The 57,671-nt window shown below is 56.4% G+C and carries 41 protein-coding genes (1 of these 41 running past the window's edge); 22 read left to right on the top strand and 19 right to left on the bottom strand.

Going from position 1 to position 57,671, the window contains the following annotated elements:
* The 5 genes from NB063_RS07310 to NB063_RS07290 form a co-directional block, all read right to left on the bottom strand.
* Positions 1 to 222, bottom strand: the 5' portion of a protein-coding gene (locus NB063_RS07310) for a motility protein A (protein ID WP_250928105.1). The gene continues 540 nt to the left of window position 1, outside the view; 222 of the gene's 762 nt are visible here — the first part of the coding sequence; the start codon lies at positions 220 to 222; its stop codon lies off the left edge, out of view.
* Between the two features lie 12 nt (positions 223 to 234).
* On the bottom strand, positions 235 to 522 hold the full coding sequence (locus NB063_RS07305) for a flagellar FlbD family protein (protein WP_250928104.1): 288 nt from the start codon (positions 520 to 522) through the stop codon (positions 235 to 237).
* A 268-nt stretch (positions 523 to 790) separates the two neighbouring features.
* Positions 791 to 1,483, bottom strand: a complete 693-nt coding sequence (locus NB063_RS07300; RefSeq protein WP_250928103.1) for an RNA polymerase sigma factor — start codon at positions 1,481 to 1,483, stop codon at positions 791 to 793.
* Between the two features lie 457 nt (positions 1,484 to 1,940).
* On the bottom strand, positions 1,941 to 3,119 hold the full coding sequence (mutY, locus tag NB063_RS07295; protein ID WP_250928102.1) for an A/G-specific adenine glycosylase: 1,179 nt from the start codon (positions 3,117 to 3,119) through the stop codon (positions 1,941 to 1,943).
* Entirely contained in the window at positions 3,116 to 4,459 is a 1,344-nt protein-coding gene (locus NB063_RS07290; RefSeq protein WP_250928101.1) for a PDZ domain-containing protein, read from the bottom strand. The genes mutY and NB063_RS07290 overlap by 4 nt, the downstream gene beginning before the upstream one ends.
* 157 nt (positions 4,460 to 4,616) lie before the next feature.
* Here NB063_RS07290 and NB063_RS07285 point away from each other — a divergent pair, with 157 nt between their 5' ends.
* On the top strand, positions 4,617 to 6,122 hold the full coding sequence (locus NB063_RS07285; RefSeq protein ID WP_250928100.1) for an ammonium transporter: 1,506 nt from the start codon (positions 4,617 to 4,619) through the stop codon (positions 6,120 to 6,122).
* Positions 6,123 to 6,207: 85 nt separating this feature from the next.
* Here NB063_RS07285 and NB063_RS07280 read toward each other — a convergent pair whose 3' ends face one another.
* Positions 6,208 to 7,161, bottom strand: a complete 954-nt coding sequence (locus tag NB063_RS07280; RefSeq protein WP_250928099.1) for a WecB/TagA/CpsF family glycosyltransferase — start codon at positions 7,159 to 7,161, stop codon at positions 6,208 to 6,210.
* Between the two features lie 103 nt (positions 7,162 to 7,264).
* On the opposite strand from NB063_RS07280, the gene NB063_RS07275 reads away from it, so the two are divergent.
* The gene (locus tag NB063_RS07275) at positions 7,265 to 8,515 is read left to right on the top strand and encodes a hypothetical protein (protein ID WP_250928098.1); all 1,251 of its coding nucleotides are present in this window, start codon (positions 7,265 to 7,267) and stop codon (positions 8,513 to 8,515) included.
* A 36-nt stretch (positions 8,516 to 8,551) separates the two neighbouring features.
* Here NB063_RS07275 and mutS read toward each other — a convergent pair whose 3' ends face one another.
* Both mutS and NB063_RS07265 read right to left on the bottom strand, forming a co-directional pair.
* A complete protein-coding gene (gene mutS / locus NB063_RS07270; RefSeq protein WP_250928097.1) occupies positions 8,552 to 11,200 on the bottom strand; it encodes a DNA mismatch repair protein MutS in 2,649 nt (882 codons plus the stop codon).
* Positions 11,201 to 11,247: 47 nt separating this feature from the next.
* Complete coding sequence (locus NB063_RS07265; protein ID WP_322975085.1) at positions 11,248 to 11,997, bottom strand: NIPSNAP family protein; 750 nt, start codon at positions 11,995 to 11,997, stop codon at positions 11,248 to 11,250.
* Positions 11,998 to 12,695: 698 nt separating this feature from the next.
* Here NB063_RS07265 and NB063_RS07260 point away from each other — a divergent pair.
* The 4 genes from NB063_RS07260 to NB063_RS07245 all read left to right on the top strand — a co-directional run bounded on the left by NB063_RS07260 (position 12,696) and on the right by NB063_RS07245 (position 16,497).
* Positions 12,696 to 14,225: a rhamnulokinase gene (locus NB063_RS07260; protein WP_250928095.1), complete on the top strand. Its 1,530-nt coding sequence runs from the start codon at positions 12,696 to 12,698 to the stop codon at positions 14,223 to 14,225.
* 60 nt (positions 14,226 to 14,285) lie between these two features.
* Positions 14,286 to 14,903 carry a 5-formyltetrahydrofolate cyclo-ligase gene (locus tag NB063_RS07255; protein WP_250928094.1) on the top strand — a complete coding sequence of 206 codons (618 nt, stop codon included), beginning with the start codon at positions 14,286 to 14,288 and terminating at the stop codon, positions 14,901 to 14,903.
* Positions 14,904 to 15,054: 151 nt separating this feature from the next.
* Positions 15,055 to 15,480 (top strand): RrF2 family transcriptional regulator, encoded by a 426-nt coding sequence (locus NB063_RS07250; RefSeq protein ID WP_250928093.1) that lies wholly within the window; start codon positions 15,055 to 15,057, stop codon positions 15,478 to 15,480.
* 369 nt (positions 15,481 to 15,849) lie between these two features.
* Positions 15,850 to 16,497: a class I SAM-dependent methyltransferase gene (locus tag NB063_RS07245; protein WP_250928092.1), complete on the top strand. Its 648-nt coding sequence runs from the start codon at positions 15,850 to 15,852 to the stop codon at positions 16,495 to 16,497.
* 718 nt (positions 16,498 to 17,215) lie between these two features.
* On the opposite strand, the gene NB063_RS07240 is transcribed toward NB063_RS07245, so the two are convergent.
* The 3 genes from NB063_RS07240 to NB063_RS07230 form a co-directional block, all read right to left on the bottom strand.
* The gene (locus NB063_RS07240) at positions 17,216 to 17,413 is read right to left on the bottom strand and encodes a hypothetical protein (protein WP_250928091.1); all 198 of its coding nucleotides are present in this window, start codon (positions 17,411 to 17,413) and stop codon (positions 17,216 to 17,218) included.
* An 84-nt stretch (positions 17,414 to 17,497) separates the two neighbouring features.
* A complete protein-coding gene (locus NB063_RS07235; RefSeq protein ID WP_250928090.1) occupies positions 17,498 to 18,928 on the bottom strand; it encodes a purine-cytosine permease family protein in 1,431 nt (476 codons plus the stop codon).
* Between the two features lie 110 nt (positions 18,929 to 19,038).
* Positions 19,039 to 20,328: an L-rhamnose isomerase gene (locus NB063_RS07230; RefSeq protein ID WP_250928089.1), complete on the bottom strand. Its 1,290-nt coding sequence runs from the start codon at positions 20,326 to 20,328 to the stop codon at positions 19,039 to 19,041.
* Positions 20,329 to 20,540: 212 nt separating this feature from the next.
* Between NB063_RS07230 and NB063_RS07225 the strand changes: the two genes are divergently transcribed.
* The 3 genes from NB063_RS07225 (at position 20,541) to NB063_RS07215 (ending at position 22,486) form a co-directional block, all read left to right on the top strand.
* Positions 20,541 to 21,455, top strand: a complete 915-nt coding sequence (locus NB063_RS07225; RefSeq protein WP_250928088.1) for a helix-turn-helix domain-containing protein — start codon at positions 20,541 to 20,543, stop codon at positions 21,453 to 21,455.
* A gap of 284 nt (positions 21,456 to 21,739) precedes the next feature.
* Positions 21,740 to 22,069 carry a hypothetical protein gene (locus NB063_RS07220; RefSeq protein WP_250928087.1) on the top strand — a complete coding sequence of 110 codons (330 nt, stop codon included), beginning with the start codon at positions 21,740 to 21,742 and terminating at the stop codon, positions 22,067 to 22,069.
* The gene (locus NB063_RS07215) at positions 22,070 to 22,486 is read left to right on the top strand and encodes a hypothetical protein (RefSeq protein ID WP_250928086.1); all 417 of its coding nucleotides are present in this window, start codon (positions 22,070 to 22,072) and stop codon (positions 22,484 to 22,486) included.
* A gap of 1 nt (position 22,487) precedes the next feature.
* On the opposite strand, the gene NB063_RS07210 is transcribed toward NB063_RS07215, so the two are convergent.
* Both NB063_RS07210 and NB063_RS07205 read right to left on the bottom strand, forming a co-directional pair.
* Positions 22,488 to 23,639 carry a DUF4272 domain-containing protein gene (locus tag NB063_RS07210; RefSeq protein ID WP_250928085.1) on the bottom strand — a complete coding sequence of 384 codons (1,152 nt, stop codon included), beginning with the start codon at positions 23,637 to 23,639 and terminating at the stop codon, positions 22,488 to 22,490.
* A gap of 26 nt (positions 23,640 to 23,665) precedes the next feature.
* Positions 23,666 to 24,109, bottom strand: coding sequence for a hypothetical protein (locus NB063_RS07205; protein WP_250928084.1), 444 nt, complete (start codon positions 24,107 to 24,109; stop codon positions 23,666 to 23,668).
* 194 nt (positions 24,110 to 24,303) lie between these two features.
* Here NB063_RS07205 and NB063_RS07200 point away from each other — a divergent pair, with 194 nt between their 5' ends.
* The gene (locus NB063_RS07200) at positions 24,304 to 25,740 is read left to right on the top strand and encodes a GIY-YIG nuclease family protein (RefSeq protein WP_250928083.1); all 1,437 of its coding nucleotides are present in this window, start codon (positions 24,304 to 24,306) and stop codon (positions 25,738 to 25,740) included.
* Positions 25,741 to 26,037: 297 nt separating this feature from the next.
* Positions 26,038 to 29,022 carry a zinc-dependent metalloprotease gene (locus NB063_RS07195; protein WP_407652565.1) on the top strand — a complete coding sequence of 995 codons (2,985 nt, stop codon included), beginning with the start codon at positions 26,038 to 26,040 and terminating at the stop codon, positions 29,020 to 29,022.
* Between the two features lie 493 nt (positions 29,023 to 29,515).
* Here the strand turns inward: NB063_RS07195 and NB063_RS07190 are convergent, their stop codons facing one another.
* Positions 29,516 to 33,853 (bottom strand): FHA domain-containing protein, encoded by a 4,338-nt coding sequence (locus tag NB063_RS07190; protein ID WP_250928081.1) that lies wholly within the window; start codon positions 33,851 to 33,853, stop codon positions 29,516 to 29,518.
* A gap of 624 nt (positions 33,854 to 34,477) precedes the next feature.
* On the opposite strand from NB063_RS07190, the gene NB063_RS07185 reads away from it, so the two are divergent.
* On the top strand, positions 34,478 to 34,945 hold the full coding sequence (locus NB063_RS07185; RefSeq protein ID WP_250928080.1) for a hypothetical protein: 468 nt from the start codon (positions 34,478 to 34,480) through the stop codon (positions 34,943 to 34,945).
* A gap of 129 nt (positions 34,946 to 35,074) precedes the next feature.
* On the opposite strand, the gene NB063_RS07180 is transcribed toward NB063_RS07185, so the two are convergent.
* Both NB063_RS07180 and NB063_RS07175 read right to left on the bottom strand, forming a co-directional pair.
* A complete protein-coding gene (locus tag NB063_RS07180) occupies positions 35,075 to 35,572 on the bottom strand; it encodes a DUF4112 domain-containing protein (protein WP_250928079.1) in 498 nt (165 codons plus the stop codon).
* A 94-nt stretch (positions 35,573 to 35,666) separates the two neighbouring features.
* Positions 35,667 to 36,707: a glycosyltransferase family 9 protein gene (locus NB063_RS07175; RefSeq protein ID WP_250928078.1), complete on the bottom strand. Its 1,041-nt coding sequence runs from the start codon at positions 36,705 to 36,707 to the stop codon at positions 35,667 to 35,669.
* 300 nt (positions 36,708 to 37,007) lie between these two features.
* Here NB063_RS07175 and NB063_RS07170 point away from each other — a divergent pair, with 300 nt between their 5' ends.
* The gene (locus tag NB063_RS07170; protein ID WP_250928077.1) at positions 37,008 to 38,036 is read left to right on the top strand and encodes a DUF1573 domain-containing protein; all 1,029 of its coding nucleotides are present in this window, start codon (positions 37,008 to 37,010) and stop codon (positions 38,034 to 38,036) included.
* A 419-nt stretch (positions 38,037 to 38,455) separates the two neighbouring features.
* Here the strand turns inward: NB063_RS07170 and NB063_RS07165 are convergent, their stop codons facing one another.
* The 3 genes from NB063_RS07165 to NB063_RS07155 form a co-directional block, all read right to left on the bottom strand.
* Positions 38,456 to 40,102, bottom strand: coding sequence for a putative transporter (locus NB063_RS07165; protein WP_250928076.1), 1,647 nt, complete (start codon positions 40,100 to 40,102; stop codon positions 38,456 to 38,458).
* Positions 40,103 to 40,409: 307 nt separating this feature from the next.
* Complete coding sequence (locus tag NB063_RS07160; protein ID WP_250928075.1) at positions 40,410 to 40,967, bottom strand: DUF4416 family protein; 558 nt, start codon at positions 40,965 to 40,967, stop codon at positions 40,410 to 40,412.
* Positions 40,968 to 41,197: 230 nt separating this feature from the next.
* Positions 41,198 to 43,276, bottom strand: coding sequence for a glycoside hydrolase family 172 protein (locus tag NB063_RS07155; protein ID WP_250928074.1), 2,079 nt, complete (start codon positions 43,274 to 43,276; stop codon positions 41,198 to 41,200).
* A gap of 516 nt (positions 43,277 to 43,792) precedes the next feature.
* Here NB063_RS07155 and NB063_RS07150 point away from each other — a divergent pair.
* The 9 genes from NB063_RS07150 to NB063_RS07110 all read left to right on the top strand — a co-directional run bounded on the left by NB063_RS07150 (position 43,793) and on the right by NB063_RS07110 (position 57,134).
* Positions 43,793 to 44,260: a hypothetical protein gene (locus tag NB063_RS07150; protein ID WP_250928073.1), complete on the top strand. Its 468-nt coding sequence runs from the start codon at positions 43,793 to 43,795 to the stop codon at positions 44,258 to 44,260.
* A 346-nt stretch (positions 44,261 to 44,606) separates the two neighbouring features.
* Positions 44,607 to 45,863 (top strand): DUF1559 domain-containing protein, encoded by a 1,257-nt coding sequence (locus tag NB063_RS07145; protein ID WP_250928072.1) that lies wholly within the window; start codon positions 44,607 to 44,609, stop codon positions 45,861 to 45,863.
* Between the two features lie 666 nt (positions 45,864 to 46,529).
* Positions 46,530 to 47,771, top strand: coding sequence for an HlyD family efflux transporter periplasmic adaptor subunit (locus NB063_RS07140; RefSeq protein WP_250928071.1), 1,242 nt, complete (start codon positions 46,530 to 46,532; stop codon positions 47,769 to 47,771).
* A gap of 59 nt (positions 47,772 to 47,830) precedes the next feature.
* Positions 47,831 to 49,009, top strand: a complete 1,179-nt coding sequence (locus NB063_RS07135; RefSeq protein ID WP_250928070.1) for a hypothetical protein — start codon at positions 47,831 to 47,833, stop codon at positions 49,007 to 49,009.
* 301 nt (positions 49,010 to 49,310) lie between these two features.
* Complete coding sequence (locus NB063_RS07130) at positions 49,311 to 51,314, top strand: histidine kinase (RefSeq protein ID WP_250928069.1); 2,004 nt, start codon at positions 49,311 to 49,313, stop codon at positions 51,312 to 51,314.
* Positions 51,311 to 51,997: a response regulator gene (locus NB063_RS07125; protein ID WP_250928068.1), complete on the top strand. Its 687-nt coding sequence runs from the start codon at positions 51,311 to 51,313 to the stop codon at positions 51,995 to 51,997. The genes NB063_RS07130 and NB063_RS07125 overlap by 4 nt, the downstream gene beginning before the upstream one ends.
* Before the next feature lie 399 nt (positions 51,998 to 52,396).
* Positions 52,397 to 53,620, top strand: coding sequence for a DUF1559 domain-containing protein (locus NB063_RS07120; protein WP_250928067.1), 1,224 nt, complete (start codon positions 52,397 to 52,399; stop codon positions 53,618 to 53,620).
* A 795-nt stretch (positions 53,621 to 54,415) separates the two neighbouring features.
* Complete coding sequence (locus tag NB063_RS07115) at positions 54,416 to 55,855, top strand: sulfatase-like hydrolase/transferase (protein ID WP_250928066.1); 1,440 nt, start codon at positions 54,416 to 54,418, stop codon at positions 55,853 to 55,855.
* Between the two features lie 133 nt (positions 55,856 to 55,988).
* Positions 55,989 to 57,134, top strand: a complete 1,146-nt coding sequence (locus NB063_RS07110; protein WP_322975083.1) for an IS110 family RNA-guided transposase — start codon at positions 55,989 to 55,991, stop codon at positions 57,132 to 57,134.
* Positions 57,135 to 57,671: the final 537 nt, after the last annotated feature.

Raw genomic sequence — 57,671 nt, 5'->3', positions numbered from 1 at the left:
CCGGTCTTCGGCTTTGTTCATGATGACCTTCATCGCAATCATCGGGCTCTTGATCATGCTCGGCAGTGGGAAGCAAATCAGTGCCGCAGCGAACGCACCCCCAACCACGACGAGCCCTGAGGGGACGTCGATGAACGCGGAGAACGGTGCGGCTCCGAGCATGATCGATGCGAGGATCAAACCCATGGCAAGGATGAGACCGATAAGGCTGGCGATATCCATTGCGAATGATTCCTAGTTTGTTTGATTCAATGAGTCTGCTGGTGAACCACCAAAGGCGGTCAACGGGAGCGGAGGTGGCGGCAAGAAGTGTTTTTGTTGTTGGTATGCGATCGAGCGATCGACGACTTCGTCCATCGTTTCACGAACCACAATTCGCTCACCGCTGTTGAGCGTCACGAAGGTGTCACCACGACGGTCGACGTACCGAATTAATTCGGCGTTGAGGATGAATGCCTCACCGTCCAGGCGTGTTAGTTTGATCATCGCCAGTGGCCCCCCGGCTACTTTCGTTGGTGACATACGATTGGTTTTACGTGCAAGGCTAGATCACAAAACGTGACCACGCGTCCACGAAACTTGTATTCAGGACAATGCGGTACGGGGCCCCCGTTTCACTGATCGTTACAACCAGCAAACGTCAAACATCCCGCAGATCGCAATCACCAACCGTTAAGCCAAGGTCGCCCGATCGAGGGGTGGTTGAGTGTGGTGAAGTCCGACTGCGCATAAAAAAAGCCATGCTCAGTGGATGAGCATGGCTAGGTCGGTTGTTTGTAAATGTCGCCGGTTAGTTTCTCGGCGTTTCGTGACTGTCGTCCCACAATCCAGTGAGTTGGTTGATTGCCGAGTGCAATCGACTTTTCACCGTCCCGACGGGAATGCCGAGTGCTTCGGCGGCTTCGCGATACTTCAGTCCACGGTAGTAGACCAGCTCAACGACTTGTTGCATCGGCTCACCGAGCGAGGAAACCGCGTCGTGAACCCAGCGGCCGTTCTCCTCTCGCGAGGCTTCGGCCAATGGATCGGCACTTGCGCCAACGAGTTTCTCAGACCAGCTGCCGCCGCGGTCGTCATCTTGTCCGCCGCTTGGGCGATCCAAACTGACCATCCGGTGACGTTTGTTGCGTCGCTGGACATCGATCGCTTGGTTGGTCGCGATCGCGTAGAGCCACGGGCGGAAACGACGGGTCAGGTCGAATTGCTGGCACTTCAAGTGAACTTGCAAGAACGTGCCTTGGAAGGCGTCTTCGGCCATTTCCGCGTTGCCCATGTATCGACGCAGGTACGCGTAAATTTCACGTTCATATCGGCGCATCAACGCCTCGTAGATCGCTCGATCGCCGGTTTTGCGATAGCGGGCGATAAGATCTTCGTCTGAAATTTCCTGTTCAGGAGCAACCGATGCCACGCGGGCTCGAACCTGTTCCGATGCACGAGGCGTAGGAACTTTTATCGGCTTTTCCGGAGCAGTTGTGCTCATTGAAAAGTTCATTGGTTCCGTCTTCTAGATAAGGGATGAAAAGATCATGGAATCGGCGTTACAGAATTCTGCTGGAAACGCCAGAGAAGGTCAACTTCTCTCTTAGATAAATGCGTGTGGAGAGGGGGAGGTCCGCCACGAAAAGGGGCTGTACTCGGCTGGGAATCGAAATAATCGTCAAAACCGGGTGGATTCACCTATCGCGGGTGCGGAATTAGCCGTTCTCCACACGGCAATGGAAAATATATCGCCTTCATTATCGTGTTGAGGGCGCCGAAAGTCAACTAGTTGAATTCGTCATTTCATGAGGTTACGAGGTGTTTGGGTAGCTGTTTTCCTGCGTATTAGCTAGCAATTCGCGAATTGAATGGACGTGGACACTCCCGAAGCGGCTTTCCTGGACATCGCGTCAGGACGCGGCGGGCTTTCGCTGTCCGTCCGTTGTCTTAGAGGCCGCTCATTTCAGGTGGTTTTTCTCGACCCAGTTTAATAGCCGCCTTCCGGTTGTGCTCATCGGGAGGTGTCGGAGTTGTTCGGGGCTGCGAAACGCCCATGGATTGGCGAGTTTTTTGGGGCCGCCCGTTCGGGTGGCTCGGTAGACATTGAGTGTGATGCGGAATTTCGTGACCGCGTGTTTCATCGTCTTGACCATTTCCACCAAACGAATTTCCCCGCCGAGGTGTCCGGAGAGCCACCCCTGGAAATGTTCGGCGTTGCTGGCGTCGGGAGGACCGGCTTTGGGGAAATCCCACATCCCGGCGAATCGGTTGCCGGGGGGAATCTGGCGGACGAGCCAGCGGCCTTGGTTGTCCCCCACGAGGGCGGCGTATTCGGATCGGGCTTCGTACTTCGTTTTCTGTGTTTTAGCGGGGATCTCAGCCTGCAGGCCAGCGGCTCGGGTCCGGCACATCTTGGCCACGGGACAAATCAGGCATTTGGGCTCACGTGGGGTGCAAATCAACGCACCGAGCTCCATCGCGGCTTGGTTGAGCGACGCGGGACCACGGCTGCGGTCCGTGGGGGAAAACCTGCGTGGCAAGAGTTGTTCGGAGAAGGTCCACAGTGTTTCCTGCGAGGATTTTTCGTCGACGCTGTCTCGCATCGCGATCAGGCGGCTGAACACGCGAATCGTGTTGCCCTCGAGGATCGGCAGTGGCAGGTTGGATGAGATCGAAAGGATCGCTCCCGCGGTGTAGCGACCGATGCCGGGTAGCGCAATCGCGTCACGGTACTGCAAAGGAAATGCACCGTCGTGGATTTCCACAATCTGTTTGGCGGCCGCATGCATCGATCGGGCTCGCCGATAATATCCGAGTCCCTCCCAGATCCGCATCAGCTCGCTCTCGTCGGCCTTCGCGAGGGCGGTGGCGTCGGGATAACGCTTTAGAAATCGCAGGAAATAGGGCACCACCGTGGCGACCTGTGTTTGTTGGCACATGATTTCGCTGACCCAGACACGGTAGGGCGATGGGTCACGGCGCCAGGGAAGGTCGCGGGCGTTCTCGGCAAACCAATCCAGCAATCCGCTGCGCACGCGGGCACGCCAACGGGCATCGGTGACCGTCGCGGCTGTATCTGCGTTCGCTGCCGGGATTGCGTTCGGAATGTTGGCCGCAGTGCTTGGCGAGTCGCTCACTGTTCCTCGAGCTTCCCGAGTCTCGCGGTGGTGTTTCGCTCTGTCTCACCACGTTGATAGCGGATATGCAGCACTTCACCAGGCATGTGGGCATCGATCGCTTGTTGGAGGTCTTTGAATTGCTTAATGGTTTTACCATCGACCTCGAGGACCACATCGCCGGGTTGCAGTCCAGCTTTTTCAGCCGCCTGACCCCGCAGCACTTCGTTGATCAAGCATTTGTCGAAATTGTCGTAGCACTGGACGCCAAGAAAGCCGCCTTGTTTGAAGATGATCTCAAGGCCGGGGACGGTTTTTCGCAAGGCTTCGACACGGTCGGCGGGCGCGTCGGTGCCGTTGAGTGTCAGTGAAACACGGATCGGCAATGTGCCGAGCTGATCGATCAATTGACCGTTCATTTTGACATATCGCAGTTCGAGTCGGCGGAGTTCAGCGATATCGCCGAGCGTCGCCAGTTCGTCGGCATCAATCTCGCCATGTAATAACGCCAGCGTTTTGAGATCGGGCATCTGTACGACGCCTTCGAGGATATCTTTGCGGATGGCGTCGCCTTTGAGCCGGGCATATTCAATGCCGTCGACCCACTGCAGCAGTTGCAGCAACGCGGGGTCACCATCAAATTCGCCGTCAAACTCAACGATCCGTTTGAGTTCGCTGCGTGATCCGAGGATGAATTCTGCTGTGCCGATCAGCACGCCAGCCTCTCCGAGGACATCGATCGCGAGGGCGCGCCGTACGTCACGGACTTCTTTGGTTGCAATTTTCGCACGGGTGCCTTGGCTGCCACCAAGCGATGAGATCCGAACGAGTTCATCCCACGCGGCGGTCGACACGTTGTCCTCGCCGGCGTCTGCGGTTTGATTGGACGAGGGCATGATCGGGGCGTGGGCCGCAATTTCCTGAAGGATGCTGATCACGCGTTCGGTCGTTTCCAGATCTCCGGTGTCGAGTTCGGTTACGAGTCGTTCCACCGCAGGTTGTCCGACTCGGGTTAGGTCGGCGGTCGCCCGTTTGCGTCGGAGGTACGAATTGCTGGACAATTGCGTAACCCAACGCTCGATATCTTCAGCAGTTGCTTCGCTGGTGGGATGGCCGGGAGCAGGCAGGGCCCGAGCGGTTGACGAGCTAGTTTCCGAGTATTCGTTCGCGGCGTCAGATTCGTGGCCCAGGGCCTCTGATGTTTGACCCGGGGTGGTTGCGGCGGTGGGCTCGTCAGCGTGGGCACCGGTTTGGGAGGCGGGGCCTGCCGCAATACACAGTATTACGGCAACCATCGGCGCAAGGTGGCGAGGGTGGAACGGGACGCCGATCCGACGTCGATTGGCAGCAGAAGGGATCACGAGATTTCTTGGGCGGGTGGGCGATGGATCGATCGTCGGTTGCGATAGTAACAGCGGTGACTCGGGTACCCCCGAACAGACCTCCGCATTATTCTAACGCATTAGTCGCCGTGACCAACATCACCTCATTCCACATATCTACGAGTCTGAAGTACCGATGTCTAACCGTCCCACCTGGATTGTGCTGCTCGGCTGGATCATCGCCGCAGCGATCATTTTGTCTTCTCCGATAGCGTCAGCGCAGGATGACGCGACGGATTCCGCAGCCGAGGTTGTCGAATCCGCACCCGAAAATGCAACCGTTGACGCGGAATCGCCGGGCGAAGTCGAGGTTGAAGAAGAGGAAGTCACGTTGGCGAGTTTGAAAGCGGAAGTCGAAGCCGCCGCGTTGGCCGGACACAACGGTTGGATGCTGGTTTGTTGTGCACTCGTGTTGTTCATGACGGCGCCAGGGTTGGCGATGTTTTATGGCGGGCTTGTGCGGCGGAAGAACGTGCTCAGCGTGATGATGCAGTGCATCTTCCTGATGGGAATGATGACCGTCCTGTGGGCCCTCTACGGATACTCGTTTGCTTTCGGCGGCAGCGGCGGGTGGTTCGGTAATACCGAATACCTCTTCATGAACGGGGTGCAGCGGTATTGGGACGACGCCACCGGGGCAGCAGTGACGCCGATGGAAGGTGGCATCCCTCGAATGACCCATATGTTGTTTCAAGGGATGTTCTTTATCATCACGCCCGCGTTGATTTGCGGTGCGTTTGCCGAACGGATGAAGTTCAGCGCGATGGTGATTTTCTCCATCCTTTGGGGCACCTTTATTTATTGCCCACTGTGCCACTGGGTTTGGGATGGCGGACCGCTCTCGTACAACGAAGGCAGTCTCGCCGGCGGTGCGTTGGATTTTGCCGGTGGAACGGTCGTCCACATCAGCAGCGGTATCTCGGCACTCGTGGCGGCGTTGTTGATCGGACCGCGGATGGGATTCCCACATGAACCTTTGCAACCGCACAATTTGACGTACACCGCACTCGGTGCCGCGATGTTGTGGGTGGGATGGTTTGGATTCAATGCGGGCAGCGAGTTGTTGTCGGATGATTTGACCAGCAGCGCGTTTATGGTGACGCACTTTTCCGCAGCCGCCGGTGCGGTGGTCTGGGCGTTTGCCGAGTGGATTTGGTTGGGCAAGCCTACCGTACTGGGCGCGAGCAGCGGTGCGGTCGCCGGATTGGTTTGCATCACACCTGCCGCCGGATTTGTGCAACCAATGCCTGCACTGGTGATGGGCGGGGTTGCCGGTCTGATGTGTTTCTGGTCGTGTTCACGACTCAAACACATGTTCGGCTACGACGATGCTCTCGATGCGTTCGGTGTCCACGGTGTGGGCGGAACGCTCGGTGCGATCCTGACGGGCGTTTTCGCCACCCGGGCGGCCTGGGACGTCAGCAACGGTGTTCCGATCGGCTTGATCGAATCCGGTGGCAACGCGACGTTGTTGATCGGTCAGATCGTGGCGGTTTTGGTCACGTATGCATTCGCCGGGATTGGCAGTCTGGTCTTGCTCAAACTGATCGATATGCTCGTCGGCTTGCGAGTACAAGCTGAGCACGAACAACGCGGCCTCGACATCGCCGATCACGGCGAAGAAGGCTACCAGTTCGCTTGAGCTAGCAGCTTTAAGCAGTTAGCAGTTAGCAATTAGCTTTGGTGCTGCAGGGTCGGTGGGAACCGGCCCTGCAGGCACGAGCGTCTTAGCCGCGTGAGCCTACGTTTTCTTCGGGTAACATGCCCCAGCGACCGACTTGGCATTTCCAGTCGCGGACGAGTGCGGTGCTGAGGTACCAAGCGTTGGATGCGTATCGTGGGATCAGGCGACCTGGATCGCTGAACATGCGATATGCCCATTCCATTCCGAACCGCTGGTATACCTCGGGGGCGCGGGTTGCCGTTCCGGCGATGAAGTCAAACGAGGCTCCGAGCTGGATGCTGACGGGAACGCCGAGCTGTTGGTAGTTGGCGTGGATCCACTTTTCACCTTTGGGTTGTCCGAAGGCGACGAACAGCAAGTCGGTTTTGGCGTCCCGGATGCGATCGAGCTGTGCGGTATGTTCTTCGTCGGTCAGTTTGCGAAACGGCGGACTCTCAGCACCGGCGACTTGCAGTCCCGGGTACATCGCTTGCAGTCGGGAAGCACACGCTTCTGCGACCCCATCGGCGCCGCCTAAGAAAAACACTCGGTGTCCCTTTTCGGCTGCGCGTTCGCAAAGATGAAAGATCATTTCGCTGCCAGCAACCCGTTCGGGTAGTGCCTTGGTTTTGAGATGGCTTCTCCACACGATCGGTTGTCCATCGGCGAGGATCAACGCGGCATCGGCGGTGATGCGACGGACCTGCTCGTCTTGCGAATTGAGCATGCAGTAATTCAAGTTGGCCGTGATCGCATAAGAGGGCTCGCCCCGGGCGATGAGTCGGTCGATCGCATCAATGCTTTGTGCCATATCGAGCGGCGCGAAGGGGATATCCCACACTTCGACGGTCTCCCGCGGTGCGGCGTCATATGCCCGCTCGTCTTTGACAGCGTTTCCCGGCGATGTTCTCAGTTCGTCGTCTTGGTACCTATGTCGCGGCGGTGGGGCGGCACGGTTGGGTACGAAAACGGGTGCGGTTGTCGAGTTTGCAACGGTCGTATCGAGTGTCGTACTCATGGAACGCCTAACAGATCGTGGTCAGTAGGGAATTTGGGGCAATCGCGGTAGACTGTGTGTTCAAACCTACGTCACAAAATGCACTCGGAAAGTTAATCGCTCGATGTTGTTGTTCTCTTTGGAAGGATTTTCCCCCGCCGCGATGTCCTGTTATGGCGCGTCGTGGAATCGCACCGAGGCGATCGATGCTTTGGCTGCGTCAGGATCGACCTGGGACAGGGTGATCACACCCGTGACCGATCCCGTCGAGCAACTCGGGAGATGGCTCGGATCGAGCAAGTTTCCGGCCGAAGAGATGACCGTGGTGACGGACGACGAGCGACTCGGCGAACTGTCGGTGGCGGACCGTATCGGTGAGCTGATTGTGATCCCATCGCGGGGCGAATTGGTCGCCGACACGCTCGAGGAAACCGCACTCGCCGCACTCACCGCCATCGCCGCCGAACAGTTGGCCGACAATCCGCATGTTTGGTTGCACAGCCGATTTTTAACTCAGTGTTGGGACGCACCACGTGACCTTTTTCCCGTCGATCAACTCGACGAAGAAGACCTCGAGCCGATGGACCCCTCGGAGTCGATCGAACATGAGTTGAATTCAACTGGCGACGTCCGCTGCAATGTGCCGCCAATCCTTGGTGACGTTTGGCCGCCGGACCGAATGATCGGGAGCAGTGACGATCCGGATTGGATCATGGCTTGGATGCGGACCTATGGATGTCAGATCCGATTGGTCGATGCGATGGTCGGGGTGCTCAGTTTGATCGCGGCAGCGAGCAATCAGAAGGCGATGTTGCTTACCGGCACAAGTGGATTTGCGTTGGGGCAGAACGGCTGGGTCGGGCATCGGTCCGGGCCGCTGCGGTCCTGTCATTTGAACGTGCCGCAGATCATGGGCGTGTTGAACGCAAACACCAACGACGTCGTGCTTGGGGCAGGAATCCGCGACCGGCGAGTGACGTCAGCGGACGCGCTGCCGGATGTCATTGCGTCGTTGATCGATGATCCCAAATCGTCGCCGATCGCGCCGGAAGTTTGGGCGGCCCGCGATGACGACGATCACGGGCACACTCGCGGCGAGGAAAAGGTCGCCGAAACACCGAGCGTCGTGACGATGTCCGCGGGAGTCAAAGCGGCAGTCACGACAGCAAATTGGTTTTACGTTCGTGGCGGGATGCAAGCCGCAGGCGATCGGCAACTACAAGTTGAGAGCGGTACCGAATCGCCGCACGCGAGCGGCGACGGTTCACGTGATCCGGGAAACTTATTCCTCAAACCCGATGACCTAAACGACGTCAACGATGTCGCCCGTTTAAGGCAGGACGTTGCCGAGGAGTTTGAAGCAAAGCTGACGTAGCGATCGATGATGGGCGTGTGTCCCATCAAGCGGCGTTTACGAATGCGCGAGTTCCTGTTTCGCTTTTTGCAAAAACTGCAACGCGTCCATCGGTGTCATGCTGTCAATGTCAACGTTGCCGATGCGTTGGATCAGCGGATGGTCGGCGTAACCAAAGAGGGTCAATTGGAACGTGTCTCCCGACTTGCCGCCGCTCGGCGGCGCAATCGTGGGACGGTCGTGATTGTCACGGTGGTCAGCTTCGAGTTGGAACAGGATGTCTTTGGCGCGAGCGTTGACTTCCGGCGGGATACCGGCTAGCCGTGCGACTTGGATGCCGTAACTCTTGTCCGCACTGCCGCTGACGATGCGGTGCAGGAAGACGACGTCGTCTTGCCATTCCTTCACGGCCACGTTGAGGTTGCTCACCCGCGGCAAGGTTTCTTCGAGTGCGGCGAGTTCATGATAGTGAGTCGCGAAGAGCGTCCGGCAGCCGATCTGTTCGTGCAAGTGTTCGGTGATCGCCCAGGCCAGTGACAAGCCGTCGTAGGTGCTCGTTCCGCGTCCGATCTCGTCGAGAATCACGAGACTGCGCGAAGTCGCGGTATTGAGAATACGTGCAGTCTCGACCATTTCGACCATGAACGTACTCTGCCCACGGCTGAGTTCGTCGCTGGCACCCACACGTGCAAAGATGTGATCGGCGATGCCGATTTCGGCCGAGTCGGCGGGCACGAAACTGCCCGTTTGAGCGAGCAGAGTGATCAGCGCGACTTGGCGGATGTACGTGCTCTTTCCCGCCATGTTCGGGCCCGTGATCAGGAGGATCATCCCCGACTCGGGACTCTGCATGCAATCGTTGGGGACAAATTCGCCGTGCGGCATCGAGACGTCGAGCACGGGGTGACGCCCGCCTTCAATCCGCAGCACGCTGTCGTCGGTGATCCGTGGTCGATTCCAGTGATGCTGAGCGGCGACTTCGGCGAGCGCGGCGAGCACGTCGACACGGGCGATCGACTCGGCAACCTCTTGCAGGACGGCGAGGTTCGCGTGAGCCATCTGCCGCAGTTGTTGGAAGATGTTCTGTTCGCGAATCGTTGCTTGGTCATCCGCGGCGAGCACTTTTTCTTCGTACTCTTTGAGTTCCGGCGTGATGTACCGTTCGCAGTTCTTGAGTGTTTGTTTCCGGATGAAATCTGCGGGGACTTTGTCCTTCTGCGCGTTGGAAACCTCGAGATAGTATCCGAAGACACGGTTGTAACCGACCTTCAGATTCGCGATCCCGGTCTCGTCCATCTGTCGCTGTTGGTAGTTGGCAATCCATTGCTTGCCCCCTTTTGCGAGTTCACGAAGTGCGTCGAGTTCCGAGTCATAACCGCTGCGGATGAAATTCCCGTCGGCGGCATTGATCGGGCACTCATCGGCCAACGCGTTTTCGAGGTTGGTGCGGAGTTCGGGGCAGAGATGCAAGCGAGATTCGATTTCGGTCAGGCAGTGGCTCACGCGATCGGTCAGCCGTGCCTTGAGGTTGGGCAAGCCGCTGAGAGTTATCGCGATTTGTTGCAGGTCGCGTGGTCCGGTGCGACCGGTGGCGATGCGGGCGAGCAATCGTGTGAGGTCATAAGTTTCGCCCAATATTTTGCGAACATCGCCGCGGAGCGAATGATTGCCAACGAATTCCGACACCGCGTCGGCTCGGTACGCGATCGCCTCCGGTGCAATGAGAGGTGCAGCGAGGTAATCGCCTAGCAATCGCGAGCCCATCGGCGTGACGGCGCGATCGATCACACCGAGCAGTGCGCTGTCGCGGCTGCCGGTTCGCATCGTGCGGTTGATTTCGAGGCTGCGCCGCGTCGCCGCGTCGATCTGCAACACCGGGCTACGGTTGTGGCAGGTTAGAACGCGGAAGTGATCGAGCGAACCACGCTGTGTTTCTTGTAAGTACGACAGCACGGCACCGGCGGCCCGGATCGCGGGCCCCGAGTCGGCTTCGAACCCGAGCCCCTCGAGACTGGAGACGGAGAGTTGTTTCGTCAACGATTTTTCCGCCGCGTCGCGGGCGAAGCTCCACGCCGGACGGCGCGTCCACACCCACGGCATCGTGGTGTCGGGATGGATGTTTGGATCGTCCTCGCAGTAAATCACTTCCGCCGGAGCGATCCGGGCGAGTTCGTCGTCAAGGCGCGCACGAGGAAAGACACCCGATTCAAACCGGCCGCTGGAAAGTTCCGCCCACGCGATCCCGACCATTGGGGACGACGGGTCGGACGCCGATGTTTGGCCTTTTTTGCTGCCTTTGCGTTTGCCCGACGGGTTGGATGCAATCACCGCGGCGACATAGTTGGGCTCTCGCGGGTCGAGCAATCCTTCGTCGGTTAACGTTCCGGCGCTGACAACACGCGTCACTTCGCGGCGTACCAGGCCCTTGGCGAGTTTGGGATCTTCGACCTGTTCGCAAACCGCCGCCCGGTAACCGGCTCGAATCAGTTTTTGCAAATACTGATCGAGCTGGTGGTGGGGAAAGCCCGCCATGGCGGTTGGGTTTTCGCTGTCCTTGTCTCGGCTTGTGAGGTTCAAGCCGAGGATCCGTGCCGCCGTTTTCGCGTCGTCAAGGAACAACTCGTAGAAGTCGCCCATGCGAAAGAACAGCAATGCGTCGCCGCACGCTTCTTTCGCTTCGTGATATTGTCTCATCATCGGTGTCATGACGAGAATCCTAGCGACCTACCCGCTCGTCGGACAGAACCGAACACTCACATTTGTGAGTAAGGTTTGGGCGAGAGGACGAATTTGTCGATGCGGTTGACCGTACCGGCGTACCGCGTGTTCTTGCTCAACACTTTCCAATCGGGATGCACGCGGAACGCCTTCCACGATTCCTGCCGTGCCTCTTCGCTCGGATACAGCGTCAGGTATGTCAGGTTCGGCATTTGTGGGCCGAGTAGGCATTGGCCGATGAAAATCGGGGTGATGCCGCAATCGAGAAAGATCGGGACTTCACCGTTGTTGAACATCTCGACCTTCAAATCACCGACCCGCTCATTGGGGCTTTCATAGAGTCGCAGTTCATAGACGCGGTCGGCGTTGCTAAGACTACCATCGGCGACTTTTAATTCTGGCCAGCACGCCATCGACGAAAGCAGTTCGCTACGAATGCGTTCGTAGGGCGGGTTGTTAGGCGCGCGATCGAGATAGGGTTTGGCAGCGGTTTGATAATCACTGTCGCTGGCGAGCGAATCGCGAACCGTTGCGATTTGATCGAGAGAGTCGTAGGGGATCACAACAAAGATCGCGTTGACGCCAGTGGTATCGTTGGGGCTCGGTGCGAACGCGCCGACGGTTTGAATGCCTTGGCGATTGAGTGCAGGTAGCAATGCATTTTCGAGATAGTGATCGACGGTTTTTTCGTCGCCTTTTTCACCCAAGACGTAGCTGCGAACTTCGTAGAATTGCGATCCTGCGGCGGTGTCGGAATCACTCGTTTGCGCGTGTGTGGGGGGCATCGAAATGGTGACCATGGCGAGCACGGTCAGGCAGGTGGCGAAGGTGAGTCGAGAGTGCATGGCGGGGCGTTCACGCGGGCGGAGGGGAGGGGGAGATGAGCCCGATGGCTCAAGGTTTCCTAACATACCCTAACCAAGAATTGTTGGGGTACCGGCCGGTGAGAGAAGGCAGTTTTGCACTGCCGAAATCCAAGCGAGCGTCCGCGACCGGGCACATCATGTCCCCGGTCCGTGGAGTCGTCGTGAAAAGAGACCGAAAGAACTCGGATGCCCACAAAAACGCTGTTTTTCTGGGATTGACGAAGATTTTCGGCCGATTCAACGAACGTCAGCCCATGGCCGCGAGCTGACCGCGTTCGGCTCCACGCGAAGGCGAACTCGCGGAGGTATCGACTAGCCTACGTGCCTGCGCATCTGGGTCAACATCTGTTTTTTCGATTTCACGCTTCTCAGCTGAATCCGAGAATCTCATCGCCCCTAGCCGGGCAGGACACCCGGTTCTCTAACGAGCGACTGGGACGGAGGTTGCGTCGAGATTGAGCCCTGGGAGGGATTTGCTAGCAAATCATCGAAATTTCCTCCGGAATACCAAAAGGGGGGTGCCCCGGCGGGTCGCTTCGCCCGCCCGGCTTGGGTAACTTGTCAGCCGTCCGGTTCTACCCCGCATTCGTTTTCATTTTTTGGCAGGAACGATTCTCTTGAGCGATTCTTTGGCATCCAACGCCAGCGGCCTGAAAGGCCCTGTGCACCTGGCTGTGGATTTAGGTGCATCCAGCGGACGGGTGATCGCGGGGGCGGCCGATGGCGGAAAAATCCAGCTTGCCGAAGTTTGGCGGTTCGAGAACAAACCCGTCCGGATGCAAGCAGACCTACTGTGGAATCACCTGGGGTTGTGGCAGGACATCACCCACGGGCTCCGCCTCGCCGCGGATCAAGTCGATGCCAGCCCGCTCGGCGAGATCGCTTCGGTCGGCGTCGATACATGGGGGGTCGATTTCGGCTTCATCGACGACAAAAATCAGCTCATCAGCCCGGTGCGATGCTACCGAGACCCCCGCAACCTGGGGCGGATGCAGGATGCCCTCAAGCGTGTGTCCCGCGAGGAGATTTTCGCCGAGACGGGATTGCAGTTCATGGAGATCAATACGCTCTACCAACTGCTTGCCGCCCAACAAGCCGGAGACGTCGGTTACCAGCATGCGACTTCGCTGCTGATGATGGCGGATTTGTTCCACTGGATGCTCTCGGGTGAGCGGACCATTGAGGCGACCAACGCGTCGACCACCCAACTGCTGTCGCCGGTCACCGGCAAGTGGTCGGAAAAGTTGCTCGGGGCGTTCGATTTCCCTTCGCACTGGTTTCCGACTCCGACGCAAGCCGGAACCACCATTGGTGAGGTCCAGTGCAGCGTTGCTACGATGACCGGTTTGCACGGAGTCTCGGTAATCGCGCCGGCGACTCATGACACGGCGTCGGCGGTACTCTCGGTGCCCGCCGAAGAGTTCGCCCCCGCGAAGCCGGATTGGTGCTATATCAGTTCAGGGACGTGGTCGTTGATGGGGGTCGAGTTACCCGAACCGAAGGTCACCAAACTTTGTGCGGAGTTGAACTTCACCAACGAAGGTGGCGTTCACGGCAGCACACGGTTGCTCAAGAACATCGGCGGTTTGTGGATCTTCCAGCAGATTCGCGCGGCGCTGCAGCGTCGCGGTTCGGCACCCTCGTGGGCCGAGATGGTGGAAGCGGCAGAGCAGGCGGAGCCGTTCTCGTTGATAATCAATCCTGACGATCCGTCGTTGTTAGCACCCGCCGATATGATCGACGAGATCTGCTCGTTGGCAGGCCGTACGAACCAGCGTGTCCCGATGGACGACGGCGTCCTGTTCCGCGGGGCACTCGAGGGGCTGGCTCTCCGTTATCGCCTCACGCTTGAGTCGCTCGAACGGTTAACCGAATCGTCGATCAAAACGATCCACATCGTGGGCGGCGGTTCATTGAATGCGTTGTTGTGTCAAATGACCGCCGACGCCTGTAATCGCACGGTGGTCGCGGGGCCGGTCGAAGCGACCGCGATCGGCAACGTTGCGATGCAAATGATTGGTAGCGGCAGGCTGCACAGCATCGTTGAGGCTCGGGATTTAGTTCGCAAGAGTTTTCCGACGAAAACTTACTCGCCGGGGAACAGTCGGGTTTGGGACGAACCGGCGGCACGTTTCGCGGAACTGTAAATCCGATTCCGGAATCGTCAGTGTTCGTTTCGTATTCCTTCTGTTCATGTCTCACCTTTGATGGCTTCATCCCTCACCGAACACGACGAGTCTGGGCGGCTGAAGCGGGAAATTCGCCGCGCAGCCCACGCGGCGCGTCGGGTTCAGCCGCACAAAGATAGGGTCAGCAAACAGATTACGGATGCCGTTGTCGATCTCGCAATTTACCGTCATGCCGATTGCGTCATGTGGTATGTCGATGTGCGAGATGAAGTCCGGACCCGTCAGGTGTTGGCGGATCAAATCGCGAGCGGGAAACAAATCGTGGTTCCGTACTGTGTGGATGATCAACTCGAACTCTTTCGCCTCGAATCAATGGAGGAGCTGGTTGAAGGCATGTACGGAGTTCTCGAACCGAAAGCGGAGCTCCGCGGCCGCCCGGATAAAGTCGCCTCCGTCGATCAGCTCCGTTTGATCCTTGTACCTGGCGTTGCCTTTGATCGCGAAGGCGGTCGGCTTGGGCACGGCAAAGGTTATTACGATCGCCTGCTGCAGAACGTGAGGCCTGACACGCTGCTCGTTTCACTGGCGTTTGAGTGTCAGGTGTTTGACAAAATTCCGATGCAGCCGCACGATGTCCCGATGGATCTGGTCGTCACGCAGTGCAAAGTCTATGAAGGGCGAGGGCGAGGCGGCTGATGAAAGGTTCCTGCACGACCAAGATGGGGCATGCCCTTGAAGTGTGTTTGGCTTTAGGATTGTCTGCCTGGATGCGGATCCGTGCCGACGAGAGCGGGTGGCGGTTGAGATGTCCGTTAATCACTTTTTATAAACGGACGGCTGGCGAATCATGGTAATCAACGCAGCGGTGCATTACGCGTGTTTAGCGATGATGGATCTGGCGATTCATGGCGAGGACGGTGTGCCGGTTCGATCGAGTGAAATCATCCGTCGTAATGACATCCCAGGCCCGTTTCTGGTTCAGATCTTGCGAACCCTTCGGTCAACCGGATGGGTCAAAGCGATCCGCGGCAGTCAGGGTGGGTATCAATTGATCGTCCAGCCCGATGCGATCACGCTGCTCGATATCGCCGAAGCGATCGGCTGCCCCGACTCCATCGCGCCAGCCCAGGATGACGAACCGTCCGCCCAGCAGGTCCTGAAAAAACACTGGCGGGACGCCGACGAACAATCCCGGATCCAACTCAGCCGCGTGCGGTTGGGGGACGTGATCCGCAGCATTCGCGAGAGCGACGAGCCGATGTTTTATATCTAGCGAGACGGTTTGGAGTTGTCTGGGTGTCGGCTGCGTTCGCGTCCGAGGGGAAGAAAGGTCGTAACCGGGCTACGGCGACGATCGAATCGCGATTGTTGCGGAACATTTTTTCACCGTTGAGGCCGCCGCAATCGCCTGATTATGATCCGCCGAGGCATTTCGCTGGTGGAGGCCGCCGATCGGCGTCTCCGGTCACGATTCGGAAGGGCCACCACTGCCGCGAAATGTAATCGTGGCGCAAAATTCGCTTCGAAATTGGTATACGGCGCCCTCCACGGGCGGTAAATTGGCCAAGAAAATGCGACAATCAAGCAACATTCAGGCGAGGGCTAGTCGTTCTCGCTCCACCGCACCGGGGAAAGGGCATTCATGCTGAAATTGGAATCGAAGTCGGAAGGATCCGTGCCGCAGCCGCACGAAAGCCATTTCTATCACAACTTGGTTCCGGCATATCAAGCTCTTTGGCCGGCGGTCGCGAAACGTCGGATTCAGGCGAATCTCACGGCTCTGGATATCCCCTCCGGGACGCGAGTTTTGGAAGTCGGTGTCGGCACCGGCATGTCGCTCGAAGCCTATCCGCATCATGCGGAGGTTCTCGGCGTCGACCTCTCCGAATCGATGTTGGCCGAAGCCGAGGTGTTGATCGACAAGAACGAATGGCGGCACATTCAGGTGCGTTCGATGAACGCGGAGGAATTACAGTTCGACGATGCGAGCTTCGATTTGGTGACGTCGTTTCACACGATCAGCGTCGTTTCTCGTCCTGAGCAGATGATGCGAGAGATGGTTCGCGTCTGCAAACCTGGAGGGCGGATTCTCGTCATCAACCACTTCCGCAGCGAGAACCCGTTGATCGCTCGCGTGGTCGATTCCGCAGGCGGCATTACTCGCCGACTTGGCTGGCGAACCGACCTCGAGGTCAACGATTTGTTAACCGAACTGCCAATCGAAGTTGAGAGTTGTCACAAGAACAACCCGCTTTCCCTGTTCCGTGTGCTTGTCGCCAAACGCATCTGAGCACGTCGTTAGCTGGAAAACACTTCGTTCTGGCAGACGTATTGGAGTTTTCGATTTTCACGTAGCGGAGCCTCTCCGAGGCTTCCGAAGCAGAAACGCCCGCAATTTTCGGTCTCGGGGGATTCGATTTAATTACTGCGGGATTTCAAAAGTAGCGGAGCGGCGCGAGCGGACTGTTGAGTTAGTCGTTTCGCAAACATGAGTGAGCCGACAGCGCCAGCTGCGGGCGTCCAATGAGCGCATCGTAGCCGTAAGGCCCGCGGCTAGCGCCGACGGCTCACTAAATCAACAGCCCGCGAGCCGTCCGGTGACTCGGGACCGGACGGCTTGCGCCGTTACCGCTAAAAAAGGCACTAAAACAATCAATGTCCCCCGCAAACGAAGCTTACGGGAACGCTCGTTCGCAGAGCGAACGGCCACACTAAATAACTTCACAGCCTCTCCGAGGCTCCGGAAGCAGAAACGCCCGCAATTCTCGGTCTCGGAGAGACCAAGCTATCTGAGAAGTGGCGTTTTCCAGCTAGACGTGTCGAAAGCATCGCCACGTCGAATCGCTTGGCGTGTTGAATCGACGGTGATGGGAAGCTCGGGGGTTCGTCGTTGCGGGACGGTGCTGCCTGCCTTGTTCCGCGGCAATTCCACGCGTATCTATGCAAGCCCCGATCGGGTACGCCTTTGCTCTGCACCGGGGCACGAGCATCATGCCGCGGCGCAAGTATCAAATTTCGATGTTGTCCGCATCGATCGGGAGTTCACGACCCATCCACAGCGGAGTCGCGATGAACCAAACGACCGTGCCTACCAAGGCAATCGTTTTGACCGTTTCAGGAGCCATGGTGCCCGTGAAATAAAGAACGCTTGGGATGGTCACCAAGGCGATCGCCACGGCCGAAACGATTTTGAGTGCAAGGTTCATGTGAGCGTCTGGGGAATGGGGTGATTGTGACGGGCAACGGATGACGATGCGGATCGTTTGACAAGGTTGTCAACGATCCGAGCATCACGTGGTGCTGAGGTTAGACTTATCACGCATCAATAGGCTCAACGCGAAATAGATCACACCGGATGCGATCCAGCACGGCACAACCGCGTAGGCGGCGAATAGTTTTTCAGGGAACAGCGACGTCGGTACGAAGATCAGGTACAGACCCAAGGCAACCGGAATCACCCATGCCAATAGCACGGCGAGGTTAAACGAAGTGCCGCGATGGAAGGCGTCTTCTTCACGCATGCCGAAGCGTTTCATGAAGTAAAAATCGACGAAGATAATCGCACCCATCGGCCCGAGTACCGTGCCATAGGTGCCGACGAACCCGAGCAATTGGGCCGAAAGGTTGGGGAAGGCTCCCGCCGCGGTCGCGACGGCGCCGGCTACCAATGTCATGACCACCCGAGGGCTTTTCGGAAAGACGCCTTGAAAGGCAAGCCCGGCGCGATAGATCGTTGGGTTGGCGGTTGTCCAACCCGCGATGATTACGCAAATGATACCGGTCCATCCGAGTGCACCCCACGCCAACGCACCCGGGTTGGCGGTCACGTCTTGGGACAGTTTGATTTGCGCCGCAAGCAGCAACGCGGCGGCGATCCAGGCCATGTAGTGACCCAGGAACATGCCGATTGCCGGAGCCCATCCCGATGACGCGCTGCGTGCGAAACGAAAGATGGAAAGGTCGGCCATGCCGAAGTGCATTGCACCATTGCACAGCCAAGCGAAGACGACGATCTGCCAAAATCCGAATTGCGAGGCGCCCTGTTTTGATTGGACAACTTCGATCGCGTTCTGCCAAAATTCTCCCTTCGACAAAGCGGAGATCGAAGTGGCGTCCATTTGGGCGAGGGAAACGATGCCGCACGCGGCAAAGATAGCGATCATCCAAGGTGCCGCGATATTAGCGACCCGCGCGACGGTTTGGTATCCGGCCGCTGCAATGATTGCCATCACGGCGCCGACCAAAATCACAATAATCGTGAAGTCAGTGCTTCCCAGGGCGAACGTCGATTCGGGGACTTCATACATCGTTCCAAACGGGATACCCACGGCGCTGGCCGAGACCGTCACCATCGCACCGGCGAGGAAACAAAACAGCACTCCGTTGACGACATTATAGAGTTTGACCAATCCGCTACCGGCAATGCGTTCGAGTTGGTAGTACAACGTCATGCGTTTGGCGATCGCAATCGGTGTGACGAGGAACCGCCAAGTCAGCACGGCGAGGAAGTTGCCTAGCAACAGTCCCAGCAAGAGATCCGATAGGCTAGCGCCAGCGGCAAGAAAGAGGGGACCGATCATGAATTCGGTACCGGCGGCGTGTTCGCCGGCATACATGCCCCAAAATTTCCCGGCGCCGAGTAATGCGGAGTCGGGAACCGGTTGCCGTTCAAACTCACCACTCGTGATGGTTTCCGGTTCGGTTGAATTTTCGTCGCTCAATGAATCGTTCCTTGCGTTGAAAAATGCGTGGGGTCATTCGCCAATTCGGTTGCCGAGACCGTTGGTCGGTTCGCCAGCAAAGGTTGGTCGTGGGATGATGTGAGGTTGGGTCAGGCGATCGCGTTTTCAGCCGCGTCGCTGCGGCTGGATAACACAGATGATTCGTATCCGCGAACTGCGTCCAGCCATTGGCGTCCCACGGGAACTCCAGAGGATTGGCAATAATGATCCCAGATGGCGCCGAAGGGCATCGTCTTTTGCTCTTCCATCAACGCCAATCGGGCGGTCAAATCGCCTTCGAGTTCGAGGCGTTTCAGTTCTGCGGTGGGTTCAAGCAACGCCATGAGCAACGCTTTGAGCGTATTTCGGGTGCCAATCGCCCAGGCCGCGATGCGATTGATGCTCGCGTCGAAGAAATCCAGCCCGATGTGAACGCGTTTGAGGTGATTGCCCCGCACGATCTCTTGCATGATCGCTTGCAATTCGTCAGACATGGTGACGACGTGATCGCTGTCCCACCGAACCCCGCGACTGACGTGCAGCAGTAATTCGGGGACATACATCAATGTCGAGGAAATTTTATCGGAGATGACTTCGGTGGGATGGAAGTGACCTGCGTCGAGGCACAGCACTTTGTTTCGCGTGATCGAATAGCCCATGTAGAACTCGTGCGAGCCGACCACGTAACTTTCCGAACCGATGCCGAACAGTTTGCATTCGACGGCTTCGAGCAAATGCGAGGCATCGATGGGATCGGCAAAAATTGTGTCGAGAGATTCTGCGAGACGAACGCGGGGCGTCGTCCGGTCGGCCGGCCGGTCTTTGTATCCGTCTGGAACCCAGGTGTTGTTAACGCAAGGATTTCCCTGCGCGGCTCCCATTTCGGCTGCGATTTGACGGCACGCGATCCCGTGGTCAATCCAAAATTTTCGAATGCCCGCGTCGGGGTGGGCCAGCGTCAGGCCATCGTTCGCCTTGGGATGCGAGAAGTAGCTCGGGTTGAAGTCGAGCGAAATGCTTTGGGCGCGAGCCCACTCCATCCAACCTTGGAAATGCTCGACGCCGATTTCGTCTCGTTCAACGTGGCCATCGAATTCGCCGTAGAGGGCGTGAAGATTCAGGCGGTGACGTCCCGGAATCAGCGAGTACGCCATCTCGAGATCGCTCCGCAGTTCATCAACCGTTCTCGCTCGGCCGGGATAGTTTCCCGTCACCGCGAGACCGCTTCCCAGGGCTTCGCCGGTGTTTTCGAAACCTGCCACATCGTCGCCCTGCCAGCAGTGGACGGAAATTGCGATCGTGGAAAGCGTTTTTAAGGCGGCTCCGACGTTGACGCCGATGCTCTGATATTGCTCGGTGGCTAACGCAAATGCGGAGTCAACGTTCGAAGAACTGGTCATTTTTTCGCTATGGTTGAAGAGGGCGGGGCTCGTTACGCTGTCGCGGCCAGAGCTTCATTGATGGGAACGATTCGCCCACTATCGTGGAATGAGATGCCGTTACCTGCCCGAGCCGATATTGGAACTTAATCCATTTGGTTGCCTCGCACCTCTACAATTGTGCACCCAATCAGCATAAAAGTGCCAGCAGCCTAGATTTCTTCGGAATTCCCATGAACGAACCGATTCGAGTTCTTCGAAAAAGCCAGTTTTTTCACCCCGATGGCTTTCCCATCGTGGTCGCAAGACGCGATCCGCAGGAACCTTTCGGGCTACACTCGCACGAATTTTGGGAAATCGTGATCATCACCGGCGGCAGTGGGCGGCACGTTACCGGAGTGGATTCATACGAGTTGGCGGCTGGCGACGCGTTCGTGATTGGTGGGGCACGGCCTCACGACTATCAGGATCTCGAGGGCTTGAGGCTGATCAACATTCTGTTTGACAACGACGAGTTGCCCTGGAACCTGGGGGACCTGAAGGAAATGCCCGGATACCACGCGTTGTTTACTCTCGAGCCCGCCTTCCGCCAGCGGCATCGATTCGACAGTCGGTTGCGATTGAATCCGATGGAGTTGGCGTTTGCGATCGAAAAGATCGAGCTGCTCGAACGCGAGCTGGATGAGCGGACTGCGGGGTTTCGTGTGATGGCGATGACGCAGATGATGCAGTTGGTGACGTTTCTCGCGCGATGCTATGACCGTTTCCGAGACCCGCGGAGCCAAGGGCTACTCGAAGTCGCCGATGCGATTGCCCACATCGAAATTCATTACGCCGAACCGATCACACTCGATCATCTGATTCAGATTTCAAACATGTCGCGGCGCAATTTTCTGCGGACGTTTGAGACCGCGATGGAAGATTCGCCGATTCAATATTTGATCCGTTTACGAATTCGCAAGGCCTGCGAACAACTGCGTGTTAGCAAGAAATCGATCACCGAAATCGCGATGGATGTCGGGTTCTCGGACAGCAACTATTTCAGTCGAAAGTTTCGCGACATTGTCGGTGTATCCCCGCGTGACTACAAACGCAGGTATCTCGACATGCCTCCGACGAGCGGCACCGAAGCAGATCCGGATGACTGAAGTGGGGGAGTTTCACGGTTGAAAATGCAACCTGAGGCGACGTGCGGGGGGTGGCGTTCGAGACTCCTCCCTTGACCTGACAAGCGGGTAAGGGTTACCAAGCATCCTGGACCGAGCGGCAATGTATGTCGGAAGTGTGTGCAGACGGTTTGCATGTGATTGAATGCAAATCGTTTGCATGACGGCGGTAATGGGTCGTTCGTGCCCGGGTGTTCTGCCGATCGTTCGGCGTCGCCACCCCAAGTGTTGTATCCCCAAACAAAGATCCTGTAGGAAAGTTGCTAATGTTTCGATCCGTATTGCTCGCCATCGCGGTGGCGTTTCTTTCCGTTGGCTCCGTTTCTGGTCAAAGTGCCGAGGCTGCGGAAGTCGTTTCGTATCGCTGCGAAAAATGGACGGCTCGTCACGAGCACGACGAGAAACAAGCCGACCAAATTTTCGATACTTTGAAGAAGCTCAAATGTGAAGTCGAACGTCATAGTCATAACGGCCATATCGACATTAAGTATCGCTGTCCGAAATGGCTCAGCCATACGACAAAGACTCATGAAGACGCACACAAACTCGAAGCGTGGTTAAAGGCGCTTAAGTTCGAGACAAAGCACGAGCACTAAATGTCATTTCCTATCTCTCCCGTCACCGCGTTAGGCGTGGCCAATTTGGCTAGTCGCGCGGTGCAAGGAACAGTGGACGCGGTCACGGACTTTGCCGACGTGCTCGGCAAGGGGCCCGATGCGAACGAGATTTCGTCGACCGACGAGGCTGCGTCGATCGAAGCCACCGAATCGATCCGTAGCGTGCTCGTCGATTGGATGCGTCAGTTCGGATTGCAGGGTGACGAACCCATTGACGTGTCTCTGGATAGCGAGACCGATTTGGTTCAGATTGAATCTCTCGGCGCGTCGTTACCCGACCAATCGAAGATTCGCGATCTACAAAATCGGATTAACAGTGACGAGTCACTGAAGCGATCGATCGTCGATTCGCTCGAAAAGATCCCAGGTCAAACCGTGTCGCTCGGCGCGAGATAGGTTAAACGCAGCCGCCTTCGACCCAATCGCTGGCGGCGTCCCAGTCGGCTCGCCCGGGGGTGAGGCCGTTGATCCAAGCGAGCGCGACGAGTCGTTCGCAGACCACACCGGGATCGTAGATTCCGGAGAGATCGCGTCCCGATTGTTGCGCCGACGCGACGGCATGAAAGCTCTGGTAGTGCAGTTCCGCAGCGTCAAGCATTTCGTCGGTTGATCGCAAGCGTGCTTGCTCGACGATCGCCTCGTCGGGTAGGTCAATCATCAGCCGCGTGACCGCGGTGAGATCGGCATGTTCGTCGGGCCACGGCAAGTCAAACTGCATGTCCAGCGCCCACTGCAGCGCCATCAGGGCTTCATATCGCCAAGCCAATTCCGTGGCAGCTCGGCCCAGCGTTGCTTGAGTCGACGCGGTGAGTTCGGTTTCGAAAAAAACTCGCTCTCGCGGCGATAGGGCCGCGACACCGATCGGGCAGCGGAGCTTCATGCGTTCGGTGTCGAGTGGTTTGCCGGTTAGGATCGACTCGGCACGTGTCGCGACCAGGAATAACGCGATCGCTCGCCGCGCGACATCGGCGGCATCGACTGGGCAAATTTCGCCGGCGCCACGAAGCGGAAGCAGCCCTTCGACGGGATCGACCAACCGGTTTCGAATTTGGACTTCGCAGTTGGCTTTGCGTTGCCGGGCGTCGGCGGGGAACGGGATCACCGCTTCGGGATCGGGGCCCTTTCCGCTGGCGTCGAGCAGCAAACGGCCGATGGGATCAAAAACGTGGTGGTCTTGGGTGATCCAGATCGCGTTGGCAGCGTGGGCCCAGGATTGCAGTTCGCGAAAGTTCGCGAGATCGCTACCAAAGAGTCTCTCAAGAGATTCATCGGATGCGGTGTGGGCGGCGTCGGCCTCGTCGTGGGCGGTCAAGCCGGCAATCGCGACCACGTGATGGCGATTTCGCAGATGCAGTCGGATCGGATCCGCGATCGGTGACGCGTGGCTGGGGAAGGCGGGATCCGCTAGCCACGCGACCAGTTCATCGGCATGTTCGATGGCTACATCGGTGGCCCGCTCCGCTGCCAATTCGGGGAGGGGAGGCAGGGAGCGAAGTGTTGAGACGGCGAACACGCGGCGTGTGCTGGTGTCGGCCGGGATCGATGGCAAGGCAGAGGGTGGTTGTGACACCGGGCTCAGCCAATGCCCCATTTTTCTTGGAACCAGGCAACACGGTCCGCGCGACGGGGGCTGTAATTAGCCGTCGGTTTGAATTTTTCTCGTTTGAGAAAACTGATCATCGAAGCGGCGGGAACCTGAGCATGCTGGGTGATTGCGTCGGTGGTTTCCGAATCGGCTTTCCAGTTGTAGAGGATCGCCTTTTCGCGTTCGAACCATTCGTCGAGGTATTGAGCGTCCGTCGAACTGACGACGACGTGCTCGTAATCTTTCTTGCAAAGGAACCCGAGGATTCGCCCAGCGAGGTCGCGGGTTCGTAACTGGTCACCGTCACAGGTTGCCGCAGCGACGTTCCACACGGAGGTGAATCCATGCTCATCGACGTCTTCCTTGTTGTACTGGAGTACAATTTCGACAACGTCTTCTTTCTTTTCGGCTTCTTCGGTCGGCTCAGTGGTCATAAAAGTCTGAGTACACTCATCGGGGGGGATTTGTGAGGAAATCAAGAGACTATTAGAGGCAAAAAACTGCTTCTAGAGAAGTCCCCCATAAAAGTCAGCTTGGTGATCGCCTGCCGATGCGGCATAATCGAAGGCGTTACGGGTGGCAAAATTGTCGACCCTAACAGCAGTTACCATGGACTCGGCAGGCACGGATGGCAGGGAAAAGGACGATTCGCAGGCGACCTCGTCATGACGCCGCTACCGGACTGTTGCCACTCGATGGCCTCTCACAAAAATCGAACATCGCTGCCGAGGAGTCCGCGGACGGAGTTGCTAGCGATCGAGTCGCCGAGGCAACTACCCAGTCCGGCTATCGAGTCGTTCGGCGGGCTCCACCGCCAGGCATCTCTGGTGGCGAAACCGCCTCGGCCCAAGTTTCGGACACGTTGATTTCGGGATTTGGTGCCAACCCGTTTGATCCGTACCATGCTGAAACCGATCGACCAGCCGGGTACAGCGGCCGACCGACGGAGATGATCGGCGGTGAAACGAGCCGCGAGCTACGAGAGCAAGTTCAATCGCTCTGCCCGCCTGTGCCCGGTGTCTACGGGATGTTCGACCGCACCGGGGAATTGATTTACGTTGGCAAAAGCAGCTCGTTGCGGAACCGGTTGTCGAGCTATTTCGGTCAATCGGCGCGAGGCGAAAAAGCGGGCAGGATCATCGAGCATACCCGCGCGATCCAATGGGAGACGCAGCCCAGTGATTTCGCCGCTCAACTTCGCGAGCAATCGTTGATTCGTCGTTGGATCCCCCGCTTCAACGTCCAAGGTGTACCTGAGCGTCAACGGCCTGTTTATTTGTGTTTGGGACGCAAACCCGCGGAGATGTTTTACATCGCCACGTCGCCGCCCGCGAAAACCGAATGTGTTGCCGTTGAGGGACCGTTCTTCGGTGCCGGTCGGATGGGACGTGTTGTCGACGCCCTTAACAAAACGTTTCGGCTGCGCGATTGCAGTCAGCAAACCGTGTTTCAGTTTTCCGAGCAGTTGGCGCTTTTCGATGTGCATCCGCGACCGGGATGCCTGCGGTTGGAAATCGGCACCTGTCTCGGCCCATGCGCGGCTGCGTGTAGCCGCGAAGAATACGCCGTCCGGGTGAGAGAGGCGGAGAGTTTCCTCGATGGGTTTAACGACGAACCGATCACGGCGACGCAATCGATCATGGAAAACGCATCCGCGAATCGGTTGTATGAACTCGCCGCGCGGGCCCGTGATACGTTGAAGTCGCTCAACTATGCCCAGCGAAAACTCGGGCATCTCGCCGACGCACGTCAAAAATATTCCTTCGTATACGCTTCGACCGGCTACGACGGACGGGCGATTTGGTATCTGATCCGGCGAGGGGAAATCGTTGACGTGGCGCCGGCCCCGGCGGACGCGGCGCACTTCCGCGAGATCAAACCGCTGATGAAACAATGGGCGTCACGGATCGCGGCAGGCAACAGCCGGGTGACGTCGGAATATCCTTACACGGTTTCTGTCGTGGCGGCGTGGTTCCGAAAAAATCGAGCCGAGTTGAAGCAGTGCTTCGCGCCCGAATCGGCGGGAAGAAAATACCGGCATTTGTCTCGCGTGCCCGTCGCGTGAAGCCGGCGCGGTCGTCGTGCGATCGTCTTCCCAGACTCACCGTTTTATGGAAAACCAAGCGACCTAAGGCGGCGCCAGCCACACGCGATTGTTTGCGTTAAACCGGATATATCGGATAAAACAGGTAGAAACGGTGCGCCATTCTGGATCAAAACCCCAGGTCGTGACGTAAACTGGCTTATCACCGTTCCCCACCTTTGCCTGCCCCCTCCTAGGACCTTTTGGATTTTTGGTATGACCCGAATCTGCCAGCGAATTGCAAATTTGTTCGCTTTGCCTGCTTTTCTCGCCTTCACGATGCCGATCGCGGCTCTGGCGATCGCTCCTGGTACGACCGTTTCGGCGGCTGATACTCTCCCTGAATTTTCGAAAGTTTCAGAGGGGTTTGAGCAGGTCGCCGTATCGGACCAGCAGTCTGATAAGGGGCTGTTCAATCTTTGGAAACGGGAAAAAGACTCGGCCGTTATCGGCGAGTTGCCCAAGAACTTTAAGGGCAAAAGTTACTTCATCGCCCTTACGCTCAGCAGCGGTGACCGGTATGCCGGTTTGCAGTCCGGTGACTGGGTTGTGCAGTGGCGTCGGTATGACAATCGGCTCGCCCTGATTGCTCCCAATCTTGACATTCGCGCCACCGGCGATGCGGAATCCAAGGCGTCGGTCAAACGCTTGTTCACCGACCGCGTCATCCTCGACGTGCCGATTCTCGCTATCGGACCTCAGGGTGGTCCGGTGATTGATATGGACAGCCTCTTGGTTGGCAACGCCAGTCAATTCTTTGGTGGTGCCGTTCGCGTTTCGAACTCACGTTTGTATTCGATCGAGTCGTGCAAAGTCTTCCCGAAGAACGTCGAATTGGCTTTCGAAGTCGTTGGTAACGGCGGCCGGTTGCAAACGTTGCACTATTCGTTCAGTGAAGTGCCGAGCAGTTCGGCAGGATTCAAACCACGGGTTGCTGACGAACGAGTCGGTTTCTTCACGACTTCGTACTCGGACTTGAGCAAGTACGAAACCGAGGACACTCGCGTGCGGTTCATCAACCGTTGGCAATTGGAAAAGCGAGATCCAAAACTCAAACTCAGCCCGCCAAAGGAGCCAATCCGCTTCTATGTCGAGCACACCGCTCCGGTCCGTTATCGCCGCTGGATCAAAGCCGGTATCGACTACTGGAACAAAGCATTTGAAAAGGTCGGTATCGTTGACGCGATCGTGATCGAATATCAAGACGCGGTCAGCGGCATCCACATGGAAAAAGATCCTGAGGACGTGCGTTACAACTTTGTGCGATGGCTCAACAACGACATCGGTACGGCAATCGGTCCAAGCCGCGTTCACCCGGAGACCGGCCAAATTCTTGATGCCGATATCATCCTGACCGATGGTTGGATTCGCCACTTCAATTTCAACTATGCCGATCTGATGCCTAACTTGGCAATGGAAGGCGTCAGTGCTGAAACGCTCGCTTGGCTCGGTACCCGACCCAATTGGGATCCGCGTGTCCGCATGGGCGCTCCCGAAAACGTGCATTCGCTGCGTGCGAAGTACGCCCGGCAAGCCACTCAGCCGATGGCCGGATACAAGATGGCTCAATCCGATCCGGCGCTGCTCGGTGATGACGAGTACGACGGCCTGATCGGTCACGTCAGCCAAAAGAACGGTTACTGCATGGCGGCGAGCAGTCGCAGCATGGACCTCGCTTTGGCTCGCATGAATTGGGCGCTGATTTTGCACTCCGATATCGAAGCTGAAAAAGACAAGAAGAAAGCCAAAGAAGCGAAGGAAAAAGAAAAGGAAGAAGAGAAGGCTGCTTCGGAAGCGTCTGACAACGAGAAAGCAGACGTGAAGTCGGAGGACGAGCCTAAGAAGGATGACGAAGCCAACGACGATGATGAGAAAGATGGAGACGAGGCTGACAAGGACGACGACAAGAAGGACACGGTCAAGAAAGAGGAAGAAGAACTCCTCGATGGCATGCCGGAATGGTTTGTCGGTCCGTTGCTCGCAGATTTGGTCGCTCACGAAGTCGGGCACACGCTTGGTCTGCGTCACAACTTCAAAGCATCGTCGTTATTGACTATGGCTGAAATCAATAGCGAAGAAGTGAAGGGCAAAAAGCCGTTCACCGCTTCGGTGATGGATTACACGCCGATCAATTACCGATACGATGTCGGCGATGTTCAAGGCGATTTCGCGATGATCGACATCGGCCCCTACGATTACTGGGCGATCGAGTACGGCTATACGTTGAAAGATTCGGATTTGGAGAAAATCGTAAAGCGATGTTCCGAGCCTGAATTGCAATACGCGACTGACGAGGATACCAGCGGACCTGACCCGTATGCTCGCCGCTACGACTTCGGTAAGGACCCGCTTTCGTACACGACCGAGCAAGCCAAACTGATCGAGCTGTATCGCGATCGTTTGCTTGAGAAATTTGTGAACGACGGCGATAGCTGGGCGAAGGCCCGCCGTGGCTATGAATTGACCCTCGCTTTGCAAATGCGATCGGTCAGCATGATGGCGAATTGGATCGGTGGTGCGTTTGTTAACCGTGACAAGAAAGGTGATCCTGGAAACCGGGTGCCTGTTCAAGTCGTGCCCGCCAAAGACCAACGTGATGCGTTGAAGTTTGTGATCGACACGAGTTTCCGTGACGAGGCGTACGGTTTGAAACCTGAAATCCTCGAACGACTCGGCGTCGACAAATGGCTCGATGGCGGTAGGCACTCGAGTATGTCCGACGAAGCGACATGGCCGATCCATGACCGCGTGCTGGACATGCAAGCCTCGGCGTTGACGCTGCTCATGAACCCGACGACGCTTCGCCGCGTCTACGACAACGAATTGCGTTTGCCTGAAGACGAAGACTCGCTGACATTGCCCGAGTTGCTCAACAGCGTGACGACGGCGGTGTGGTCCGAACTCGAAGAGGCGTGCCCCGAAGGCCGCAATGATCGTAAGCCGATGATTTCGTCGCTGCGTCGCAACCTGCAACGCGAACACTTGCAACGGCTGGTGGATCTGATTCTCGAAGAGTCGCCTGGAACGGCTGCCTACAGTCCGATCAGTAATCTGGCTCGGATGGAATTGCGGACGCTCGCGGCGGGCATGGAATCAACGCTGAAGAAGTGCGAAGGCAAGATGGACGCGTACACGCTGGCTCACTTGAGCGAAAGCAAAGAGCGAATCAAACGTGCCCTTGAAGCCGGGTACACCTACGGTAGCAAACAGGCTGGTGGCGGAATGATGATGTTCCTCATCGGCGAAGAAGCCGAGTCAAACTAACGGCCGATTCCTCGGAGTCTGCCGAATCACTCGATGCGGTAGGAAACTGCCACGACCAACGCGAGGCCAGCCACATTGTTGTGGCTGGCCTTTTTTTATGGAGGTTGCATTTCCTAACAGCGTCATTCTTCACGTCGCTCGGACTCTCGGGACGTCGATTCAATTACTGCGGGATTTCAAATGTACCGGAACGGCGCAAGCCGACCGGTGAGGTTGGAACGGACGGCTTGCGATGTGCCGCTAAAAGATCTTCGGCATGTGTTCGCTTTCCGAGCGAAGCGGATCCGCGAGGGGATCTCGTGAGAACGGAAAACCCGTTCGGCCTCGCGGAGATTGGCGAGCACGGGTTGCGTCGAAATCACGTTCAACGGCGAACCGCATTGGGCGACGAGTTCAGCCAAGCGGCCGGATCGAAGGAGATCAATCGATGCCCGGCGAGCACTCAGCGGTTGGTCACCAAGCCAGAACCGCTTAAGTGAATTGGCGAGGGCGTTCAGACGGCGTCTTTGTTCTCGCTCTCTTCGATGGCAGCTTCCGAGTTGCGGGCCGTTTGAGTGCGACTGCTCAGGTCGGTCAACAACGCCAAGCCTTCTTTGACGCAGATGGCAGCAATCAATAGTGCGGCAACGGCGGCGACGATCTTAAGCATGGGCAGGTTCACAAGCGCGACCGCAGCGAGACCGCACAGCATCGCGATACCAGCTTGACCGAACTTCATCATCGCTTGCATGCGAGTCGTGTGGCTCTGCGTCTGGTGGCTGCGGGTAATCGCACTGCGAGCCGAGGCGTTGGCAAGCTCTCGCATCGCCGATAAATCGCTGTTGCGCTCAGGTGCTTGCGAACGTGGGACCAACGGAGCATCGGGATCCGGTGCAACCGGTTGTTCCTTCGAAGTCACTTCGTTTTCGTTGGTCTCGGAGGTTGCCGAAGGAACCTCTTTGGCAACGGGCTCCACCGGTTTGGCAACCTTTTTGGGAGCCACGGGCGCGGGCGAAGTCGGTGAACTGGACGGTTGTCCTTGAACACGTTGCAACAGACGGTTCATGTAGGCTTCGATGGAATCGTCTTCAGGTTCACCGCTGCCGCTGTCCGAAGCCCCTGCGACGACCGTGTCAGCCACCGCAGTGACGTTCGGTTTACTGATCTCGTCCTGGACATCGTCCTCGGATTCGTATTCGTCTCGATGGAAGTCTTCGCGGTATTGATCGATTCCAGTCTTCAGTTGTGGCGTCGCCTCTTCAGCCTCATCCGCCGAGACTTCTTCTTGGACTTCGTTGGCGGGTGCTTCCTCGGCGACGTCTTCCGATTGCCAGTCGTTGCGACCATTCCACATTGCCGTGGCGGAGTTGTCGTCAAGCGAGGCGGCATCGGCATCGTCGCCATCATGAGACGAGTGTTCCTTGGGGGTGATTCCAAGGTCACGCATCAATTGATCGGCGAGCGATCCGGTCGCGATGTCCGAGGACGGTTCAGACGCTTCGTCTTCATTTGACCACTCGTCTTGGCTGTCGTCGGCGAACGACGATGTGTACGGTGGTTCGACATCGAACGATCCGACGGCTTCGACCGATTCTTGCGAATCGAACGTTGCGTCCGAAACGGGCGAGTCGATCTGTTCATCCGATTCGTATTGTTCCCGAGGCAACAGATACGTTTGCGATTCTTCAGGCCATGCAGGCAAATCTTCCGCGACGGGTTGAACCGTTTCTGGTTCCATTTCAGACTCAGACTGTTCGTCCGACGCGGTTGTGCGCCAGTTCGGTTCGTCCGATGTTTGGTCTTCCGATGCAGGCTCGTCAACGATCTCAGATTGGGGTTCGTCACCGAAAGCCTGTTCGTCAACGAGAGCGGAAGCCTCGACGACCGGCTCATCGGCGAGGACAGGTTCTTCAGTGACTGGCTCTTCTTCGACTGGTGTCTCAGCAACTGGCTCCTCAGCGACTGAATCATCTGCGTGGACCGCCTCCTCGGTGCTCTGCCAAGCCGACGCGGATTCCTCGGTCGGAACCGGAGGCATTGCGGACGGCAAATCCGATGCAACGACATCGTCAGTTTCGGAGAAATACGACATTGATGTCGATTGTTCTTCGTCGCTTCGATTTTCTGGTCTTGGTTCGACTGATGAGTAGGTCGGCCAAACGTCTTGATCGTCGATCGACTCCGATGGCTCGGTTGCCCAAGCGGCGGCCGGTTGCGAAGTCGCTTCCTCGGTCACGGTGTGAGAAGTAGGAACATCGTTTGGTGTGTCAAACGATCCCACATCCTCGGCGGCGGCTGACGGTTCGTCCGATTCCGGCTCCACATTCACGTGTGGTGTCGCGAGCTGAGCATCGGGATTTGTTTCGACTTCCCATTGAGGAGCATCGCTTGCCAAAAGAATGTCGTTTTCGCCAGCCGAACTCGGCTCGGGGTGCAGGTCGATCGATTGGTCGTCATCGTTGTCGAGAGCCAGTTCCGAGGTGTCCGTGACTTCTGATTCGATATCAGTGGATGGAAGATCGTTGCCGATCAGTCCGAATTTGGGTGTCGATGTTGGTTCTGGTGCAGAGTCCGATTTGAACGACGCGTCTGAGACGCCAATCACTTGGCGGGTTTGTTGTTCGAGATGTTCGATCCGATCGAGCGTGTCGTCATGGTCGCGATTGGAGCGATCGAACAGCTCACGTGAGTCTTTGGCATCTTGCAAGGCGCTGTCACGCTGGCGACGGAGTTCGTCTTGTTCGCGAATCGCGTGGTCACGCTCGGCTTGCATTTCTTGGAGTTCTTGCATCGCCGCTTGAAGTTTGGCTTCGGCGGCGAGCCGAGCCGATTCGGCTTCGTCGCGAACACGAACGGCTTGTTCGCATTTCTGACGTGCGTCAGCGAGGTGAGATTGAGCTTCTTGGTATCGACGTTCGGCCTGTTCTTGTTGGCGAACCCAATTGGCTCGTTCAATTTCAACGGCTTCGTTGTCCTGTCCGAGACGCGCTTTCAAGGTGAGCAATTCGTCACGTTCTGCCAGGACGGCGTTGCGCTGCGCAGCGGCGTCATCGCGTTCTTGACGAGCAAGGATCACGTCGTTGCGAGCGGATTCGAGATCGCGACGTGCGGCTTCGCAATCCATCTTGGCAGCGTCACAGGCACCTCGTGCGACTTCGCATTCTTGCAGTGCCGCTTCACGCTCGGCGCGAGCTTCGTCGCGTTCGGCATGGGCCCCGGTGAGTTGATCGACGAGGTGTTGGTTTTCCTCACGCAATCGGGAAAGCTGTGCTTGGGCACCGGCGAGGTCGACCGACAATTCTTCGAGATTCGTGCGAAGCGTTTCGACTTCCGCGGTCCATGAGTCACGATCGTTTTCATAACGCTCGCGATTTTCACGGATGGTTTCTTCCAGATTGGTGATGGTGCGGCGTGCGAGTTCGCAATCCTTGTCGAGCGATTCGGCGTCGAGTCGTGCGGAAGCGATTTCGCTCTGCAGTTCCTCAATCTCGTTACGCAGTTGTTCTTCGATCGATTCGAGTTCGACGCAGCGGACGGCTAGCTTCTTACGCGCCGATTCACTTTTGGCCTGTGCCTCGATGGAGGCATCACGTTCCTCGGCGATTTCGTCACGCTGTGCGATCGCTTCATCGCGATCAAACTCGAGGTCTTCGACTCGGCGTTGATGATCGCGGTTGCGTTCGGCTTCGAGTTGTTGCAGCGTTTCCTGTTGTTGCGACAAGAGCACGAGTTGTTCGTTGAGCGACGCGAATTTCTCTCGCATCTGCTCAACCGCCGATGTCGCCGCTTCGGCTTGCAGACGCGACGCGCGGATTCGCTCTTCGCCCTCGGCAATCTTTTGCTGGTGGATCGTTTCTTGTCGTTTGTATCGGTCTTGTTCCTCGAGTAGTCGTTCGATCTGCTGGCGATGCAAACGATCGCGTCCGTCGAGACGTTCCTGTTGGAGACGCAAGTGCTCACGACCGGCGGACAGTTCTTCTTGTTGGAGTTGCAGTTCGTCGCGGTGCTTGAGCAGGTCTTGATAGCGGCGTTGGAACTCTTCGTGGACTTCAATCGCGGCGGACTCCTGCGTTTGCAGTTCCTCCTCGCGTTGCTGCAGCGTTTGCATTTGCTGTTCGAGCGTGCGTTGCTGTTCCACCAGTTCGCGTTCTCGGGTCTTGCACCACGCGTCGCGGCGTTGGACATCTTGCTTGAGGGCTCGCCACTGTTTGGCTTCTTCGTGGAACGATTTGCTCCAATCCTGCGAAGCGTCCTCGCCCCGGCTGTCGGCATGCCCGTCAAAGCCGACCAGCCCATGGGCAACCGCTTGGCTGACCGCATCGACCGGACGCGGCGTGTTTTCGAGAAGTTCGAATTCGTAAGCGCCGAGTTTCAGTCGATCGCCGACGCTGATCATGCCTTCGGTGACACGAACGTTGTTGATTTGGATCGGCACCGAGTAGGCACGAACAAGAATTCGTTCGTGGTCGCGAATCAGGACCGCGTGCAGAGGCCGTAGCGTCTCGTCCTCGAGCCGGATCGAACAACCAACGCCGCTGCCTAAGGTGTAGCGGGCTCCGGCGAGTCGCAATCGGCGGGTCGGTTGCCCTTCGCAGCGAACTCGAAACTCGATACTCGGATCACGCCGCCATGTCGAAGGCGTTTGAGCCCATCGATCCAATTCCGCTTGATTTTGATCGTCAGACGAAGTCCGGCGTCCCAGCGATTCTTCTTTCGCGGTTGTACTCACGGCGTTACCTGTCATCGAGGGCTGCGAGAAATCCGATTGCCACGACGAAACCTCAAAGCTGGCAGCAGCTTCATCGAGCGAGGTCGTTGCGGACGGTGTGAATTGGGAGTGTTCGTTGGCCACCACGGATTTCCTTCTCACGGGGGGTGTGTTCCAAAGTCGGCTACGAAGGCCCACTTATTCACAATGGATCGGTTGTAACGGTCATACGCATGAAAGGAACTGCGGAGAATTTGCGACTGATTCGAGAAATTTGCTGAAGCAATAGGAAAAATGCCGGTTTCAATGTGAAAATCAAAGTTTTCTTGGAGCCCGGCGTACGAACCGGGAGCGTGTTGCGTCGCGCCTGATGCCCACTGAAGGATTTGCAAGATCAAGGCAGGGATCGGAAGGCTGGCCGGCATACTCGGTGCTGCGACTCGTCCGTCGATACAGATAACGAACGCAGGCGGAAAACTCGTTATTTGCGGACCGACGTGGGAGTCCTTGCAGTGGGCGGGGAACCGGTCGAAGTGGGACTCGCGTTGAGACGAAATGCAGGCCGTCTCCCCACTCAAATCACGAGCCGGTTTCAGCGTGGGGGCAATTCCCGCACGATGAAATCCGAAAAGTGGGAATTATTTTTGGTGTGGTGTCCGCTGCCCCCCGCTAATTTGCATAGATATGATGAAAGCGGTCATAAGGCACCGCGAAAATCGATCCCCTTTGAGATTTCACCAGAATCGCCCCTTTTCCGGAGAGCAAACCATGTCTCGCTTTACAAAACGCATCTGTCAATTTTGCCTGATCGCCGCGTCAATCTTCGCGTTCAACAGCGCCTCGACCGCTGAGGCCGGTGGATACCGCCAGACCTATTCGTCATGGAACTACCACCCCACACGGACGTATTACTACAGCACGTACCGCTACCAACCGGTCGTGACCGTGCCGACGTATCACCACCACTACTGCATCCACTATCCATCGCGACCACGGTATGTGTACTACTACAACCCCGTCCGCCGCGTCTATTGGGGCCGATACGACTTGCAAGCGGCCGGTTACTCGATGCTGAAACCGGAAGACCAAAAGGGCGATCTCGAAGCGATTCCAGAAGAAGCGTTCCCAGAACCAGCCGCCATGCCTCCGATTCCTGAATCCAGCGACGGCGTGGCGATGGCGAAACCGGAACTCAAAGATCTGCCGAGCATCAAGGCAGACGTCGACACCCCGTAGTTGGGTCGGTCGAAACGTTGATCAGATTCGTGCCCTCGTCGGAGAGATCCGGCGAGGGTTTTTCGTTGCGGTTGAGCTGATTGGCGGCCGATTTCGTAGACGGCCGATTAATAGCATGTTGAAGCTGCTCTAGCTGGCGATCGCCCCGATCCATTTGAGCAATTCATGGACGACCATGGCGATGAAGACAAACAGTCCTCCCAGGACGACAACCATCACCGCGAAGATCGCCAGCAGGATCGGCCAAGCGTGAGCGTTGTGTTTGCCGTCTTCGTAATGCTCGCGCATGAGCTTGAGGTTGCGGCTATTGGCGCGAAAAAATAGGTCGAAGACGTTTCCCGCCACCGGCACGCTGCCCACGACTGCATCGAGGACCACGTTGCCCAGCATCCGCAGCACCAGCATCGGACTGGCCCCGTGTTTTGCCATTGTCGCGATCAAAACGCCCGACATCGCCAGGCTGACCGCGTCTCCGGCGCCAGGGAGCAAACCCAGCAGGAAGTCCAATCCGAATCGGATACGGGTGCCCGGGATTCGAAACTTCGCATCCAACAGTTTGGTGGTGTTGTCCACCCATCGCATCGGTTTCGGTTGAGAGATCGATGATGGAGGCGGATTGCGTTTCAAGGCGACGAGACCAAGTGCGTTGGGGGGAAGACGGTCGATTCGACTGCCGACATCCTAACGCGTCCCGAGCTCATCCGCCCGAGGGGCGTCTCGGCTAGGCGGCTCTCACGATCGAGTCGGCGTGCATGTCGTCGATTACCGCGCAGACATGTTCCACGCCGATCGCTCGCATCGCTCGGTTGTCGGCGTTGCGGCGATGACGTCGGCTGCCCGATTCGTACTGCAATTGCAATGCCACGTGTCCGTAAGGACCGGAGTCACCGGGGCGTGTCGCGCCGTAGAGGCCGATCGTCCGCGTCCCTACCGCGACCGCCATGTGTAGTGGACCGGTGTCGCCGCTGAGGAACAAATCACTGGTTTCGATTAACGCTGCGAGCGTTTTCAAAGAGGTATCGGGGGCTAGCGTGGCGGTCTTCTCGGACAGCTCCACGATTTCCTCGGCCATCAGCCGTTCTTCAAATGATCCCCAAACGACCAAACTTTGGTAGCCGTATCGGTCAGCGAGATAGCGAGCGGTGGATGCGAAGCGATCCGCTTCCCACAATTTGGATTTCCACGTTCCCCCTGGATTTAAAATCGCCACGTGAGGGGCTCGGATCGAATTTCGATAGTTGGCGGCCCATTTCCGGTCCGCCGGCTCGAGCGGTAGATCCCAGCGAACATCGGGGTTGTGGATACCCAGCGGCGTCAGCAGTTCGAGCGATCGATCGGTGACATGGTGGAATACGGGGGCAACCGTTTCGCTATTAAAGAATCGGCTCAACTCCATCGCGTGTTTTCCGGAGAAACCGATCCGCTGTTTGGCACCGGACAGTTTTCCCGCCAGAGCGGACTTCGAGTTGCCTTGGCAATCGATCGCGATGTCGAATCGATGCTCACGAAGTGCTGCCCGAGCGGCGAGCAGACCTTTGGGTGAGGTGAACCAACCTCGCTGCAGTTCGATGACCGTGTCAATCGCTCGATGGCCGCGAACCATGGGGGCCGATTTGGTTTCGACGACCCATCCGATGTATGCCTCCGGAAAATGGTCTCGCAAACTGCACGCAACCGGTAGCGTCAGGATCGCATCCCCAATCGCACTCATTCGAGAAATCAGAATGCGCGGAGAAACCAGCGGGGTTTCAAATTCGGACATCGTTTTGGTCTTTGTGTCGCGGGGGCGTCGAGGTGGACACTGCAAACCTAACAATCCGACGGAACCGATCACCAGATCACTTTTTCATGTCCGGTACAACCCGTAAAACCACCTTAGTAATTATCAGGTGTTTTGCAAATCCAAAGAATCTGCGTGATTTGCGTAAATACCCCCCGGGCTGCCTTGCCGGACTGCAAAGCAACTGTACTATTGACCGTAACCTGTTGTCTGCTACCGCTTTGTCGGAAATTTGACAACTGCCCCGACCCTCGTACCCCCGTCTCCTGGAGGAGACTCGTGATGGCTCGATTTAAATCATTCTTCGTCTGCGCTGCTTTCTTTGCTCTTGCACCCGCCGGTGTCGTCTTATCGACGACTGCAGCGAACGCAGACTGGACTGACAATGTGTTTCCGATCAAGAGCCATAACTTCGGCACGGTCGCGGTAGCATCCAAAACGGAATTCCAATTCCCGATTTACAACACGACCGGCCGCGAGATGCACATTCGTGAAGTCCGCGCCAGCTGTGGATGCACGACTCCGATTCTGTCGTCAAACTACATCCCCGCTGGTGAAAAGGGCTTCCTCACCGCTCGCTTCAACACGCCGACCTTCCGTGGCAAAAAGGGAGCGACACTGACCGTCGTAATCGACCAACCGTTCTACACCGAAGTCCAATTGAAAGTGGACGGCTACATCCGCAGCGACATGGTCTTCCATCCCGGCAGTGTTGAATTCGGAACGATCAACCAAGGCGACACCAAAACCGGCTCGACCAAAATCTACTACGCCGGACGGAGTGATTGGCAAGTCGTCGACATTCGGGCCAACCAACCTTGGTTGATTCCAAAGTTCACGCAGGTCGAACGGGGACCGGGCAAAGCCACTTATGAATTGACCATCGCGGTTCGTGAAGACGCTCCCGCGGGATTGTTCCAAGACGAAGTGATCGTGCAAACGAACGACCGCAGCATGCCGCGGGTTCCACTTCGCGTTTCGGGCAACGTGGTCACATCGTTGACCATCTCGCCAAAATCGATCGCTTTCGGATCAGTGAAACCGGGCCAGGAAATCGTCCAACGGCTTGTGATTACCGGCCGCGAACCGTTCGCAATTGCGTCGATCAAGTGTCCCGGCTGGAACGTCGACTTCGACCAAAACGATGTGGAAAAGAAAATTCACGTGATCAGTGTCAAAATGACGCCAAACGGTGCTCATGGAACGCAGCGATCGGCGTTGACAATTGAGACCGCTGGTGACAAGTCGATCACCGCAACCGCGATTGTGACGGCGGACGTGATCAGCGACCAAATCGCGGTCATCCGCTAATCGCTCGAAAGAGCAGCGATCCAAACGTAAACCAGAATGCCCGCTGATTTCGATCAGCGGGCTTTTTTCGTAGGAGGTCGCCAGTCGTGGGATTCGACGGATGCGACCCGTTTGCGTCCGTCCGAAACGAGCGACTGAGCAGACAGGTAGGTGAGCCCAGGGAAGATTCACCCTGGTTGAACAACGCCACTCTTGAAGTATTTTCACGTAGCTCGGTCTCTTTGAGACCGAGAATTGCGCGTGTTACGGGCTTTCCGAGCCTCGGCTACTTGAGAGGCGAATGCTCCAGTACGCGTGCCAGAAAGTTTCGCTGTCCAGCTAGAGCATTGATGCCTCGCGGTAGCCACCGTCGTCAGACGGTGGACCACGTTCTGGCGAACGTGGCTCCTCGCGAGAGCCTACGTCCTTTCAAAAATGCTTTAGGCGAGCAGCATGTAGATAATCGTTTGCGCCGCAACGATTCGCATGACCATGGTCAGCGGATAGACGGCTGCGTAACCGGTCGCACACGCCGACGAATCACTGAGTGTGTTGGCGAAAGCGAGGGCGGGCGGGTCAGTCATGCTGCCGGCGACAACGCCGCACAGCGTGAGGTAATTGACTTTGAACACGAGTCGTCCGACCAAACCGACGATGAGTAGTGGGACCATCGTGACGACCAATCCGGCCAACATCCACAGCAAGCCTTGCGAGGTCAACGCGACGCTGAAAAACGTCTTGCCCGCTGACAAACCGGCACTGGCGAGGAACAAGATGATGCCCAATTCCCGCAGTGCCAAGTTGGCTGATAATGGAATGTGCCACACGAATTTGCCCAACTTGCCGAGCAGGCTGAACACGATTGCCGCGATTAGCGGACCACCGGCCAAGCCGAGCTTGACTGGGAATGGAACGCCCGGGATCGAGATCGGTATCAAACCAAGCACGACGCCGACAAAGACCCCTAGGAATACCGGTGCGAACTGGGTTTCGTTGAGTGCTTTGACTGAGTTGCCGACCAATTGGGTGACGCGGTCGACCGATTCCTCGTCACCGACCACGTGCAGCACGTCGCCATACTGCAAACGGCTCGAGCCTCGGCCAGGCATTTCGACGCCTGAGCGGATGATGCGAGTGATCGTGGAGTTGTAGATCAAGTCGAGCGACAGGTCACGGAGCGTTTTGTTGATCACGTCGGGCTCGGTGACGACGATGCGGCGATGACAGGCTTCGCTCTTGTAATCCATCAAGTCGAAATCCGAACGACGGCCGATCAGTGGTTCAAACCGATCCAGTCCCGCTTCGGTACCGACGACTTGGATGACGTCGCCGGGATGCAGAACCGTTTGATCCGTCGCGGGATCGACCGTCAGTGCATCTCCCCGTTTAATTCGTGAAATCCGGACTCCGGTTTCTTCGATCCCCGGAATATCGCCAAAGCGTCGTTCGGACAGGTGCGCGTTGTCCACGAGGATGCATCTGCGGACGATCGGCTCGAAACCGGCACCGGAAAGTTTTGCGGCGGATTCCGCTTCGGCTTCGATATCGATTTTAAACAGCGACTTGAGAATCACCATCGTCGCGATGATGCCGAGAATACCACCGGGATACGCGACCGCGTACGCCGATGCGAGCATGCCGAGATCGGTATCCGCGTCCACCACGGTCGCCGCGGCCTGCTGCGCCGCACCGAGCGAGGGGGTGTTGGTGGTCGCTCCACTGAACAGACCGCCCGCGGCGAGTCCCGGCAAATCGATGATTGAATGAAACATCAGGATCAACAACACGCCCATCACGACCACCGCGACGGCAAGTCCATTGAGCACCAGTCCTTGGTCCTTCCACAATTGCACGATACCGGGGCCGAGCTGCAGTCCGATCGTGAACACGAATAGGACGAGGCCAAACTCTTTGGCAAATTCCGCGACATCATGGTCGAGTGTCGCGCCCCAGTGACCGGCGAGAATGCCTACGAACATCACGCCCGCAGATCCGAGGCCGATTTTGCGGATACGTACACCGCCGATGACTAATCCACCGACGGCAACGCCGACGATGGCCAAAATGGAAAAGGTAACCGGATTCACAGTAACTAAGTTGGTTGTACGACAAGCGGATTGTGAGAAGATCGCACCGGACTTCTATCTATTTCTGTTGTCGGCACGACAGAGGCAGATTGTGCAGAACGACCACTGCCAGTGAAAGGTAGCTTTGCCAAACGCCCCAACCGCTTCCCCTAAATCATGTCACAGGGGGAAAACTGCACCCTGAGGTCGCGGTTTAAATTGTCGCAGGCAAACGAACAGGGGACACGAAATTTACCCTGTTGGCCTTCCGCAGATCACCTGCAACTGCCAATCGCAACATGATTTTCACGTGATTTGCGCAGTCGATTCAGACGCGTCGGAAGCCGCCCGTGGTCAATAGATGCGATCGCAACCGATCGCGGCACCGCATGGCGAACTCGGCAACCGATGCGGTCCGGTAATCGGGGTACGTCCAACGGTGATGCACCCACCGACCGCCCATGTAATTCAACGTGACTTCGGCAAAGATGCCGTCTTTCAAGTACAGCCGATGGTCGCGATCTTTGATCGTTGCGAGCACCAATTTCGCTTGTGTGATGTAACCGGGGTCCAAGTTCAATGGCCTAGGCTCATCATGATTACTCAGTTCGGCGTATTCGTGTTCCCATTCGTTGGTCGCGGATTTCCAGTCCGCCAAACCAGCGGGATCGGCGAACTGTTGCACCGCAACGAGCACCTTGGTCAACCCCGTCCCCATTTCGGCATCGTAGAACCCGCCGGCGGTGAATGAGGACGGTTCGGAAACCTCTGCCGTGGCACCCCATCTTTGCGTCAACCGCTCGACGGCCCACTGACGCGCCTCCGGGTGTCGTGAAATCACAGCACAAAAGCGAACCACCGGTTCAATCAGTCGTGGGGCAGCCATCCAAATACCAAACGAAAACAGGATCGACGAAGCGTTGTTGAACAAGCGTTAAGTCAACAGCGAGAGATCGCTGATGACCAAAAACGCAAACGAACCGAGACAAAGAGTACAACGTTTGTCTCAAGCCTTCATCTCCCCCACATCTGCCGAGCGATGGCGTAAAATGCTTCGACGCGGCAACACGACGCGAACGCTCGCACCCCAGACGTCCGAGTGCGAGTGCAAACGCGTTAGGAACCCGGCGTTACTGACACGCAATCGATCCCAAATCGGAACCCTGAACTCTCGCGATTCTTTCCGACGACCTCAACCTGCAACGTGTACGCTCCATCGATTGAGGAAAATTCTCCCAGCTCAATTGCACCCGTCGGAGTCGGTTTCTCGGAGAACAGATCGATTGCCGGCTCGATCGCTATTCCGTTGACGGTGAATCGCAAGGTCGCAAAGTCGTAGCTTTTGGTGGCGTGAAGAACCAGTTTTTCGGCCCCGGGACTTTGTGCCGGAATCGCCCATTCGATCACGTCGCCGAGCTGCGTTCCCTTCACCAACACGTGTCCGTTTTTGCTCCATCGGCCTCGGTAATTGGTCAACGACTGCGAGTTCAATTCGACGCCCTTTGGTTTTGATACCACGGCGAGATCCTCAAACTCGAAGGAGTTTTCAAAAGACTTCGGGCCACCCGAGGCAGCATCCATGTTGGGAAGTGGTGGCACATTCAATGCTTCTTGGGGAGCAGGCGACCGGTTGGATCGAGTGGCCGCGTCGGCGTACCAGTATGTTCCGACTCCGTAGCCCATCTCGCAATCCGTCCAAGACCATACCTCCATGTCGAGTTGCAAGGACGAACCAAAAGGCATCGTGTCGAGGGCGCGTGTGCGAGTTTCCGTGCTGTATCCCTGAGTGTTCTTTTCACCGGATGTCTTACGGTTCAGTTTGTCATAAAGGTGACTGCGCGTTTGGGCATGGAATGGATGCTCATAGAAATCAGTGCTGATCCCACCCCAAGAATACGCGTAATAGTCTTCCGTGCCTGTGCCAAAGATTGACGGGAAATCTTCGCCATCGACAAAGATTTTTTCGTCACCCTCGCCCCACCATTTCTCGACCGGGTTCATGATCGTGAGGGTGTCCCCGACATATACCCCGCGGCCTTGGAGCGTCACGTAGTTCCAGTCCGAGAAAGGCCGCGTCGGCACGGGGTACTGTCCCCGCCATGCCGCGTTGAAATACAGCGATCGATCGTCCCATGTCCAATCTCCGGTTTGCACCTTCATGATCACGGCGACCGGCTCATCATTTAAATTGACCAACGAAATCTTGCCTGACGTTTGGTAAGGCATGACCCATCGGCACGACATCGTTCCGCCTTCAGACACGGTGCGATACCAACCTTGGAAGGGATGGAGTCCGATACCGGTACCGAAGAAATCACCAACGGGACACCAAACGGTTTCTTGTCCATCAAACTCCATCTTCAAAATCACCGAGCGGGTGACCGACGGATCGTCGTAGCTGCCGAGTTTGATCGAAAGTGATCGAACCGCTGCATTGCCGCTCGGTAACTCGATCGAACGTTCGGCTTTGGGTTCGAGGGTCGCGCTAAGCGTTTGAGGTTCGGTTTTCACACTGACGGCGGGATGACGCAGGAGGTTTCCGACTTCGTCGATCTGGGATGCGGCGTCGTTGAAGCCCGACATCGTGAATGTCTCTACGGGCGTCTCGGCGGCATACTCACGAAACGTGAATTGAAAGAAGAACGGACGATCCGTTACCGTGACTTTGCAACTCTTTGCGTACGGGATCGGAAAGAAGGATACCGCCGAGCGGAGTGATTGGTGCGCAAACGGATAGGGGATCAAACCCGAGCCATCAAACAGCCCGAGCATATTGCCTTCGAGCGTCGGTTCGGTTGCACCGTCAAGGTAAACACGAATGCGAGTGTCCGTCGATGGTCGGTTCGCATTGCGAAATGGCATCCACGTTCGCACGAGTGCACCGGGGCCTTCGTGATCCATCAACACCCATTCTTGCTCGCCATTGTTTTCTTCAGTGCGAATGAAGTTCTTGTCTTTGTCATTCGAGTTAAAGTCGTGGTTGTTGAACCAGCCTTCCGGATCTTCGGGCGTCTTGGAAGCGCGGTTGTAACTGCTGTGTTGTTTCAGGCGAAATTCGTACGCAGGAAATCTTGCCACCGATTCGCGATCGATCATCTCATTAAGCAATGATCGAATCGAAACCGGTTCAGCCGCTTGGACGTTGGCGGAGATGGCAAGCAAGATCGCGAAGAGCGATAGTAAGTAGTTTTTCATCGTGGGGAATCTTGCGGGGACAGGGTCAAGTCGTTCGGCGATGGAAATCGGATTCTACGAAATGCCAGATTCTACGAAATGGTTGCGGCGATTATCGGCGGGTGTGCCGAGAAAGTGTTGCGCGGAAACGATGATGCAGTAGCCTGTGTCGTCAACGGCTAGTTCGATATTAACCTGATGCGTCAGGCTCTGATTGCCTCGAAAAATCGTCGAGGATTACGACGAACCGATCACGGGCCGAGTGTCTTGACGACGCCCATTTTCCGTTCAAAAAGGTGTTTTCAACCAGCGAGCATACCTCGCAGCGGAACGGCATTCCTGTCCACCGTTTGTGTTTGGTGCTCCGCTGCTCCTTATCTCGCATACACAATGCGTATCCCGGGGCGTCAAACTGAAAACGTCACTATTCCCATCTTCTGCGGCGACGACGTTTCCAGCCGATAGCGTTGCCACGGCGGTTTTCTCTATGATGGGGGGCGACGGGAGAGGAATCGAGGTTTCTCGCACCGTCATAACATGCAAGAAACCAAACTCCATGAACTCTCGACGGTCGTCCTGTCTGAGGGACCATGGCTTGAAAGAGCGGGCTGTAGTCGTATGCAAGCATCTGGATTCATCGCCATTTTGGTCGCGATCGTTCTCAGTCGGTTCATCAGCGAACGCGGCTACCGCGAATTAAATTCCGATGAGAAGTTGCGGTTGATGGACGGTTTCTCATCGACGCGAATGTACTCGATGGTCCCCCTGCTAATGCTGGTCGCCGTCTTTTGGTTCTTGACGACCCAAACCGATCTCAGTCGGGAAGTTGTGGGCACCGCGTATTTTGGACTGCTGATCGCTTACATCGTTTTGCGAACTGTCCTCAACCAACGCAAGCTCGCTGCGCTTGAGATGCCGACGGCATACCGGCGTTCGTTCATGGCCGCTCAAGCGATTTCGCTGGTCGGCGTTGCTTGGTTCTTCTTCACGTTCCTGGGAACCTGAACCCACGCGAAATGCCCGCTCACCGACTGCGATTCGTTGACGAACAACGATCCGGGATGCGAGATGGCACGGTTCTGCACCGAAAGCGGCGCATTTGAGCCGCCGAGCCCTTATCAACTCGCGCCGAAAACGGAGTGCTGAAGGCTTGCATTCCTCTGGATGGCGGGGCGGCCTTTCACCTGACGGGTGGTTTTTGAGTGTCGAATCCCCAGATTGGCGGCATTAAACGGAAGTTAGTGTCGTAAAAAAACACCAACATGTCGCAGAAAACAGTTGTCATGTGCTTTAGCGCAGTGACAATTGTTCGAATGTTCATGTTCGTTTCTTTGTTCGTTGAGGTGTATTAATGAAAGACTCTCGTATCCGTCGCGGTTTCACTTTGGTGGAGCTGCTTGTTGTCATCGCGATCATCGGCGTCTTGGTCGGTCTCCTGTTGCCCGCCGTACAGGCGGCCCGTGAAGCCGCACGACGTATGAGTTGCAGTAACAACTTCAAGCAAATCGGGCTTGGAATTCACAATTATCATTCTGCCTACAAGCAGATGCCTCGCCACAAAACCGGTACAAGCGGGTTCAAATCCGGTTCTGTCGCTGGGTTGACTGGATTGGAGTGGTCACAGCCCAACAATTCAGCCAACAACGAAGAGCTGAGTTTCTTGGTAGGGATCATTCCATTTATCGAAGGCCAAGCACTTTGGGAGCAAATTTCTAACCCGAATGCTCCGAATACCAACGGCAGCGCCGGAACGTGGACGGCAATGGGACCAACACCCTATAACGGCACGTACGGACCTTGGTCCGCTGAATCACCAACCTTGCGTTGTCCAAGCGATCCGGGCGTGGGGCTTCCTGCGTTCGGGCGAACGAACTACGCGGCATGCCTGGGCGATAGCCCGTACCGTGGCTCCGCTGGTGGCACAACGGCAACGTTGGGACGAGGCAGCAACGAGTCGCAGTACACACGTGCTGCCATGCGGGGAGCGTTTGTTCCACGTCAAACGATGGCATTTCGTGACATCCTAGATGGTCTTGCCAATACGGTCATCTGCGGCGAAATCGCGACTGACCTCGGCGACCGAGATACCCGCACCAACCCCCGCCATGCTTTGGTGCTCGGTACAGACACTCCGGCAACGTGTAATGACACCTTTGGGGATCCGAATCGGCCTCAATTCTGGATTTCAACCCAAACGACTTTGTTGGGCAACAACTCGTCTGCCGAGGTTCGTGGCTATCGTTGGGCGGACGGTAACCCCGTCTTCACCGTGATGAACACGATCCTGCCGCCCAACGCAAAAACGTGCGTGACCTCCGGGGCACAAACGACGAATCCGGAGTACAACGACGGAACGGCAAATTCAGCAGCCCGTCACGGCAGCGGATACCTGCCACCGAGTAGTCGTCACCAGGGCGGTGTTCACGTGTTGATGGGTGATGGTGCGGTCAAGTTCATTACTGATTCCATCGAAGCCGGTTCGGCAAACGTTCTGCCTGTTTACCAAGGTGGATCGGGGGCGCAGGCTCCTGGCCGAGCGAGCTCTTATGGTCTTTGGGGCAAGCTTGGTACCCGGGCATCGAAGGAAGTGATTGACTCAGAGTTCTAATCAATTCGGAGCAATCTTCTAAGATTTCTTGAACGGCCGAATCGCATCACGCGATTCGGCCGTTTTTTTTGTTGGGATGGACCAGGCGACGGTCGCCGTTTCTTTTCAACCTTTTAGCGGCAGAATGCGAGTGGGATGGTGAAACGACTGAAGGAGAGGTGGACTGGCGAGTATAGGCTTTGTACATGCTGTCACGCGTTTCACCCGCCCACGCGCAGCGAAGGGAGGGGCGAGAACGAGCCTTCGCGAGTTTTCGGGGAGGGCACTATGTTGAAAAGCCCAATGAGATCCAACGCCCGAGTCCTCCCCGATCACGCTTCCGCGGGTCGACCCTCCCATGGCTGCGCCGCAGGAGGGTGAAGGGGAATCGACCAGTGCCATAACAAAAATTGAGCCGCTTTGAAACTCATTTCACCATCCCAGGATGCGAGTCCTCCGGTTTAATCACTCCAACGTTTACGACAGACCAAGCAATCGCCTTTCCCCGCCGCTGACGAGAAACGGATCGCTGGACGCTCGTTTTTCTGTAATTATGTGCCAAAACTCAAGCTAAGGAGCGCTTCCGGGCGAGTGACTTCGATGTCTCAGGTATTTGTGGACATGGAGGCTCGGGGCGATCAAGATAGGGGGATCCCCGCCTTTGCCCTCCACCTCTGAGAATGCTCGATGCGTATCGCTCCCCTTCACTGGCTCTCCGTGTTGGCCCTTTTGTTGTCGTCGGCCACACCGGTGTTCGCAGACGAAGCAGAGAAAGAGTCGTCTGATGAACAGGCTCCCAAAAAAGAAGTGGTCAAAATCGATGGTGTCTTTGCATCGAAAGTGACCCACGAGATCACTGCGGATTCGGAACAGATCACTTCTTTCGAGATCAAACGGATCCTGCCCCACGGCGAAAGTGTCTCCAAGGGAGCTTCGGTGGTCTGGTTCGAAAGCAAAGATATCGACACGAGAATTGACAAGGCCGAGATGGACTTGTCGCTCGCGAAAATTTCCTACGAGGAAGCCGAGTTCGCATTCGAGCAATTCGTCGAGCAACAAGAACTCGATCGCAAAGCGGCCGAGCTTGCTCGCCAAGAGGCTCGGCAAGCGTATGACAACTTCGTCAATATCGACCGCGAACAGCAGATCAGAACCGCCGAGTACCAACTGCAGCGTTCGCGAGAATCGCTCGAGTACGCGGAAGAAGAACTCGGGCAACTTCAAAAAATGTACGACGAAGACGACCTGACCGAAGAGTCCGAAGAGATCGTGCTCAAACGGGCTCGACGTGCCGTGGAGCGTGCGAAGTTCGATTTGGAAATCGCAGAGAATCGCACGCAACGGACTCTCGAACAAACGATCCCAAGCCAACAGGAAAAACAGGAAGCTGCCCTCGCGCGAGCAGAGCTTGCGTATGCGAAAGCCATCCAAGAGTTGAAGACCGCACGCGGCAAACGTGAAATCGAGCGACGAAAACAGAAAAAGGAATTCGACAAACAGCAAGCCGACTTAAAAGAACTGCAGGCGGAACGCCGCGCCCTTGTCTTGACATCACCGATCAGCGGACTCGTCTATCACGGAAAATTGACTCGCGGGCGTCTGAGTGAAAAGCCCAGTACGCTGGAACCAAAATCGAAGGTCTCGGCGAGGCAAGTGTTGGTAACGGTCGTTCAACCAGATCGTTTGAAGATCACTTCGGACTTGAGCGAGGACCAACGTGCCAAGATCGAAGTTGGCATGAAAGGATCCGCGATTCCGAAGGCATTCCCAGATCTGAAAATTCCCGTCACTGTTCAGTCCATCGCCCCGGTGCCCTACGCTTCCAACAAGATCGAATGCGTCCTCGTGATCAACGGTAAAGTCAAAAAGGAAAATATCGTTCCGGGGATGACCTGCAGCATCGAATTCGAACAGGCGGAGAAAGAATGATTGCGGCGAGGGATCGGTATCTGGTTATTGCGTTATCGACGTTCGCTATGGGGGGCCTCATGTTGGGTGCGACAGTGGTCGCCGACGACGCGGTGCAACCCTCCTCAAAAAATCGCTTGCAGGAATTCGACTTTAGCAAGCCTCCGGTGCTGCCCGATGTTGACTCGACTGCCAGCGAGACGATTGACGAGGCGATTGGCAAGGGGGTCGACTTTCTCGTGGCCGATCAAAACCCGAACGGGTCGTGGGGTTCGCCCACCAACACCAAAGATCTGAATATTTATGCGCCCGTGCCCGGGGCCCACCACGCGTTCCGCGCGGCGACCACATCGCTGTGTCTCTCCGCATTGCTCGAGTGCGCCGACGACGGTGACGTGGCCGCTCAATCCGCGATCGAAAAATGCGAAGCCTGGTTGTTCGAGCATTTGCCAAGACTACGCCGCGCCGATGGAACTGCGATATACAACGTCTGGGGACACCTCTATTCGATCGAAGCCTTGGCTCGTCTGCACTCGCGGTATTCCGATGATTCAAAGAAATCAGATCAAATCCGTTCGTCCATCAGAGATCAGTATTCGATGCTACGGCGATATGAGTCGGTTGATGGCGGTTGGGGGTATTACGACATGCGATACCAAGCCAAACGTCCGACATCTGATTCGATCAGTTTTGTCGGCGGGGCGGCATTGGTCGCCATGCACCGCGCGAAGTCAATCGGTGTTGATCCTCCTCAGGACATGGTCGACCGGGCCGTTGCCGCGATCCATCGCCAACAAAAACCCGACTTCACGTACTTGTATGGCGAATATTTGAAGGACAGTCCGATGCGTGAAATCAACCGTCCCGGTGGTTCACTAGGCCGCTCGCAATGTTGTAATCTCGCGCTGCGTTATTGGGGGGACAAGGCGGTGACGGACAACGTGCTCAAGCACTGGTTGTATCGGCTGTACGAGCGGAATGGTTGGCTCGACATTGGACGCAAACGTCCCGTGCCACACGAATCCTGGTTCCAAGTGGCGGGCTATTTCTATTACTTCGGTCACTACTATGCCGCCATGTGTATCGACCAGTTGCCCGCGAGCGAGCGTGCACCGTACCAGGCGATGATGGCTGATCTGATCGTGCCCCTGCAAGAAAAGAACGGTTGTTGGTGGGACTATCCGCTCTACGACTACCATCGTCCCTACGGAACCGCGATGGCGATGATGACGCTGAAACGTTGCCTTCCCGTGGAATAGTTGGCAGACGTAGGGGGCGATTCCGTACCCACATCATCTAAACCGAAACCTCTCATCGTACCCAGACGACGAACCCATTTCTCGTCCACCGTTTGTGTTTCGTTACCTCGAAAGCCCTGTGAACGGTTGACTTCTCTCGCCTCGCCCGTTGCAATTGGCTGACTTCGTGGTGCGGGCGGTTGCCGAATTTATTGGCGGTTGTCCATTATCCGCCGTGTCATCTTTCGCGGAGTGATGGTTGTTTTTGCCGATTCTTAGATCGTGAAGACCACGGTTGGCGCGAGATGATTCCTAAATGGTCATGAGCAAACATTTGCCGGTACCCCTCCTGCGTGTTGTTGTCATCGCTTCGTCGCTGTTGATCTCAGCGACCGTGGCACAGGCGGCGCCGACGCAACCCGCCGATCTTTCTTTGTCGCAACTCGAAGCGAGACTCGCCGAGATCGATGCGGAAGAGCAAACACTCGCCGAGATGACGTTTCGCAGCGGCATCGGAAATTTGGGATGGGAATCCGACCCTCACCCAAACGCAGAGCATGTGGAGTGGGCACAAATTGATTTATACCAAGCAAGCCTGATCGATCAGATTGTCTTGGTGCCGATTCTTTGGCGTGACACCGTCAACGGCGTCCGGTCCGATGGGTTTCCGTTGGAATTCAAAATCGTGGCCGGGCGGGACGACGATCAGACCGGAAAGGTAGTCGCGTCGTTTCGTGAACACGACCATTCCCTACCTCGCGTGGCTCCGTTGGTGATTCCTATTGATCCGATCCTCGCTTCGTGGATTCGTGTCGAAGCGACGAAGTTGACGCCGCGCGCCTGGGACGGACGGTATTTGTTTCAACTCTCGGAAATCATGGCATTTTCCGGCGAAGAAAACGTGGCACTGCGTTGTCCGACGACGGTCTCCTCGATGGCGTTCACACGGGTCCGCAAGTCGGCTCCGGTTGAGACACTCGTCGACGGCTTCACTCCTTATTTAATAGACGCCGCAGGCGGCGGGGGGAGTCAGGCGTTTGTCGGTTTCTTTTTTACCGGCCCTCAAGCCGCGTTGACATTTGATTTGGTCGAGCATCGCAGCATCAATCGCATTCATTTACACGCGGCAGACCTGAGTGAAAATGTCCCGCAGATTCAACACTCCGATTATGCGATGCCGGATCATCTCGTCGTCGAAGGTAGTCATGACGAAGATTTTGCTGATGCTGTTCAGCTGTGCGAATACCGGAAAGAGTCGATCTACGATGCGGGACCGATCGTCATGTTCTCCTTTCCACCGACCGAGTGTCGCTTCGTTCGCTTCACCGCGATCGAAGCGTACAAGGCACCCGAAGCGAGTGATCGATTCCGATGCATCGGTTTCACCGAAATTGAAATTTTTGACGAGAGTCGCAATCTCGCGGGTGGGATCACTCCCACTTCGAACGTTAGTTTCTCCGGCACGGACGGAGCGTTGTCATCGTTGACCGATGGTCGCAATCACTTTGGGAAAATCATGCCCATTCGGGACTGGTTATCGCAGCTAGCACGGAGGCATGAACTTGAGTTAGAACGCCCGCAGATTCAGTCGGAACTACAAACACGCTACGCCAGGCAAAGTCAGAACCTGCGGTGGACGACCGCGTTAGTCGTGGTGTTGGCGGCGGGAATCGTGATCACCATCCTGGTTGATCGGTTGGTGCGGATTCGAGAATCCAACCGGTTGAAGGAACGTTTTGCCGCGGACCTACACGATGAAGTCGGCGCGGATTTGCACACGATCGGATTGCTGAGCGATTTGGCTCGAGATGCATTGGCGGAGCCCGCGAAGCTCGATCCGATCCTGGAAGAGATTCGTGACGTCTCGCAAGATGCGTCTATTGCGGTGCGGCATATCACGGCCATGCGTGGGCACTCTCTTTATTCAGGCTTGGCTGATTTGATGAAAGAGGCGGCCGAGCGGATTGTTGTTCAGGTCGATCATCAGTTTGAGGTCGAAGGCAACGAGTTTATCGAAAGCTTAAAACCGCGAACACGTTCGGATCTCTTTCTGTTCTACAAAGAGTGTCTGGTCAACGTGAGTCGACACGCCGATGCGACGCGGTTAAGTACCGCACTCAAGGCGACACCGAAGGAGGTTCATCTCACGATCACGGACAATGGTCAAGGGTTAGGTGTATTTGATGACGTTGGGATTCCTCCGTCACTCATGCGGCGAGCCAAACTGCTCGGCGCGAAGGTTTCCGCAGAAAACTGCGTTGAGAAAGGCACGCGAATTCACTTACGGTTCAAACGATTGCAATGGAATCAACTCAAAAAGCGATGAACGCAAACAAAGTCATCAAAGTCATGCTGGTGGAAGACCATCCGAAGTACCGCAAGGTGATCGAGATGGCGATCAGTGCCGAACCGTCGATGGAGATGGTGAGCGTGTTTGGTGCGGCTGAGATCGCATTGCGGAATTTGCGTGATCGTGAAGGTCAGCCCGTACCCGATGTCATTTTGTTGGACCTTAACCTTCCGGGGGTCAGTGGGCTCGACGCCATCCCGAAATTCCTCGATGAGTTGCCCGCTACCAAAATCATTGTCTTGACGCAGTCGAATGCGCAGACCGACATTGAAATTGCAGTCCAACGTGGGGCATCGGGTTACTTGTTGAAGGCTTCCACCGTCAAACAAATTGTCAATGGGATCGAAACGGTCGCGAACGGAGGTGCGTCACTCGATGGGGATGTGGCCTTGCATCTTTTGAAAATGGTTCAAGCACGGTCTAAGAAGTCGGAGCCCGCGGGAGTCGTTCTATCGGCACGTGAACGTGAAATCCTGTTGTTGCTCAGCCAGGGGATGCTGAAGAAAGAGATCGCGCGAGAGCTTGATATTTCGTTTGGAAGTGTGGCGACGTATATCCGGCGACTCTACGAAAAGCTCGACGTGCAGAACGCGCCCGCCGCGATCGATAAGGCGCATCGGATCGGTGTGTTTGAAAACACTGGTGAACAAAACGAGTGACCTGGAATTCCGTGCAGTGTGGTGTCGCATTCATGGGCGTAGTCGTGGGTCAATTCAACGAAACCATTTCAATTTGGTATCGGCCTGTGGTGACACCATTGCGTGGTTATGGTGATGTCTCTGTGACTTGTGTCAGCTGTTTGGTGGACTTGAAGGGTGTGTCGGCCTCCTTCAAGATCCTTCTATAGAGATTCAACGGCCCTTCTTGTGTTTTGCGAGCGATTCTATTTGGCCACTGAGTTTGCGGGGTAGTGATTGCAAGCGTGCGTCAAGAAGGCTTGTCATGTGCGGTGGCGTTGGTGTGACGTTTGCGATCGTGGCGAATGGATCGCGCCGCAGATGAATGCGTGGGGGCATGTTGAATTTCATCATCACGTATCTTTCTCGAAGGTGTCCATCATGAAATCGAATTCACGCCAAGGCTTTACCTTGGTCGAACTATTAGTCGTTATAGCGATCATTGGCGTCTTGGTAGGACTGCTTCTGCCGGCGGTGCAAGCCGCCCGGGAAGCGGCTCGTCGAATGAGTTGCAGCAACAACTTCAAACAGATCGGCTTGGCGATCCACAACTATCACTCCGCCTACAACCAACTTCCGATGATTCAGAATGGATCCGTGCCGGGAGGTTTCAGCGGCGACGGTCAGTTCGATGAATCGACAGTCGCAAACCTGATGCAATTGAGCGTGCTGGTCAGCCTGACGCCGTTCATTGAACAGCAAGCGATCTGGGAAGAAATTTCGAATCCGAGCGTGTTTGACCTCAATGCTCCCAGCGTGGCTCGCACACCCCCGTGGCCTTCCATGGGACCGACACCAACGATGGAAGGAACTCCGAACGATGGCTACCGCCCGTGGATGACCGAAATCCCAGGTTTTCGATGTCCGAGCGATCCGGGCAATGGTTTACCTGCCATGGGGCGAACCAACTATGTCGGGTGCACCGGCGACACGTTCTGGAACATGGACCGCGGTCCGCTTTCGAATAACCTGCAAGAAAACAGTGCTCGATCGGTCAACATGCAAGCGTGTGCTCGTGGTGTTTTCGTACCACACTACGCGACTCGCTTTCGCGACATCCTCGATGGAACAGCCAATACGATCGCGATGGGCGAAATCGCAACCGATCTCGGGGATCGCAACGTGCGAACGCTCGGTAGGCGTGCCGGAAGTGGAAACAACGGTTGGTTTGGAATGCGAGACAATCCGAGTAATTATCGCACCGCCGATACCGACCCTGCTCGCCCTCAGTTCTGGGCCGCCGGCGCGACAGGCGTCTTTACCGAAGCGCACGAAGGACGCGGTTACAAATGGGCTAACGGACAAGGCGTCTACGGCCAATTCAACACGATCTTCCCACCGAACGCGCCTGTGCTGGTTGGGACGGTTGCCCGCAGTGCCGGACTGTTGCCACCGAGCAGTCAACATCAAGGTGGTTGTCACATTTTACTTTCCGATGGTGCGGTCAAATTCATCACCGATTCGATCGACGCGGGAGACCAAACATCGCGGGTCGTCACGCCAGGAAACACGGCCGGTGCTAGTGCCGGTGTCGCCAGTCCCTTTGGCCTGTGGGGCTCACTCGGAACGAAAGCCAGCCGAGAAGTCGTCAGTTCAGAATTCTAGTCATTCGGCGACTCAGAAATGTTGAGAGCTCAGACCGGAAGGCTTGCGACCTACCGCTAGAAAACTTAGCGAAGCGGCGCAAGCGGGCTGTTGTTTGAGTTGTTTCGCAAAGCCTAGCTCTAGTGATCCGACAGCGCTAGCTGCGGGCCTCCAATGACTGTGTCCTCACTGTTAGGCCCGCGGCTAGCGCCGTCGGCTCATTAAAACAACCGCCCGCGAGCCATCCGGTGTCACACCAATTCTATGCCGACAGGCGACTGCGTTTCTTCAGTACCTCTCTCCTCTTTTCTTCAAACTTTCGGATAAGAATGTCCTCTCTTAAATTTGTTATGTTGTCAACGTTTGTGGCTTGCCTTTTTATGACTTCAGGCTGCGGCGAAAAAGCACCGTCGGTCGTCCAACCGGATCCGGAAATCCGAACCTATCCGCAATCCGATCCAGGTGACTCCATGGATGATGTGCAGTAACAGATTCGTTTAGCGAAAACGAAATTGTCGTGCGAGCAAGCGTGTGTTTCAGCTAAGGTAGGGCCCTGGGTTGCTGTCACCGGCGGGCTTGCGCCGCTGGGAAACTTAGCGGAACGGCGCGAGCGGGATGTTGATCTAGTTGTTTCGTAAAGCTCAGTGAGCCGACAGCGCTAGCTGCGGGCATCCAATGACTGTGTCCTCACCGTTGGGCCCGCGGCTAGCGCCGTCGGCGCATTCGATCAACGGTCCGCTAGCGGTGTCGGCTCATTCAATCAACGGCCCGATAGCCGTCCGGTACCATCTCAATATTCTCTTGATCGGAAATGCAATGAGTCAACTGGTAAGAATCATTTGCTTGTCGTGCGTGTTGACGGCAACGACAGTACGCTCTGCTGAAAACGTTATCGTCATCATGGCTGACGACTTGGGCTATGCCGACGTCGGATGTTTTGGCTGCAAGGATATCCCAACACCCAATATCGATCGGTTAGCCGCTGAGGGTGTGCGGTTCACGTCCGCGTATGTGACGGGGAATATGTGCGGTCCCTCCCGAGCAGGCTTCTTAACGGGCCGACACCAGTCGACGTTTGGTTACTACCAGAACGTCTCTCAGCCGTTCGATCCGGCTCAGGGCCTGCCAAGAATGGATACCATCGCCAGTCTATTGCAAAAGCAGGGCTATGTTACTGGCGGAGTGGGCAAGTGGCACATGGGTACTACCAATGAGCAGCATCCCAATGCAATGGGCTTCGATGACTGGTTCGGTTTTCTTGGCGGAGGGCTGATGTATTACCCGCTCGATCATCCCTCCTATAACGGGCGTTTTAATCCACTGAAAAAGCCCGCCAATCATCGTGATCTCCAACACACGATGCCCGTGATCCACAACATGGAACCGGTGCAATGGGACCAGTATCTGACGCGTGAATTGACCGATGCGGGCGTCGCTTTCGTCGAGCGAAATCAGGAACAACCGTTCTTTCTTTTCATGTCCTACAACGCCCCGCATCTCGATCTGGAGGCGCCGCAGGAAACGATCGCGAAATTTCCAGTGGAATCGGTGACGAAGGTTCCCGGCGTGAAGCCGAATGCTCGTTCCATCTATGGAGCCATGGTTTATGAGCTCGACGCAGGCATCGGTAGGTTGTTAGCCAAGGTCGATGAATTGGGGCTTACCGGTAACACTGTGGTTTGGTTTTTGAGTGATCACGGTGGAATGAAGCGGACGAGTGACAATCGGCCATTAAGAGGCAGCAAAGGAAACTCATACGAAGGTGGTTTACGTGTTCCGATGATTGTGAAGTGGCCAGGCAAGTCGCCGGCCGGCGTCGTGCTTGAGTCGCCCGTCACGTCGCTGGACATCGGTGCGACGTCGCTTGCCATGGCAGGCGGCAATCCCGTGAGTTCCGGACTACATGGCACCGATATTCGTGCTTATCTGAGTGGGCAGACTGACCAAGCACCGCACGAGGTGCTTTATTGGCATACGGGAAGTTACAAGAATCCAGAGGGCGCGATACGCGAAGGCGATTTCAAGCTTCTTTACCAAAAAGGAAAGCCGGAACTCTACAACTTGAACAAAGACATCGGCGAAACAACCGACCTGGCGGCCTCACAGCCCGAACGGGTGCGGGCGATGCTCAGCCGATGGAAAGAATGGACCAAGAACGCGCAACCGGAGCTATGGGAGAAGTCTCATGGCGAGTACCAATACGCAGACTACGAGTGGCTCAAAGGCAGTCAACATTATCGAGACAAATCGAAATGATCGCCGCGTTCACGCGTCGGAATGGTATGAATCCACCTGTCGCGTGCTGCGTCACAACTAAGCAGGTACATAGAAGTGATTCGGTATAACGACAATTCCGCTGCTTGTGATCGGTTCGGCGTAGGCCGAATTCATGAGAGAGGTGACGCCGCGAAGCGGTGGTCCTTTGAGACGTGGTAAACAGGTGATTGGTAAACCTCTGCTCCCACAAAAGGAATCTCACATGAAATTCGTCGGCGTCGACCTCCATAAAAAGACTATCAGCCTTTGTGTCGTGGTGAAAGCTCGCGGCAAGATAAAGGTGCTGGGTCGAAAGCGTTTCTGTTGCAGACCCACCGAACCGATTGCTCGTTACTTCAAATCCCTCGAAAAGTTTCAGATGACTGTCGAATCGACCATCGGATACGAATGGTTCGTGCATTTGATCGAAGCGATCGACGATTGCCGCCGAGTGGTAGTCGCTCATCCATCAAAGATGCGGGTGATCGCTGAGAGTACTTGCAAGACCGATAAAATCGATGCGCAGATTCTGGCTGAGTTTCTAGCGAGGGATATGATCCCTGCAGCCTGGATGCCGACGCCGCGTGTTCGACAGCATCGCTCGCTGGTTCGGCATCGATATCGGACTCAAGTCCGCATCACTCAGATGAAGAATCGCTGTCGTGGCATGTTGGCTCGCTACAACGAAGACCGCGCGTCGCTGTTCACGAAGGACGGTTGGACCGAAGCCATGTCGTTGCCTTTGCTGGAAAGCGAAAAGTGGATCTTGTGCGAGATGGGTGCGGAAATTCGCACACAAGCCAAGTTCCTCAAACACGCGGACGCGCAGTTAGTCGAGTTCGCAGAGACGGCTACGGCGATTGAGCGAGAGCAGCGTGAGTTGCTCGCCACGATGCCAGGTGTTGGTGTCGTGACCATTGACGTGGTGTTGTGTGAACTCGGAGATGTACGTCGCTTCACGAACTCCAAGCAAATTGTCTCGTACGCAGGCTTGGACCCGGGCGTGCGAGAGAGTGATCGCAAACGCAAAGACCTGGGCATCAGCCGAGCCGGATCAAAGATGCTTCGTTGGGCGATGATTCAGTTAGCTTGGCGTGTGGTGCGTCAGAGTGCACGCTGGCGTTATCGCTACGACCAACTCAAACAACGGCGAGGCGCGAAGAAGGCGATCACCGCGATCGCTCGTCGACAATTGACGATCATCGCAGCGATCTTACGAACGGGCGAATGCTACAACGTGCACGATTCGGCTAAGTCCGCTACCAGGAAAGCCGCTTAGACCGAACGATAAACCGATTACCTCGGAGAAATCATTGGAAGTGATGAGACTGGTTGAGAGCTATGGGTGACCTCGCGCTTGGTCCTGCAGGCATTGGCAAGTCCGATGACCCGCGATAGGCCGAATGAGGCATTCTTTGAACAGAACTCCTGGGACTCCCTTGGGGGAAGATCCCGCATAGACGCTGAAGCACGATCAATACGACCGATGCTTGTTTGATTCAACCAGTGCAGTCCTCCAACCGTTTCGCCCGAGTTCGCACAGTCATCTCATTAAGCAGGAGATGGCTTGCGTTGAAGGACTGCAAACACATCAACATCGAACCGCCAAACAACTACTCAAGCCAACTGAAAACGAATAACTTCGAAAAACACCAACTTTTACTGCACTCTAGCTGATCTCATAGACGGACCAAGGAACCTAAGCGACGCAGTTCCGGCACGACAGAGCAAGTGAACGCCGGAACTCGCAAAGCCTCGGTCCGGCCTACAGTTTGCGGCAGCTTCGCCAGATGATTCCTGCATACCTGCTTAGTCC

It is taken from the genome of Aporhodopirellula aestuarii, from assembly GCF_023701485.1.
Taxonomy (GTDB): domain Bacteria; phylum Planctomycetota; class Planctomycetia; order Pirellulales; family Pirellulaceae; genus Rhodopirellula; species Rhodopirellula aestuarii.
The sequence above is the reverse complement of the archived record's forward strand: the minus strand, read 5'-3'. Positions and strand labels throughout refer to the sequence as shown.

Coding starts and splice junctions, on each gene's coding strand:
- NB063_RS07205 (WP_250928084.1), bottom strand. CDS start 24,109: ATGACCACTGAGCCGACCGAAGAAGCCGAAAAGAAAGAAGACGTTGTC.
- NB063_RS07220 (WP_250928087.1), top strand. CDS start 21,740: ATGTTTCGATCCGTATTGCTCGCCATCGCGGTGGCGTTTCTTTCCGTT.
- NB063_RS07185 (WP_250928080.1), top strand. CDS start 34,478: ATGTCTCGCTTTACAAAACGCATCTGTCAATTTTGCCTGATCGCCGCG.
- NB063_RS07240 (WP_250928091.1), bottom strand. CDS start 17,413: ATGAACCTTGCACTCAAAATCGTTTCGGCCGTGGCGATCGCCTTGGTG.
- NB063_RS07160 (WP_250928075.1), bottom strand. CDS start 40,967: ATGGCTGCCCCACGACTGATTGAACCGGTGGTTCGCTTTTGTGCTGTG.
- NB063_RS07130 (WP_250928069.1), top strand. CDS start 49,311: ATGAGCAAACATTTGCCGGTACCCCTCCTGCGTGTTGTTGTCATCGCT.
- NB063_RS07275 (WP_250928098.1), top strand. CDS start 7,265: ATGTTGTTGTTCTCTTTGGAAGGATTTTCCCCCGCCGCGATGTCCTGT.
- NB063_RS07305 (WP_250928104.1), bottom strand. CDS start 522: ATGTCACCAACGAAAGTAGCCGGGGGGCCACTGGCGATGATCAAACTA.
- NB063_RS07150 (WP_250928073.1), top strand. CDS start 43,793: ATGCAAGAAACCAAACTCCATGAACTCTCGACGGTCGTCCTGTCTGAG.
- NB063_RS07245 (WP_250928092.1), top strand. CDS start 15,850: ATGCTGAAATTGGAATCGAAGTCGGAAGGATCCGTGCCGCAGCCGCAC.
- NB063_RS07285 (WP_250928100.1), top strand. CDS start 4,617: ATGTCTAACCGTCCCACCTGGATTGTGCTGCTCGGCTGGATCATCGCC.
- NB063_RS07175 (WP_250928078.1), bottom strand. CDS start 36,707: ATGTCCGAATTTGAAACCCCGCTGGTTTCTCCGCGCATTCTGATTTCT.
- NB063_RS07265 (WP_322975085.1), bottom strand. CDS start 11,997: ATGCCCCCCACACACGCGCAAACGAGTGATTCCGACACCGCCGCAGGA.
- NB063_RS07250 (WP_250928093.1), top strand. CDS start 15,055: ATGGTAATCAACGCAGCGGTGCATTACGCGTGTTTAGCGATGATGGAT.
- NB063_RS07115 (WP_250928066.1), top strand. CDS start 54,416: ATGAGTCAACTGGTAAGAATCATTTGCTTGTCGTGCGTGTTGACGGCA.
- NB063_RS07170 (WP_250928077.1), top strand. CDS start 37,008: ATGGCTCGATTTAAATCATTCTTCGTCTGCGCTGCTTTCTTTGCTCTT.
- NB063_RS07280 (WP_250928099.1), bottom strand. CDS start 7,161: ATGAGTACGACACTCGATACGACCGTTGCAAACTCGACAACCGCACCC.
- NB063_RS07225 (WP_250928088.1), top strand. CDS start 20,541: ATGAACGAACCGATTCGAGTTCTTCGAAAAAGCCAGTTTTTTCACCCC.
- NB063_RS07110 (WP_322975083.1), top strand. CDS start 55,989: ATGAGAGAGGTGACGCCGCGAAGCGGTGGTCCTTTGAGACGTGGTAAA.
- NB063_RS07145 (WP_250928072.1), top strand. CDS start 44,607: ATGAAAGACTCTCGTATCCGTCGCGGTTTCACTTTGGTGGAGCTGCTT.
- NB063_RS07135 (WP_250928070.1), top strand. CDS start 47,831: ATGTTGGGTGCGACAGTGGTCGCCGACGACGCGGTGCAACCCTCCTCA.
- NB063_RS07125 (WP_250928068.1), top strand. CDS start 51,311: ATGAACGCAAACAAAGTCATCAAAGTCATGCTGGTGGAAGACCATCCG.
- NB063_RS07215 (WP_250928086.1), top strand. CDS start 22,070: ATGTCATTTCCTATCTCTCCCGTCACCGCGTTAGGCGTGGCCAATTTG.
- NB063_RS07155 (WP_250928074.1), bottom strand. CDS start 43,276: ATGAAAAACTACTTACTATCGCTCTTCGCGATCTTGCTTGCCATCTCC.
- NB063_RS07255 (WP_250928094.1), top strand. CDS start 14,286: ATGGCTTCATCCCTCACCGAACACGACGAGTCTGGGCGGCTGAAGCGG.
- NB063_RS07140 (WP_250928071.1), top strand. CDS start 46,530: ATGCGTATCGCTCCCCTTCACTGGCTCTCCGTGTTGGCCCTTTTGTTG.
- NB063_RS07120 (WP_250928067.1), top strand. CDS start 52,397: ATGAAATCGAATTCACGCCAAGGCTTTACCTTGGTCGAACTATTAGTC.
- NB063_RS07300 (WP_250928103.1), bottom strand. CDS start 1,483: ATGAGCACAACTGCTCCGGAAAAGCCGATAAAAGTTCCTACGCCTCGT.
- mutS (WP_250928097.1), bottom strand. CDS start 11,200: ATGACACCGATGATGAGACAATATCACGAAGCGAAAGAAGCGTGCGGC.
- NB063_RS07200 (WP_250928083.1), top strand. CDS start 24,304: ATGGCAGGGAAAAGGACGATTCGCAGGCGACCTCGTCATGACGCCGCT.
- NB063_RS07230 (WP_250928089.1), bottom strand. CDS start 20,328: ATGACCAGTTCTTCGAACGTTGACTCCGCATTTGCGTTAGCCACCGAG.
- NB063_RS07195 (WP_407652565.1), top strand. CDS start 26,038: ATGCCGATCGCGGCTCTGGCGATCGCTCCTGGTACGACCGTTTCGGCG.